The organism is Streptomyces sp. NPDC001549 (assembly GCF_042894025.1).
Lineage (GTDB): Bacteria > Actinomycetota > Actinomycetes > Streptomycetales > Streptomycetaceae > Streptomyces > Streptomyces kutzneri.
In genome coordinates this window covers 277,049-331,033 of the sequence record NZ_JBIAVJ010000003.1, presented here as the reverse complement: position 1 = coordinate 331,033, position 53,985 = coordinate 277,049, and the positions used below count along the sequence as shown (strand labels likewise).

At 70.5% G+C, this 53,985-nt stretch carries 60 protein-coding genes, 1 tRNA gene and 2 pseudogenes (1 of these 63 running past the window's edge); 23 read left to right on the top strand and 40 right to left on the bottom strand.

Annotation, left to right across the window (positions count from 1 at the left end; all coding sequences use genetic code 11):
- The first annotated feature begins 148 nt into the window (after positions 1-148).
- From ACFY04_RS07005 to ACFY04_RS06980, 6 genes are all read left to right on the top strand, one after another.
- Positions 149-2,590 carry a SulP family inorganic anion transporter gene (locus ACFY04_RS07005; RefSeq protein WP_389114627.1) on the top strand — a complete coding sequence of 814 codons (2,442 nt, stop codon included), beginning with the start codon at positions 149-151 and terminating at the stop codon, positions 2,588-2,590.
- 160 nt (positions 2,591-2,750) lie between these two features.
- Positions 2,751-4,748, top strand: coding sequence for an acetate--CoA ligase (acs, locus tag ACFY04_RS07000; RefSeq protein WP_389114626.1), 1,998 nt, complete (start codon positions 2,751-2,753; stop codon positions 4,746-4,748).
- Positions 4,749-5,010: 262 nt separating this feature from the next.
- Positions 5,011-6,444, top strand: coding sequence for a Na+/H+ antiporter NhaA (gene nhaA / locus ACFY04_RS06995; protein ID WP_389114624.1), 1,434 nt, complete (start codon positions 5,011-5,013; stop codon positions 6,442-6,444).
- Between the two features lie 60 nt (positions 6,445-6,504).
- Positions 6,505-6,963 (top strand): phage holin family protein, encoded by a 459-nt coding sequence (locus ACFY04_RS06990; RefSeq protein WP_389114623.1) that lies wholly within the window; start codon positions 6,505-6,507, stop codon positions 6,961-6,963.
- Entirely contained in the window at positions 6,960-7,919 is a 960-nt protein-coding gene (locus tag ACFY04_RS06985; RefSeq protein ID WP_389114621.1) for an alpha/beta fold hydrolase, read from the top strand. The genes ACFY04_RS06990 and ACFY04_RS06985 overlap by 4 nt, the downstream gene beginning before the upstream one ends.
- Positions 7,920-8,128: 209 nt before the next feature.
- Positions 8,129-8,302, top strand: coding sequence for a hypothetical protein (locus tag ACFY04_RS06980; RefSeq protein ID WP_189743888.1), 174 nt, complete (start codon positions 8,129-8,131; stop codon positions 8,300-8,302).
- A gap of 21 nt (positions 8,303-8,323) precedes the next feature.
- On the opposite strand, the gene ACFY04_RS06975 is transcribed toward ACFY04_RS06980, so the two are convergent.
- The 3 genes from ACFY04_RS06975 to nth form a co-directional block, all read right to left on the bottom strand.
- Complete coding sequence (locus tag ACFY04_RS06975) at positions 8,324-9,526, bottom strand: MarP family serine protease (RefSeq protein WP_389114619.1); 1,203 nt, start codon at positions 9,524-9,526, stop codon at positions 8,324-8,326.
- Positions 9,527-9,539: 13 nt separating this feature from the next.
- Positions 9,540-10,262 carry an NUDIX hydrolase gene (locus ACFY04_RS06970; protein ID WP_389114618.1) on the bottom strand — a complete coding sequence of 241 codons (723 nt, stop codon included), beginning with the start codon at positions 10,260-10,262 and terminating at the stop codon, positions 9,540-9,542.
- 154 nt (positions 10,263-10,416) lie between these two features.
- Positions 10,417-11,265, bottom strand: a complete 849-nt coding sequence (gene nth, locus ACFY04_RS06965) for an endonuclease III (RefSeq protein ID WP_389114839.1) — start codon at positions 11,263-11,265, stop codon at positions 10,417-10,419.
- 269 nt (positions 11,266-11,534) lie between these two features.
- Here nth and ACFY04_RS06960 point away from each other — a divergent pair, with 269 nt between their 5' ends.
- Together ACFY04_RS06960 and ACFY04_RS06955 are read left to right on the top strand one after the other, a co-directional pair.
- Positions 11,535-12,209 carry a Crp/Fnr family transcriptional regulator gene (locus tag ACFY04_RS06960; protein WP_003981529.1) on the top strand — a complete coding sequence of 225 codons (675 nt, stop codon included), beginning with the start codon at positions 11,535-11,537 and terminating at the stop codon, positions 12,207-12,209.
- A 152-nt stretch (positions 12,210-12,361) separates the two neighbouring features.
- A pseudogene (locus ACFY04_RS06955) lies at positions 12,362-13,167 on the top strand (nucleotidyltransferase domain-containing protein).
- A gap of 82 nt (positions 13,168-13,249) precedes the next feature.
- Here the strand turns inward: ACFY04_RS06955 and ACFY04_RS06950 are convergent.
- The 5 genes from ACFY04_RS06950 to ACFY04_RS06930 form a co-directional block, all read right to left on the bottom strand.
- Complete coding sequence (locus ACFY04_RS06950) at positions 13,250-13,549, bottom strand: hypothetical protein (RefSeq protein ID WP_351147957.1); 300 nt, start codon at positions 13,547-13,549, stop codon at positions 13,250-13,252.
- Positions 13,546-14,391: an MBL fold metallo-hydrolase gene (locus ACFY04_RS06945; protein WP_389114616.1), complete on the bottom strand. Its 846-nt coding sequence runs from the start codon at positions 14,389-14,391 to the stop codon at positions 13,546-13,548. Before ACFY04_RS06945 ends, ACFY04_RS06950 begins: the two co-directional genes overlap by 4 nt.
- Complete coding sequence (locus ACFY04_RS06940; protein ID WP_389114614.1) at positions 14,388-15,368, bottom strand: NUDIX hydrolase; 981 nt, start codon at positions 15,366-15,368, stop codon at positions 14,388-14,390. Before ACFY04_RS06940 ends, ACFY04_RS06945 begins: the two co-directional genes overlap by 4 nt.
- Positions 15,369-15,539: 171 nt before the next feature.
- The gene (locus tag ACFY04_RS06935) at positions 15,540-16,010 is read right to left on the bottom strand and encodes a RidA family protein (RefSeq protein ID WP_030009544.1); all 471 of its coding nucleotides are present in this window, start codon (positions 16,008-16,010) and stop codon (positions 15,540-15,542) included.
- A complete protein-coding gene (locus tag ACFY04_RS06930) occupies positions 16,007-16,168 on the bottom strand; it encodes a DUF4177 domain-containing protein (RefSeq protein WP_007264966.1) in 162 nt (53 codons plus the stop codon). Before ACFY04_RS06930 ends, ACFY04_RS06935 begins: the two co-directional genes overlap by 4 nt.
- 264 nt (positions 16,169-16,432) lie before the next feature.
- Between ACFY04_RS06930 and ACFY04_RS06925 the strand changes: the two genes are divergently transcribed.
- Complete coding sequence (locus ACFY04_RS06925; protein ID WP_389114613.1) at positions 16,433-17,416, top strand: ArsA family ATPase; 984 nt, start codon at positions 16,433-16,435, stop codon at positions 17,414-17,416.
- Positions 17,417-17,439: 23 nt separating this feature from the next.
- Entirely contained in the window at positions 17,440-18,762 is a 1,323-nt protein-coding gene (locus ACFY04_RS06920) for an ArsA family ATPase (protein ID WP_389114838.1), read from the top strand.
- A 29-nt stretch (positions 18,763-18,791) separates the two neighbouring features.
- Here the strand turns inward: ACFY04_RS06920 and ACFY04_RS06915 are convergent, their stop codons facing one another.
- Entirely contained in the window at positions 18,792-19,142 is a 351-nt protein-coding gene (locus ACFY04_RS06915; protein WP_030009547.1) for a WhiB family transcriptional regulator, read from the bottom strand.
- 385 nt (positions 19,143-19,527) lie between these two features.
- Here ACFY04_RS06915 and ACFY04_RS06910 point away from each other — a divergent pair, with 385 nt between their 5' ends.
- The gene (locus tag ACFY04_RS06910) at positions 19,528-21,822 is read left to right on the top strand and encodes a transglycosylase domain-containing protein (protein WP_389114612.1); all 2,295 of its coding nucleotides are present in this window, start codon (positions 19,528-19,530) and stop codon (positions 21,820-21,822) included.
- A 122-nt stretch (positions 21,823-21,944) separates the two neighbouring features.
- Here the strand turns inward: ACFY04_RS06910 and ACFY04_RS06905 are convergent, their stop codons facing one another.
- A complete protein-coding gene (locus ACFY04_RS06905) occupies positions 21,945-22,406 on the bottom strand; it encodes a GatB/YqeY domain-containing protein (protein WP_389114610.1) in 462 nt (153 codons plus the stop codon).
- Between the two features lie 68 nt (positions 22,407-22,474).
- Here ACFY04_RS06905 and ACFY04_RS06900 point away from each other — a divergent pair, with 68 nt between their 5' ends.
- The 3 genes and pseudogenes from ACFY04_RS06900 (at position 22,475) to ACFY04_RS06890 (ending at position 24,057) form a co-directional block, all read left to right on the top strand.
- Positions 22,475-23,413, top strand: coding sequence for a metallophosphoesterase (locus ACFY04_RS06900; protein ID WP_389114608.1), 939 nt, complete (start codon positions 22,475-22,477; stop codon positions 23,411-23,413).
- A pseudogene (locus ACFY04_RS06895) lies at positions 23,332-23,661 on the top strand (hypothetical protein); the annotation flags it as partial. The gene ACFY04_RS06900 and the pseudogene ACFY04_RS06895, both read left to right, overlap by 82 nt.
- A 322-nt stretch (positions 23,662-23,983) precedes the next feature.
- Positions 23,984-24,057: transfer RNA gene (locus ACFY04_RS06890), tRNA-Pro, on the top strand.
- Between the two features lie 77 nt (positions 24,058-24,134).
- Here ACFY04_RS06890 and ACFY04_RS06885 read toward each other — a convergent pair.
- The 15 genes from ACFY04_RS06885 to ACFY04_RS06815 form a co-directional block, all read right to left on the bottom strand.
- Complete coding sequence (locus tag ACFY04_RS06885) at positions 24,135-25,301, bottom strand: tyrosine-type recombinase/integrase (protein WP_389114607.1); 1,167 nt, start codon at positions 25,299-25,301, stop codon at positions 24,135-24,137.
- Positions 25,298-25,519 carry a helix-turn-helix domain-containing protein gene (locus tag ACFY04_RS06880; protein WP_389114605.1) on the bottom strand — a complete coding sequence of 74 codons (222 nt, stop codon included), beginning with the start codon at positions 25,517-25,519 and terminating at the stop codon, positions 25,298-25,300. Before ACFY04_RS06880 ends, ACFY04_RS06885 begins: the two co-directional genes overlap by 4 nt.
- Positions 25,516-26,676, bottom strand: a complete 1,161-nt coding sequence (locus ACFY04_RS06875; protein ID WP_389114603.1) for an AAA family ATPase — start codon at positions 26,674-26,676, stop codon at positions 25,516-25,518. The genes ACFY04_RS06880 and ACFY04_RS06875 overlap by 4 nt, the downstream gene beginning before the upstream one ends.
- Complete coding sequence (locus tag ACFY04_RS06870) at positions 26,673-27,569, bottom strand: bifunctional DNA primase/polymerase (protein WP_389114601.1); 897 nt, start codon at positions 27,567-27,569, stop codon at positions 26,673-26,675. The genes ACFY04_RS06875 and ACFY04_RS06870 overlap by 4 nt, the downstream gene beginning before the upstream one ends.
- 89 nt (positions 27,570-27,658) lie before the next feature.
- Positions 27,659-28,165, bottom strand: coding sequence for a hypothetical protein (locus tag ACFY04_RS06865; protein ID WP_389114599.1), 507 nt, complete (start codon positions 28,163-28,165; stop codon positions 27,659-27,661).
- An 11-nt stretch (positions 28,166-28,176) separates the two neighbouring features.
- Positions 28,177-28,488 carry a hypothetical protein gene (locus tag ACFY04_RS06860; RefSeq protein ID WP_389114598.1) on the bottom strand — a complete coding sequence of 104 codons (312 nt, stop codon included), beginning with the start codon at positions 28,486-28,488 and terminating at the stop codon, positions 28,177-28,179.
- An 8-nt stretch (positions 28,489-28,496) separates the two neighbouring features.
- Entirely contained in the window at positions 28,497-28,946 is a 450-nt protein-coding gene (locus ACFY04_RS06855) for a hypothetical protein (protein ID WP_389114596.1), read from the bottom strand.
- 10 nt (positions 28,947-28,956) lie between these two features.
- The gene (locus ACFY04_RS06850; protein WP_356520927.1) at positions 28,957-29,145 is read right to left on the bottom strand and encodes a hypothetical protein; all 189 of its coding nucleotides are present in this window, start codon (positions 29,143-29,145) and stop codon (positions 28,957-28,959) included.
- A gap of 164 nt (positions 29,146-29,309) precedes the next feature.
- Positions 29,310-29,507 carry a hypothetical protein gene (locus ACFY04_RS06845; RefSeq protein ID WP_356520929.1) on the bottom strand — a complete coding sequence of 66 codons (198 nt, stop codon included), beginning with the start codon at positions 29,505-29,507 and terminating at the stop codon, positions 29,310-29,312.
- A gap of 18 nt (positions 29,508-29,525) precedes the next feature.
- Positions 29,526-29,777, bottom strand: coding sequence for a hypothetical protein (locus tag ACFY04_RS06840; RefSeq protein WP_389114594.1), 252 nt, complete (start codon positions 29,775-29,777; stop codon positions 29,526-29,528).
- Between the two features lie 139 nt (positions 29,778-29,916).
- The gene (locus ACFY04_RS06835; RefSeq protein ID WP_389114593.1) at positions 29,917-32,118 is read right to left on the bottom strand and encodes a cell division protein FtsK; all 2,202 of its coding nucleotides are present in this window, start codon (positions 32,116-32,118) and stop codon (positions 29,917-29,919) included.
- Positions 32,119-32,248: 130 nt separating this feature from the next.
- Positions 32,249-32,644 carry an RRQRL motif-containing zinc-binding protein gene (locus ACFY04_RS06830; protein ID WP_389114591.1) on the bottom strand — a complete coding sequence of 132 codons (396 nt, stop codon included), beginning with the start codon at positions 32,642-32,644 and terminating at the stop codon, positions 32,249-32,251.
- Positions 32,644-33,654 carry a DUF2637 domain-containing protein gene (locus tag ACFY04_RS06825; RefSeq protein WP_389114590.1) on the bottom strand — a complete coding sequence of 337 codons (1,011 nt, stop codon included), beginning with the start codon at positions 33,652-33,654 and terminating at the stop codon, positions 32,644-32,646. The genes ACFY04_RS06830 and ACFY04_RS06825 overlap by 1 nt, the downstream gene beginning before the upstream one ends.
- Positions 33,651-33,839, bottom strand: a complete 189-nt coding sequence (locus tag ACFY04_RS06820) for a hypothetical protein (protein WP_389114588.1) — start codon at positions 33,837-33,839, stop codon at positions 33,651-33,653. Before ACFY04_RS06820 ends, ACFY04_RS06825 begins: the two co-directional genes overlap by 4 nt.
- On the bottom strand, positions 33,836-34,132 hold the full coding sequence (locus ACFY04_RS06815) for a hypothetical protein (RefSeq protein WP_389114587.1): 297 nt from the start codon (positions 34,130-34,132) through the stop codon (positions 33,836-33,838). The genes ACFY04_RS06820 and ACFY04_RS06815 overlap by 4 nt, the downstream gene beginning before the upstream one ends.
- 499 nt (positions 34,133-34,631) lie before the next feature.
- Here ACFY04_RS06815 and ACFY04_RS06810 point away from each other — a divergent pair, with 499 nt between their 5' ends.
- Positions 34,632-35,009 carry a GntR family transcriptional regulator gene (locus ACFY04_RS06810; RefSeq protein WP_389114586.1) on the top strand — a complete coding sequence of 126 codons (378 nt, stop codon included), beginning with the start codon at positions 34,632-34,634 and terminating at the stop codon, positions 35,007-35,009.
- 228 nt (positions 35,010-35,237) lie between these two features.
- On the opposite strand, the gene ACFY04_RS06805 is transcribed toward ACFY04_RS06810, so the two are convergent.
- The gene (locus ACFY04_RS06805) at positions 35,238-35,780 is read right to left on the bottom strand and encodes a flavoprotein (RefSeq protein WP_389114585.1); all 543 of its coding nucleotides are present in this window, start codon (positions 35,778-35,780) and stop codon (positions 35,238-35,240) included.
- 17 nt (positions 35,781-35,797) lie between these two features.
- Positions 35,798-37,033, bottom strand: a complete 1,236-nt coding sequence (locus tag ACFY04_RS06800; protein ID WP_389114584.1) for a helix-turn-helix domain-containing protein — start codon at positions 37,031-37,033, stop codon at positions 35,798-35,800.
- Positions 37,034-37,303: 270 nt separating this feature from the next.
- Here ACFY04_RS06800 and ACFY04_RS06795 point away from each other — a divergent pair, with 270 nt between their 5' ends.
- The 5 genes from ACFY04_RS06795 to ACFY04_RS06775 all read left to right on the top strand — a co-directional run bounded on the left by ACFY04_RS06795 (position 37,304) and on the right by ACFY04_RS06775 (position 40,764).
- Positions 37,304-37,573, top strand: coding sequence for a hypothetical protein (locus ACFY04_RS06795; protein ID WP_389114582.1), 270 nt, complete (start codon positions 37,304-37,306; stop codon positions 37,571-37,573).
- Between the two features lie 136 nt (positions 37,574-37,709).
- Positions 37,710-38,078, top strand: coding sequence for a DUF6009 family protein (locus ACFY04_RS06790; protein WP_389114580.1), 369 nt, complete (start codon positions 37,710-37,712; stop codon positions 38,076-38,078).
- 202 nt (positions 38,079-38,280) lie between these two features.
- The gene (locus ACFY04_RS06785; RefSeq protein ID WP_389114579.1) at positions 38,281-38,907 is read left to right on the top strand and encodes a hypothetical protein; all 627 of its coding nucleotides are present in this window, start codon (positions 38,281-38,283) and stop codon (positions 38,905-38,907) included.
- Positions 38,904-39,947 (top strand): helix-turn-helix domain-containing protein, encoded by a 1,044-nt coding sequence (locus ACFY04_RS06780; RefSeq protein ID WP_389114577.1) that lies wholly within the window; start codon positions 38,904-38,906, stop codon positions 39,945-39,947. Before ACFY04_RS06785 ends, ACFY04_RS06780 begins: the two co-directional genes overlap by 4 nt.
- A 511-nt stretch (positions 39,948-40,458) precedes the next feature.
- On the top strand, positions 40,459-40,764 hold the full coding sequence (locus tag ACFY04_RS06775; RefSeq protein ID WP_389114576.1) for a hypothetical protein: 306 nt from the start codon (positions 40,459-40,461) through the stop codon (positions 40,762-40,764).
- A gap of 25 nt (positions 40,765-40,789) precedes the next feature.
- Here ACFY04_RS06775 and ACFY04_RS06770 read toward each other — a convergent pair whose 3' ends face one another.
- Positions 40,790-41,389: an SgcJ/EcaC family oxidoreductase gene (locus ACFY04_RS06770; protein ID WP_389114574.1), complete on the bottom strand. Its 600-nt coding sequence runs from the start codon at positions 41,387-41,389 to the stop codon at positions 40,790-40,792.
- A gap of 125 nt (positions 41,390-41,514) precedes the next feature.
- On the opposite strand from ACFY04_RS06770, the gene ACFY04_RS06765 reads away from it, so the two are divergent.
- Entirely contained in the window at positions 41,515-41,985 is a 471-nt protein-coding gene (locus ACFY04_RS06765; RefSeq protein WP_389114572.1) for a MarR family winged helix-turn-helix transcriptional regulator, read from the top strand.
- A 9-nt stretch (positions 41,986-41,994) separates the two neighbouring features.
- On the opposite strand, the gene ACFY04_RS06760 is transcribed toward ACFY04_RS06765, so the two are convergent.
- The 5 genes from ACFY04_RS06760 to ACFY04_RS06740 form a co-directional block, all read right to left on the bottom strand.
- Positions 41,995-42,273, bottom strand: a complete 279-nt coding sequence (locus ACFY04_RS06760; RefSeq protein WP_389114571.1) for a hypothetical protein — start codon at positions 42,271-42,273, stop codon at positions 41,995-41,997.
- A 101-nt stretch (positions 42,274-42,374) separates the two neighbouring features.
- Complete coding sequence (locus tag ACFY04_RS06755; RefSeq protein ID WP_389114570.1) at positions 42,375-42,905, bottom strand: DUF5956 family protein; 531 nt, start codon at positions 42,903-42,905, stop codon at positions 42,375-42,377.
- A 52-nt stretch (positions 42,906-42,957) separates the two neighbouring features.
- Positions 42,958-43,554, bottom strand: coding sequence for an HD domain-containing protein (locus ACFY04_RS06750; protein ID WP_389114568.1), 597 nt, complete (start codon positions 43,552-43,554; stop codon positions 42,958-42,960).
- A gap of 6 nt (positions 43,555-43,560) precedes the next feature.
- A complete protein-coding gene (gene codA, locus ACFY04_RS06745) occupies positions 43,561-44,862 on the bottom strand; it encodes a cytosine deaminase (protein ID WP_389114567.1) in 1,302 nt (433 codons plus the stop codon).
- Positions 44,863-44,897: 35 nt separating this feature from the next.
- Entirely contained in the window at positions 44,898-45,065 is a 168-nt protein-coding gene (locus ACFY04_RS06740) for a hypothetical protein (protein ID WP_202200505.1), read from the bottom strand.
- Positions 45,066-45,162: 97 nt separating this feature from the next.
- Here ACFY04_RS06740 and ACFY04_RS06735 point away from each other — a divergent pair, with 97 nt between their 5' ends.
- Both ACFY04_RS06735 and ACFY04_RS06730 read left to right on the top strand, forming a co-directional pair.
- Positions 45,163-46,968 carry a prolyl oligopeptidase family serine peptidase gene (locus ACFY04_RS06735; RefSeq protein WP_389114565.1) on the top strand — a complete coding sequence of 602 codons (1,806 nt, stop codon included), beginning with the start codon at positions 45,163-45,165 and terminating at the stop codon, positions 46,966-46,968.
- A gap of 43 nt (positions 46,969-47,011) precedes the next feature.
- On the top strand, positions 47,012-47,776 hold the full coding sequence (locus ACFY04_RS06730) for an SURF1 family protein (RefSeq protein WP_389114563.1): 765 nt from the start codon (positions 47,012-47,014) through the stop codon (positions 47,774-47,776).
- A 118-nt stretch (positions 47,777-47,894) separates the two neighbouring features.
- On the opposite strand, the gene ACFY04_RS06725 is transcribed toward ACFY04_RS06730, so the two are convergent.
- The 7 genes from ACFY04_RS06725 to ACFY04_RS06695 all read right to left on the bottom strand — a co-directional run.
- Positions 47,895-48,980 (bottom strand): hypothetical protein, encoded by a 1,086-nt coding sequence (locus tag ACFY04_RS06725; RefSeq protein WP_389114562.1) that lies wholly within the window; start codon positions 48,978-48,980, stop codon positions 47,895-47,897.
- Positions 48,977-49,783 (bottom strand): SigE family RNA polymerase sigma factor, encoded by an 807-nt coding sequence (locus ACFY04_RS06720; protein WP_389114561.1) that lies wholly within the window; start codon positions 49,781-49,783, stop codon positions 48,977-48,979. The genes ACFY04_RS06725 and ACFY04_RS06720 overlap by 4 nt, the downstream gene beginning before the upstream one ends.
- A 171-nt stretch (positions 49,784-49,954) precedes the next feature.
- Positions 49,955-51,028 carry an aspartate-semialdehyde dehydrogenase gene (locus ACFY04_RS06715; RefSeq protein ID WP_389114560.1) on the bottom strand — a complete coding sequence of 358 codons (1,074 nt, stop codon included), beginning with the start codon at positions 51,026-51,028 and terminating at the stop codon, positions 49,955-49,957.
- Positions 51,025-52,299: an aspartate kinase gene (locus ACFY04_RS06710; RefSeq protein ID WP_389114559.1), complete on the bottom strand. Its 1,275-nt coding sequence runs from the start codon at positions 52,297-52,299 to the stop codon at positions 51,025-51,027. Before ACFY04_RS06710 ends, ACFY04_RS06715 begins: the two co-directional genes overlap by 4 nt.
- A 129-nt stretch (positions 52,300-52,428) precedes the next feature.
- A complete protein-coding gene (locus ACFY04_RS06705) occupies positions 52,429-53,076 on the bottom strand; it encodes a DUF5063 domain-containing protein (RefSeq protein ID WP_389114557.1) in 648 nt (215 codons plus the stop codon).
- The gene (recR, locus tag ACFY04_RS06700; RefSeq protein WP_327384062.1) at positions 53,069-53,668 is read right to left on the bottom strand and encodes a recombination mediator RecR; all 600 of its coding nucleotides are present in this window, start codon (positions 53,666-53,668) and stop codon (positions 53,069-53,071) included. Before recR ends, ACFY04_RS06705 begins: the two co-directional genes overlap by 8 nt.
- 36 nt (positions 53,669-53,704) lie before the next feature.
- Positions 53,705-53,985: the 3' portion of a YbaB/EbfC family nucleoid-associated protein gene (locus ACFY04_RS06695; RefSeq protein ID WP_094744798.1), read on the bottom strand. Its footprint extends 64 nt past the window's final position; the window shows 281 of its 345 coding nt (coding positions 65-345); its start codon lies off the right edge, out of view; the stop codon is at positions 53,705-53,707.

Genomic DNA, 53,985 nt, shown 5'->3' with positions numbered 1-53,985 from the left:
GTACAAAATGCTTAATCACCCTTGAGTGCTAACTTATAGGCCATTTGCCCGTATTATTCACCGCTCACCTTTACTCTCCATTACCATCCATTTACCGAGTGTTGAGACTCCCGCCGCTTCATCCCTCCCCCAGAGGAGACGGGAACCTATGCCAGCCACCTCCCCGACACGCACCACCCAAGAGATCCGCAAGGACCTTCCCGCAGATCTCTCCGCCTCCATCGCCGTCTTCCTGATCGCCCTGCCACTCTCGCTCGGCATCGCCCTGGCCACCGGCGCCCCGCTCCAGGCGGGGCTCGTCGCCGCGGCGGTCGGCGGGATCGTCGCCGGGCGGCTCGGTGGCGCTCCGCTCCAGGTGAGCGGGCCCGCCGCCGGACTCACCGTGGTCACCGCCGAGTTGATCCAGCGCTACGGATGGCGCACCACCTGCGCCGTCACGGTGCTCGCCGGCCTCTGCCAGCTCGGCCTCGCCGCCCTGCGCACCGCCCGGTCGGCGCTCATGGTCAGCCCGGCCATCGTGCACGGCATGCTCGCGGGCATCGGCGTGACCATCGCACTGGCCCAGCTGCACATCGTGCTCGGCGGCACACCGCAGAGCAACGCCGTGGCCAACGTCCTCGGACTGCCGGGCCAGTTGGCGGATCTGCACCCCGTCGCGCTGGGCATCAGCGTGCTGACCCTGCTCGTCCTGCTCGGCTGGCCCCGGCTGCCCGGCCGGGTGGGCCGGGCCCTGCGCAAGGTGCCCGCGGCGCTCGCCGCCGTCGCCACGGCCACCGCCTTCGCCGCACTGGCCGGGCTCAGCCTGCCGCGGGTGGACCTTCCGTCGTGGCGCAGCCACGCCCTGCCCGAACTGCCCGAGGGGCCGGTCCTCGGCCTCATCGCCGCCGTACTGACCATCACCCTGGTCGGCAGCGTGGAATCGCTGCTCTCCGCCGTCGCGACCGACAAGCTGATCGCCTCCGAGCGGCGTACGGGCAATCGCCCGCCGCGCGCCGACCTCAACCGGGAACTGCGCGGCCAGGGCGCGGCGAACATCGTCTCCGGCGCGCTGGGCGGGCTGCCCGTCACGGGCGTGGCGGTCCGCAGCGTGGCGAACGTCAAGTCCGGTGCGGCCAGCCGGAAGTCGTCCATGCTGCACGGACTGTGGGTACTGCTCGCGGCCGGGCTGCTGGTCCCGGTCCTCGACCTGATCCCGCTCGCCGCGCTGGCCGCGCTGGTGATGGCGGTCGGCGTCCAGATGGTCAACATCACGCACCTGCGCAGTGTCACCCGGCACCGGGAGGCCCTGGTCTACGGCACGACCATCGTCGCCGTGGTGCTCGGCGGGGTCCTAGAGGGCGTGGCCATCGGTATCGCGGTGGCCGTCGCGCTGGCCCTGTACCGGCTCACCCGGACCCGGATCACCGTGGAGCGACTGGACAGCGGGGCCCACCGGGTGCGGGCGCGCGGGCAGTTGACCTTCCTCGCGGTGCCCCGGCTGAGCCGGGTGCTGAACCAGATCCCGCACGACGGGCACGCGGTGGTCGAGCTGGACGGCTCGTTCATGGACCACGCGGCCTACGAGACGCTGCACGACTGGCAGGATTCCCACCTGGCGCACGGGGGCTCGCTGGAGGTCACCGGCCGCGCCGGATCGTCGGCGCGGCTGCCCGAACCAGTGACCGGAGCCGTGCCCGGAACCGCCCCCGGCGACGGTCCCGCCGACGGAAGCCACCACGCGGACCGGTCCCGCCGCGCGCCGCAGCGCGGAGTGCATCAGTGCTGCCGCCCCTGGACGCCATGGCAGAACCACTGCGACCACCGCCCCGCGGGTACCCGTACGATCACCGCCGCGGACGCGGCCAAGGCGGCAGCGGCGGCCGCCGAGACGAAGACGGAGGCCGCCGACGGGCCGGCCGGCTCGCCCGCGCCCCGGCGGCGCGGCGCGGGCCAACTGGCCAATGGGATCGGCGCCTTCCAGCGCGACACCGCACCCCACGTGCGGGACGAGCTGGCCCGGCTGGCCCGCGAGGGGCAGCGGCCCTCCCAGCTCTTCCTCACCTGCGCGGACTCCCGCCTGGTGACCAGCATGATCACGGCCAGCGGGCCGGGCGACCTGTTCACGGTCCGCAATGTCGGCAATCTGGTCCCGCTGCCCGGCGCGGAGTCCACCGACGACTCCGTCGCCGCGGCCATCGAGTACGCCGTGGACGTGCTGCAGGTGGACAGCATCACGGTGTGCGGGCACTCGGGCTGCGGCGCCATGCAGGCCCTGCTCTCCTCCACGCCCGGCGCCCCGATGACCCCGCTGCGGCGCTGGCTGAAGCACGGGCTGCCCAGCCTGGAGCGGATGGCCAGTCGCCACCACGCCTGGGCCCGGATCTCGGGCCGGCTCCCGGCGGACGCGGTGGAGCAGCTGTGCCTGACCAATGTGGTCCAGCAGCTGGAGCATCTGCGGGCCCATGAATCGGTGGCCAGGCGGCTCGCCGAGGGCACCCTGGAGCTGCACGGGATGTACTTCCACGTGGGCGAGGCGCAGGCGTATCTCCTTTCCGAGGGCGAGGACTTCTTCGACTGCCGCGTCTTCGACAGCGTGGGCCAGCACGCCTGAACCGATACCCTCCCGTATTCGTGCAATCGTTTGGCCCCTTCCCGCCCTCTGCAGCGGGGAGGGGCCATTCGCACTCCGTTCTCGCGCGGACCGGATCGTGATATAGGTCTAAACCAATTCTCGGCTACCCCTTGTCACCTGGGCCGCTGACTGATGAGCTATGCCCGGGGACACAACGGACACCCTGGGAAAGGGAGATGTCGTGAGCAATGAGAGCCTGGCCAATCTGCTCAAGGAGGAGCGGCGGTTCGCACCGCCCGCCGATCTGGCCGCCGCCGCCAATGTGACCGAGGCTGCGTACGCACAGGCCGACGCGGACCGGCTGGGCTTCTGGGCCGAGCAGGCCCGGCGGCTGACCTGGGCCACCGAGCCGACCGAGACGCTCGACTGGTCGAACCCGCCCTTCGCGAAGTGGTTCGCGGACGGCAAGCTGAACATCGCGTACAACTGCGTGGACCGCCACGTCGAGGCCGGCAACGGCGACCGCGTCGCCATCCACTTCGAGGGCGAGCCCGGCGACAGCCGCGCGATCACCTACGCCGAGCTCAAGGACGAGGTCTCCAAGGCCGCCAACGCCCTGACCGAGCTGGGTGTCGAGGCCGGCGACCGGGTCGCCGTCTACCTGCCGATGATCCCCGAGGCGGTCGTCGCGATGCTTGCGTGCGCCCGCGTCGGCGCCGCGCACTCCGTGGTCTTCGGCGGCTTCTCCGCCGACGCCGTCGCCTCCCGCATCCAGGACGCCGACGCCAAGCTGGTCATCACCGCCGACGGCGGCTACCGCCGCGGCAAGCCCACCGCCCTGAAGCCCGCCATCGACGAGGCCGTCACCAAGTGTCCGCAGGTCGAGCACGTGCTCGTCGTGCGCCGCACCGGCCAGGACACCGCCTTCACCGAGGGCCGCGACGTCTGGTGGCACGAGGTGGTCGGCCGGCAGTCCGCCGAGCACACCCCGCAGCCCTTCGACGCCGAGCACCCGCTCTTCATCCTCTACACCTCGGGGACCACGGGTAAGCCCAAGGGCATCCTGCACACCTCCGGCGGCTACCTCACGCAGGCCGCGTACACCCACCACGCGGTCTTCGATCTCAAGCCGGAGACCGACGTCTACTGGTGCACCGCCGACATCGGCTGGGTGACCGGGCACTCCTACATCGTCTACGGGCCGCTCGCGAACGGCGCCACCCAGGTGATGTACGAGGGCACCCCCGACACCCCGCATCAGGGCCGGTTCTGGGAGGTCGTGCAGAAGTACGGGGTGACCATCCTCTACACGGCGCCCACTGCCATCCGTACGTTCATGAAGTGGGGCGACGACATCCCCGCGAAGTTCGACCTGTCGAGCCTGCGCGTGCTGGGCTCGGTCGGCGAGCCGATCAACCCCGAGGCCTGGATCTGGTACCGCAAGCACATCGGCGGCGACCGCTGCCCGATCGTGGACACCTGGTGGCAGACCGAGACCGGCGCGATGATGATCTCCCCGCTGCCGGGCGTCACCGCCACCAAGCCGGGCTCCGCACAGCGCGCCCTGCCCGGAATCTCCGCCACCGTCGTGGACGACGAGGCGCACGAGGTCCCGAACGGCGGGGGTGGCTACCTGGTCCTCACCGAGCCGTGGCCGTCGATGCTGCGCACCATCTGGGGCGACGACCAGCGGTTCATCGACACCTACTGGTCGCGCTTCGAGGGCAAGTACTTCGCGGGCGACGGCGCCAAGAAGGACGACGACGGCGACATCTGGCTGCTCGGCCGGGTGGACGACGTGATGCTGGTGTCCGGCCACAACATCTCGACCACCGAGGTCGAGTCGGCCCTCGTCTCGCACCCCTCGGTCGCCGAGGCGGCCGTGGTCGGCGCCAACGACGAGACCACCGGTCAGGCCATCGTCGCCTTCGTCATCCTGCGCGGCAGCGCCTCCGAGACCGAGAACCTGGTCGCGGACCTGCGTAACCACGTGGGCAGCACGCTGGGCCCGATCGCCAAGCCGAAGCGGATCCTGCCGGTCCAGGAGCTGCCGAAGACCCGCTCGGGCAAGATCATGCGCCGTCTGCTGCGCGACGTGGCGGAGAACCGCGCGGTCGGTGACGTCACCACGCTCGCCGACTCCTCGGTCATGGACCTGATCCAGAGCAAGCTCCCGGCCGCCGGCAGCGAGGACTGAGGCATAGACCGGGGCACGGGCTGGGAAACGGGCCGAGGCACACCGCCCGGGACAGGCCGAGACACACGGGACACGCCGAAAGGGGCACCCGGCGCGCCGCGCCGGGTGCCCCTTTCGCACTTAAAGTGATGATCACCGGATACGCCCTCGCGTGCACCCTGTAAAATATTGAAAGCGTAAAAAGATCACAGGGTGCGCCGGGAAGTCTGGTCGGCAATGAGCTTCGCCATGCCGTCCAACCGCCCCCCGGAGGTGTCCCCTCGTGGCCGCGCCCAGCCCCACCGACCACAAGAGCCCCAAGCTGCTCGGCCGCCTCTCGCTGCCCGAGCTCCGCTTCGTCGGCGATGCCCTGCGCGCCGAGACCGTCGGCGGCGTGCTGCTGCTCGTGGCCGCGATCGCCGCCCTCCTGTGGGCGAACATCCCCGCCATCTCGGAGAGCTACGCCAGCGCCCAGTCCTTCCACATCGGCCCCGCCTCCCTCGGCCTGGACCTCTCGCTCCAGCACTGGGCGGCCGACGGACTCCTCGCCATCTTCTTCTTCGTCGCCGGCATCGAGCTCAAGCGCGAGCTCGTCGCGGGCGACCTGCGCGATGCCAGAGCGGCCGCCCTCCCGGTGATCGCCGCCCTGTGCGGCATGGCCGTACCCGCGGTGGTCTACCTACTCGTCAACATCGTGGGCAACGGCTCCACGGACGGCTGGGCCGTCCCGACCGCCACCGACATCGCCTTCGCGCTCGCCGTCCTCGCCGTCATCGGCACCTCGCTGCCGTCGGCCCTGCGTGCCTTCCTGCTGACGCTCGCGGTCGTCGACGACCTCTTCGCCATCCTGATCATCGCGGTGTTCTTCACCAGCGAGATCGACTTCCTCGCCCTCGGCGGCGCGTTCGTGGGCCTCGCCCTCTTCTGGTTCCTGCTCCGCCGGGGTGTCCACGGCTGGTACGTCTACGTTCCGCTCGCCCTGGTCATCTGGGGCCTGATGTACAACAGCGGCGTCCACGCCACCATCGCCGGCGTCGCCATGGGCCTGATGCTCCGCTGCACCCGCCAGGAAGGCGAGCAGCACTCCCCCGGCGAGCACATCGAGCACCTGGTCCGGCCGATTTCGGCCGGTCTCGCCGTGCCCCTCTTCGCCCTCTTCTCCGCCGGCGTCTCCCTCTCCGACAAGGCCATCGCCCAGGTCTTCACCCGGCCCGAGACCCTCGGCGTGGTGCTCGGCCTCGTCATCGGCAAGACGGTGGGCATCTTCGGCGGCACCTGGCTGGCCGCCCGCTTCACCAAGGCCGAGCTGAACGAGGACCTCGCCTGGCCGGACGTGCTCGCCGTGGCCTCGCTCGCCGGCATCGGCTTCACCGTCTCCCTCCTGATCGGCGAACTCGCCTTCGCCGACGACCCGGTCCTCACCGACGAGGTCAAGGCGGCCGTCCTGATCGGCTCCCTGATCGCCGCCGTGATCGCGTGCGTCATGCTCAAGCTCCGCAACCGCACGTACCGGGCGCTCACCGAGGCCGAGGAGCGCGACGAGGACCACGACGGCATCCCGGACATCTACGAGGAGCACAACCCCGCGTACCACCTGCGGATGGCCAAGATCTACGAGGACCGGGCCGCGGAACACCGCCGCAAGGCCGAGAACGAGGCCGCCACCTCGCTCCAAACCGCAGCCGGGTCCACCACCGACGGCGACCGTCCGGCATGATCTGACAGACGACGCAGGACAGCCGCGCCGACCGGCAGCAGACGACAGAGGGAGAGAGCGATGAGCGCAGTGGACCAAGAGGCGCAGGGAGCCGAGCGCACACTCGGCCAGCTGGTCGCCTCGGCCACCGCCGAGATGTCCGCCCTGGTTCACGACGAGATCGCCCTCGCCAAGGTGGAGATCAAGCAGGACGTCAAGCGCGCGGGGATCGGCAGCGGTGCCGCGATCGTCGCCGGAGTGTTCGTGCTCGCCTCCGTGCCGATGCTGAGCTTCGCCCTGGCTTACTGGATTCACACCTCCGGGCTCGGCCTGCCGTGGTGCTTCCTCATCGTCGCCGGGGTGTTCTGGCTGCTCGCGGGCGTGGTCGGGCTGATCGCCTGGGCCAAGTTCAAGAAGGTCAAGCCGCCGGAGAAGTCCATCGCCTCCGTCAAGCAGACCGCCGCGCTGGTCGGGACCGTCAAGCCGCACCCGCGGCCGGTGAGTGACAAGGCTGTGGGTGTGGCACGCTCGTCCTCATGACAGCGCCCACGCCGGACTCCAGCGTTCCTCCCACGGCTGCCACGGCGGTACGGCTCGGCCTCCCAGGCGGTCAGACGGTGACGCACCGGGACGTCGCCGCGAACGGCGCCCGCTTCCACGTCGCCGAGCTCGGTGACGGGCCGCTGGTGCTGCTGCTCCACGGCTTCCCGCAGTTCTGGTGGACCTGGCGGCACCAGATGACCGCGCTCGCCGACGCCGGGTACCGGGCGGTCGCGATGGACCTGCGCGGGGTGGGCGGCAGCGACCGCACCCCGCGCGGCTACGACCCCGCCAACCTGGCGCTCGACATCACCGGAGTCGTCCGGTCCCTCGGCGAACCGGACGCCGCGCTCGTCGGGCACGACCTGGGCGGGTACCTCGCCTGGACGGCGGCCGTGATGCGGCCCAAGCTGGTGCGCCGGCTCGTGGTCTCCTCCATGCCGCATCCGCGCCGCTGGCGCTCGGCGATGCTGTCGGACTTCGGGCAGACCCGGGCGAGTTCACACATCTGGGGCTTCCAGCGGCCGTTCGTCCCCGAGCGGCAGCTCGTCGCCGACGGCGGGGCGCTCGTAGGGGAGCTGATCCGGGACTGGTCGGGTCCGCGGCCGCCCGAGGACGAGGATCTGGCCGTGTACCGGCGGGCCATGTGCATCCCGTCCACCGCGCACTGCTCGATCGAGCCGTACCGCTGGATGATGCGGTCGATGGCGCGGCCCGACGGGATCCAGTTCAACCGGCGGATGAAGCGTCCGGTGCGGGTGCCGACGCTGCATCTGCACGGTTCGCTCGACCCGGTGATGCGTACGCGCAGCGCGGCCGGTTCCGGGGAGTACGTCGAAGCCCCGTACCGGTGGCGGCTGTTCGACGGGCTCGGGCACTTCCCGCACGAGGAGGACCCGGTCGCCTTCTCGTCCGAGCTGGTGAACTGGCTCAAGGACCCCGAGCCGGACCGCTGACGCGACGACAGGCCGTTCCGCCGCCGAAAGGGCTGCGGAACGGGCACTGAACGGGGCGCTGAGCGGGCCGCGGACCCGGCGACCGTCCGCTGCAGGGGCGGGAGTTCGATCGTGCGCTTGTCTTACGGGCATTCAATTGCCCGGCGCATAGGCCAATTGGCCGCCCCCGACGGGGTTACGGACCTTGGGCCACGGGCAGAGCTCGGAGTATGAGCTGGACGCACGACTACGGTGACACCGCGCACGAACGCCGCTCGGCAGCTACGCCGGGCACCCACGAGAGGGCCGGCCGGCACGGCCACGACCCCCGCCTCGGGATTCCGCTCATCCTGCGCCGACGGGCCCGCTGGGTCTCCGCGCGCCTGCGCCATCCACGGACGTAGGGACCCGGCGGGAGCGTCGTCTCAGAGCGCGCAGCCCTGGCTGTCGACCCGGCGTACGGCGTCCTTGCCGACCCGGATGTCGTCGCGGATCTCGTCCACCGTCAGCACGTAACCGGTGTTGGGGTCGTCGAGGGACTTCGCGAAGACGACTCCGTACACCCTGCCGTCGGGCGTCAGCAGCGGACCGCCGGAGTTGCCCTGGCGGACCGTCGCGTACAGCGAGTAGACGTCCCGTCGGACCGTACCCCGGTGGTAGATGTCCGGGCCGTTGGCGTTGATCCGCCCGCGGACACGGGCCGACCGGACGTCGTACCCGCCGTTCTCCGGGAAGCCGGCGACGATCGCGTCGTTGCCGCTCGCCGCGTCCTTCTCGGAGAACTCCAGCACCGGGGCCTTCAGCTTCGGCACGTCCAGGACGGCGATGTCGCGCGCCCAGTCGTAGAGCACGACCTTGGCGTCGTACAGCCTGCCCTCGCCGCCGATCTGCACGGTCGGCTCGCTGACCCCGCCGACGACATGCGCGTTGGTCATCACCTTGCCGGGCGCGAAGACGAAGCCCGTGCCCTCCAGCACCTTGCTGCAGCTGGGCGCGGTACCGACGACCTTCACGATCGAGCGCTTCGCCAGCTCGGCGACGGGGCTGCTGGCGAGCGTCGGGTCGGGCGCCTTCACCTCGGTGATGGGCTCGTTGGAGAACGGGCTGAACACCTGTGGGAAGCCGTTGCGCGCGAGGGTGGAGCTGAAGTCGGAGAACCAGGTGTTCGCCTGCTCGGGCAGCACCCGCGACACGCCGAGGAGGACCTTGGAGTTGCGGACCTCCTTGCCCAGGGTGGGGAGCGAGGTCCCGGCGAGCGCGGAACCGATCAGCCAGGCCACCAGCAGCATCGCGACGACGTTGACCAGGGCCCCGCCGGTCGCGTCGAGCGCGCGCGCCGGTGACCAGGTGATCTGGCGGCGGAGTTTGCTCCCGAGGTGGGTGGTCAGGGCCTGGCCGATCGAGGCGCAGATGATGATCACGACCACGGAGATCACGACGACCGTGGTGGACACCTGGGTGCCGTTGTCCGTCACCCGGTCCCAGATCAGCGGGAGCAGGGACACGGCGATGAGACCACCGCCGAGGAAGCCGATCACCGACAGGATGCCGACGACGAACCCCTGGCGGTAGCCGACGATCGCGAACCATACGGCGGCGAGCAGCAACAGGATGTCCAGCACGTTCACGTGGGCCACCGTCTCATGCGCGCCAGTCGAGTGGGACCTGCCGTGAGCGGTCCCACGGACGCTCCCAGCCCGCGAAGTGCAGGATCCGGTCGATCACTCCGGCGGTGAAACCCCAGACCAGAGCCGATTCGACGGTGAATCCCGGACCCAGGTGGCCGCTCGGATGAACGGTCATGACCCGGTGTTCGGGATCCGTGAGATCGGCCACGGGAACCGTGAAGACCCGCGCCGTCTCGGCGAGGTCCACGGCTCCGACCGGGCTGGGGTCGCGCCACCAGCCGAGCACCGGGGTCACGACGAACTCGCTGACCGGGATGTAGAGCCGGGGCAGCACGCCGAAGAGCTGAACACCAGAAGGGTCCAGTCCGGTTTCCTCCTCGGCCTCGCGCAGCGCGGCGCGCAGCGGGCCGGTGGTGTGCGGATCGCCGTCCTCAGGATCCAGCGCGCCGCCGGGGAAGGACGGCTGGCCCGCGTGCGAGCGCAGAGTGCCGGCGCGCTCCATCAGGAGCAGCTCGGGCCCGCGGGCGCCCTCCCCGAAGAGGACGAGCACGGCGGACTGCCGCCCGCGGCCGTCCTCGGGCGGCAGGAACCGGCTCAGCTGCCCCGGCTGGACGGACCGGGCCGCCCCGACGACGGGGTCGAGCCAGCCGGGCAGGCCGTCGGTGGTGACGGCCGGGCCGCCACCCTCGCGGGCTCCCACCGTGGTTCCGGTCTCGTCCCGTGTACCGCGCGTCATAGGCACCTCTGTCCGCGTCGTCCTGTCCAGCGCCGTCTCCCACACCACAAACGCAGTCCGGGTACCGATTCGTTCCTAACTCCCCGGGTCCGCAGGTCTTCACGCCCCCGCGCCCCTGCGCCCCCGCCCCTGTCCCGCCGCCTCCGGGCACCCGCTACGGCGCCGCCACGGCCCCGCCCAGCGGCGGGGCCGGGAGGCCCGGGTAGTCCGGGGGCGGGGTCAGCCGCTGGCCCGGCTGGCCGCCCTTCTCGTACTTGAGCAGCTTCTTCGCCTTCTCCGGGTCGGTCTCGCCCTCCCCATACGCCGGGCAGAGCGGGGCGATCGGGCAGGCCCCGCAGGCGGGCTTGCGCGAGTGGCAGATCCGCCGGCCGTGGAAGACGACCCGGTGCGAGAGCATCGTCCACTCGCTCTTCGGAAAGATCGCGCAGATCTCCGCCTCGACCTTCTCCGGGTCCTCCTGCTCGGTCAGCTTCCAGCGGCGCACCAGACGGCCGAAATGGGTGTCCACCGTGATCCCCGGGACACCGAACGCATTGCCGAGGACCACGTTCGCGGTCTTGCGGCCCACTCCGGGCAGCGTCACCAGGTCCTCGATCCGGCCTGGCACCTCCCCGCCGAAGTTGTCCCGCAGGGCCTGCGAGAGGCCGAGCAGGGACCTCGACTTGGCCCGGAAGAACCCGGTCGGCCGGATCAGCTCCTCCAGATCCTCGGGGGCGGCCGCGGCCATGTCCTCGGGGGTCGGGTAGGCCGCGAACAGGGCCGGGGTCGTCTGGTTCACCCGCAGGTCGGTGGTCTGCGCGGACAGCACCGTCGCGACGAGCAGCTCGAAGGGGTTGCGGAAGTCGAGCTCCGGATGGGCGTACGGATAGATCTCGGCCAGCTCGCGGTTGATGCGCCGCGCCCTGCGCACCATGGCCAGGTGCGATTCCGGCTTGGCCGACTTCGGTTTCTTGGCCGAAACTTTGCCCTGAGGGGTGGCCGCGACCCTCGCGGGCGTCTTCACTGGGACGTGTTCGCCCACGGCAGAATTTTGGGGCTCCGTCACTCCGGCGGACCCCTTGGCCTGTGCTCTCACCGGCTTATTGGACACCCGGCCAGCCTAAGGCCGACCTCTGACACCCGCCCGGACCTCAGGTAACACCACTCCGATTGGCCTCTCGCCGCACAGCACGCCCGTCCGTCCGGCATCCTTGTGATTGATCGCACTGTTTGAGCCGTCCGGCAAAATGGGGAGCACGGTCCCCTGAGCTGGTCGACATAGGAGAGAGACTCGTGGACGACGTTCTGCGGCGCGCCCCGCTCTTCGCGGCGCTCGATGACGAGCAGGCCGCGGAGCTCCGCGCCTCCATGGGCGAGGTGACCCTCGCACGCGGTGACGCCCTGTTCCACGAGGGCGACCCCGGCGACCGGCTGTATGTCGTGACCGAGGGCAAGGTGAAGCTCCACCGCACCTCCCCCGACGGCCGCGAGAACATGCTGGCCGTCCTCGGCCCCGGCGAGCTGATCGGCGAGCTGTCGCTCTTCGACCCGGGCCCGCGCACCGCCACCGCCACCGCGCTGACCGAGGTCAAGCTTCTCGGCCTCGGCCACGGTGACCTCCAGCCCTGGCTCAACGCCAGGCCCGAGGTCGCGACCGCGCTGCTGCGCGCCGTCGCCCGCCGCCTGCGCAAGACCAACGACCAGATGTCCGACCTGGTCTTCTCCGACGTTCCCGGCCGTGTGGCGCGGGCGCTCCTCGACCTGTCGCGCCGCTTCGGCGTGCAGTCGGAGGAGGGCATCCACGTGGTGCACGACCTCACGCAGGAGGAGCTGGCCCAGCTCGTCGGCGCCTCGCGCGAGACCGTGAACAAGGCCCTGGCCGACTTCGCGGGCCGCGGCTGGCTGCGCCTGGAGGCGCGTGCGGTCATCCTGCTCGACGTGGAGCGCCTCGCGAAGCGCTCCCGCTGACGCCGGCCACAGCCGTTCGAAGGGGTCCTGCCCGACCGGGCAAGGGCCCCTTCGCGTTTCCCGGGGGCGACAAGCGCCCGCGGGAACCCGGTCCGGCCGACGCAGGCGTTCGGTCCGCCGCCCCGGGCGGGCGGCCGGGCACAGTGGAGCCCATGGAGCACAGAGGGCTGGACGCGTACGGGTACTTCGCGCGGGAGGGGTCTCTCGGGCGGGTGCAGAGCGAGTTCAAGGGCGTCGTGGCGGCCGCGCGGGCCCGGACCGGCGAGGCGTACGGCCGACGGCTGCACAGCGCGTACCTCTACGGGTCCGTGCCGCGCGGGACGGCCCGGCCCGGGCGGTCGGACCTGGACCTGCTGCTCGTACTGCACCACGAGCCCTCCGACGAGGACCGGGACACCGCCGAGGTGCTCGCCCGCGGGCTCGACGAGGACTTCCCGGAGGTCGACGGGGTCGGCATCCTGCTCCGGGACAAGGTCGCCGTGCTGAGCGAGGCGGAACGATTCGACCTGGGCTGTTCCTCGCCTGCCTGTGCACCCCGCTGCTCGGCGCGGACCTGGCCGAGCACCTGCCGCGCTACCGGCCTGACAGCCTGCTGGCCCGCGAGACCAACGGCGACCTGGCCGACCTGCTGCCCGGGTGGCGGACACGGGTGCGGGAGGCGTCGGCCCCGGAGGAGTACCGGAAGCTGAGCCGCCGCTTCTCCCGCCACCTGGTGCGCACCGCCTTCACGCTGGTCATGCCGCGGTGGGGCGGCTGGACCAGCGACCTCGGCGAGTCCGCGGAGATCTTCGGCATGTACTACCCGGAACGCGCGGCGCAGGTGGAGGCCGCGGCCGCCGTTGCCCTGGATCCCGTAGCGGACCCGGAGGTACTGCGCGGTTACGTCGAGGACCTCGGGCCGTGGCTGGCGGACGAGTACACGGCCCGGCACGGCACGAAGACGCCGCGCCGGGGCTGAACGCCGGTCCCGGCGGACCCGCCGGCTCCGGCGTCCCAGGGCGCCGCTCAGGGACGGCTCAGGGACGGGCTCAGGGACGGGCTCAGGCCTTCTCGGCCTCGGCGAGGGCGTCGACGGCCAGCTTGGCCTCCGCCAGGCCCGCGCCGGTGATCCGGCGGTACTCCTTGATCGCCGAGATCTGCCGGTCGGCCCTCAGATGGGCCCGTACCTCGTCCATCCCGGCCGGCTCCGGCTCCTCGATGCCGAAGTGGTCCAGCACCAGGGCCAGGCGGCGCTCCATGCGGTCCGCCTTGTTCTGGAGGCTCTGCACCCGGAGGGTCACCGTAGAGGTGATCCATCCGGCCGTCGCGACCAGCATGACCAGCAAGAACACGGTGTTCATTCGGGCCCTCCCGGGATCAGTCCGTGATCTTGAAGGTACTCCAGCTGCGCCCGGACGGACCATTCCGCGGCCGGCCACAGGGAGCGGTCCACGTCCGCGTAGACCTGGGCGACGACCGCCTCCGGGGTCAGGCAGCCGTTCTCGACGGCGGTCTCGACCTGGGCGAGCCGGTGCGCACGGTGGGCCAGGTAGTACTCGACGGCGCCCTGCGCGTCCTCCAGGACCGGCCCGTGGCCCGGCAGCACGGTGTGCACCCCGTCGTCCACGGTGAGCGAGCGCAGGCGGCGCAGGGAGTCCAGGTAGTCGCCGAGGCGGCCGTCGGGGTGGGCGACGACGGTGGTGCCGCGGCCCAGGATGGTGTCGCCGGTCAGCACGGCCCGGTCGGCGGGCAGGTGGAAGCAGAGCGAGTCGCTGGTGTGGCCGGGGGTCGGCACCACGCGCAGCTCCAGCCCGCCGGTCCGGATCACGTCCCCGGCGGCCAGGCCCTCGTCGCCGAGGCGCAGCGCCGGGTCCAGGGCGCGGACCTTCGTACGGGTGAGTTCGGCGAAGCGGCCCGCGCCCTCGGCGTGGTCCGGGTGGCCGTGGGTGAGCAGGGTGAGGGCGATCCGCTTGCCCGCCTGCTCGGCGGTGGCGATGACCGCCCGCAGGTGTACGTCGTCCAGCGGGCCGGGATCGATCACGACGGCGAGGTCGGATCCGGGCTCGGACACCAGCCAGGTGTTGGTGCCGTCGAGGGTCATCGCGGACGCGTTGGGAGCCAGGACGTTCACCGCGCGGGCGGTAGCGGGCCCGGAAGTGACGACTCCGCGGGGCTGGCCGGGCAGTGCGGCGGCGTCGGTCATGCGGGGCCTCCGGGACCTGCGGGGCCGGCGGGACCTGCAGGATCGGCGGGATCGGCGGGATCGGCGGGACCTGCAGGATCGGCGGAACGTCCGGGGCGGACACGCTTGGTGAACTCGTCGTGCCCCGGCCAGCTGAGCACCAGCTCGCCGTCCTCCAGCGTGGCCTGGGCCAGCACCGGGGCGAGGTCCTGCCCGGCCGCGGCGGCGAGCGCGCCCGCGGCGCTCCCGTACGGCTCCAGCGACCGCAGCGTGGAGATGGTCGGCGGCATCATCAGCAGCTCGCCCTTGTCGTATCCGGCGGCCGCGTCGGCCGGGCGGATCCACACGGTCCGGTCGGCCTCGGTGGAGGCGTTGCGCGTGCGCTGGCCCTCGGGGAGGGCGGCGACGAAGAACCAGGTGTCGTAACGGCGCGGCTCGAACTCGGGGGTGATCCAGCGCGCCCAGGCCCCGAGCAGGTCGGAACGCAGCCGCAGGCCGCGGCGGTCGAGGAACTCCGCGAAGGACAGCTCCCGCGCCACGAGGGCCTGCCGGTCGGCCTCCCAGTCGTCTCCGGTGGTGTCACCGACGATCTCGTCCGGGGTCTGCCCGGCGAGCAGGACGCCCGCCTCCTCGAAGGTCTCCCGCACGGCACCGCAGACGATGGCCTGGGCGGTGAGGGGGTCGGTCCCGAGCCGGGCCGCCCAGTCCTCCCGGGAGGGACCCGCCCAGCCGACCTGGTGCTCCTCGTCGCGGGGATCGACCCCGCCGCCCGGATAGGCGTACGCGCCCCCGGCAAAGGCCATGGAGGCCCGCCTGCGCAGCATGTGCACGGCGGGACCGTCGGGGGTGTCGCGCAGGAGCATCACGGTGGCGGCGCGCCGCGGCTCCACCGGGACGAGCGAGCCGTCCGCGAGCGCGCGGATGCGGTCGGGCCACTCCGGCGGGTACCACTGGCCTCCGGCGGGGGGCTGCTGCTGACCATGCTGACCATTCGGCATGGCCGGATGCTACGGCCATCCGGCCCGATGTTCGAGGGTCACCCGTCCCGGGTGACCGACACGGGTGACCGGCACCGGCGATCCGGCCCCGGGGCACCACGCGGGACGGGCCGGGAATCGCGCGGTGCGCGACCCGGCCCGGCCCGGCCCGGCGGAAGCCAGCCGGAGGGGTCAGGCTCCGGCGACCAGTTCCACCTGGATCTCGACCTCGACCGGCGCGTCCAGCGGCAGGACCGCCACACCGACCGCGCTGCGGGCGTGGACGCCCTTCTCGCCGAGGACCTCGCCCAGCAGCTCGCTCGCACCGTTCAGCACGCCCGGCTGGGCCGTGAAGTCGGGGGCGGAGGCGATGAAGCCGACGACCTTCACGACACGCGCGATCTTGTCGAGGTCACCGACGACGGACTTGACGGCGGCCAGGGCGTTCAGCGCGCAGATCGCCGCCAGCTCCTTGGCCTGCTCCGGCGAGACCTCGGCGCCGACCTTGCCGGTGATCGGCATACTGCCCTTGACCATCGGGAGCTGACCCGCGGTGAAGACGTACGAGCCCGACCGCACGGCGGGCTGGTACGCGGCCAGCGGCGGGACGACGCCCGGGAGCGTCAGGCCGAGCTCGGCCAGCTTCGCCTCTACCGCACTCATGCCTTCTCCCGCTTGAGGTAGGCCACGAGCTGCTCGGGGTTGTTCGGGCCGGGCACGACCTGGACGAGCTCCCAGCCGTCCTCGCCCCAGGTGTCCAGGATCTGCTTGGTGGCGTGAACCAGCAGCGGGACCGTCGCATATTCGAACTTCTTGGTCATGGGAGCGAGGGTAGTGCCTGTCGTGCGGGGCGCATGCCGCCCCCGGGACCGATGGTCGGACACCTCACCCGGGCAGGCGCCGGACCGCCCCGGCACAGACCCGGGCACGGACCCGGACCGGACCCCGGCACGGATCCCGACCGGATCCGGACCGGGCCGATCCGGGCCGTTCCGGCACGGACGTAACGGAGCTCACCTCCGAACACTCCGGCAGAACCACCCGGCACCACCGGAGTCGAACCCGAGGAATTAGGCTCGGACGCTGTGAGCAGGCTCCAGGTGGTCAGCGGCAAGGGCGGCACCGGCAAGACCACGGTCGCCGCAGCACTCGCGCTTGCCCTCGCACGCGAGGGCGGCCGGACTCTTCTGGTGGAGGTCGAGGGCAGGCAGGGGCTCGCGCAGCTCTTCGGCGCCGAGGCACTCCCCTACGAGGAACGGAAGATCGCCGTGGCGCCCGGCGGGGGCGGTGAGGTCTACGCGCTCGCCATCGACGCCGAACGGGCGCTGCTGGACTACCTCCAGATGTTCTACAAGCTCGGCTCGGCCGGCCGCGCGCTCAAGAAGCTCGGCGCCATCGACTTCGCGACGACCATCGCTCCGGGGCTGCGCGACGTGCTGCTGACCGGCAAGGCGTGCGAGGCGGTGCGGCGCAAGGACAGGACCGGCCGGTACGTCTACGACCACGTGATCATGGACGCGCCGCCGACCGGGCGGATCACCCGGTTCCTGAACGTCAACGACGAGGTGGCGGGCCTGGCCCGGTTCGGGCCGATCCACAACCAGGCCCAGGCCGTCATGAAGGTCCTCAAGTCCCCCGAGACCGCGGTGCACCTGGTCACCCTCCTGGAGGAGATGCCCGTACAGGAGACCGCGGACGGCATCGAGGAGCTGCGCCAGGCCGGACTGCCCGTCGGGCGGGTCGTCGTCAACATGGTCCGGCCGCACCACCTCGACGAGGACACCCTGCGCACCGCGGCCGGCGACCACCGCGCCGAGGTGGCGAAGTCGCTGTCCCGGGCGGGCCTCGGCGGCGCGCGGCGCGGCGGGCTGGCCGAGCGGCTGGTGGACCCGCTGCTCACCCAGGCGGCCGAGCACGCGAGCCGGGTGGAGCTGGAGCGCGCGCAGCGCGCCGTACTGGCGGGGCTGGAGCTGCCGACGTACGAACTGCCCCTGCTCGGCGCGGGGATGGATCTGGCCGGGCTGTACGCGCTGGCCAAGGAATTGCGGAAGCAGTCGGTGGCCGAATGAGCGAGGGGGTGGACACCGTGAGCATGGACACTCCGCCGCGGCTGGCGGTCGACCGGCTGTTGGACGACCGGGAGACCCGGATCATCGTGTGCTGCGGGGCGGGCGGGGTCGGCAAGACCACCACGGCCGCGGCGCTCGGCGTACGGGCGGCCGGGCGCGGGCGCAAGGCCGTCGTGCTCACCATCGACCCGGCGCGGCGGCTCGCGCAGTCGATGGGGATCGACTCGCTCGACAACACCCCGCGGAAGGTGGAGACCGTAGGGGCGGGGGACGGCCAACTGCACGCCATGATGCTGGACATGAAGCGGACCTTCGACGAGATCGTCGAGGCGCACGCGGACGGCGAGCGGGCCAAGGCCATCCTCGCCAACCCCTTCTACCAGTCGCTGTCGGCCGGCTTCGCGGGCACGCAGGAGTACATGGCGATGGAGAAGCTGGGGCAGCTGCGGGCCCGGGACGACTGGGACCTGATCATCGTCGACACTCCGCCGAGCCGGTCCGCGCTGGACTTCCTGGACGCGCCGAAGAGGCTCGGGTCCTTCCTGGACGGGAAGTTCATCCGGGTGCTGATGGCTCCGGCGAAGGTGGGCGGCCGGGCCGGGATGAAGTTCCTGAATGTCGGCATGTCGATGATGACCGGCACCCTCAGCAAGCTGATGGGGGCCTCGCTGCTGAAGGACGTCCAGACCTTCGTGGCCGCGATGGACACGATGTTCGGCGGCTTCCGCACGCGCGCGGACGCGACCTTCCGGCTGCTCCAGGCTCCCGGCACGGCCTTCCTGGTGGTCGCCGCGCCCGAGGCGGACGCCCTGCGCGAGGCGGCGTACTTCGTGGAACGGCTGGCCGCGGAGAACATGCCGCTGGCCGGTCTGGTACTGAACCGGGTGCACGGCAGTGGCGCCGACCAGCTGTCCGCCGAGCGGGCGTTGGCCGCCGCAGAGAATCTTGAAGAAGGCGGCATTGTCGATCAGGAGTCCGGGAAAGCTGGACTTCGTGACTCGGGCGCGGAACCCAAGGGAACCGCGGAGACCGCCGGGTCCGCCGAAACTGCGCAGACCGCACACAGCACACGGACCACCCGGACCGCGAACCCTCCCGAGACAGGCTCCCCCGGCACCGAAGGCGATACCGCGGTCGTCGACCGGATCACGGCAGGCCTGCTGCGCCTGCACGCCGAACGAATGCAGGTGATCGCGCGTGAGCAGCGCACACGCGATCGCTTCACCTCACTCCACCCCGAAGTGGCGGTGGCGGAAGTGGCCGCCCTGCCCGGCGATGTGCACGACCTCGCCGGGCTACGGGCCATCGGAGAACGACTCGCGGCCGGGGTGCCGGCCGGAGCGTAGGCGTTCGTACGTCGTGGCGGCCGTGTGATCTACCCGGCTGCCGCGTATGTCTCGTACGACACGTCGATCTCCGCGTCTGCATCCATGGTGAGGATGCCCGTACTGCGCTCGTACTCTGTACGTGCGGTTTCGAGCAGCCGTCGCCACGAGGTGACGGTGGGACGCCGGCGCAGCAGCGCACGCCGTTCCCGCTCGGTCATTCCGCCCCATACGCCGAACTCGACACGATTGTCGAGCGCGTCGGCCAGGCACTCGGTCCGCACCGGACATCCGGTGCACACCGCCTTGGCCCTGTTCTGTGCCGCTCCTTGAACGAATAGTTCATCCGGATCGGTAGTGCGGCAGGCTGCCTGCGCACTCCAGTCGGTAACCCAGCCCATCCCGGCGCCGTCCTCTCCCGAATCGAGGCTCCCCCACGGCGGTAGCGGCATATTCACCGCTGCCAGTTGAGGACGTTACGGAAGGCGGGCACAGTGCAACACCCCCGACGGGCCCAATCTTGAATGGTCCGAACGGACTATGGGTAAGCGGCAGATCACCCGACGGAGTGATCCGGCGACATGCCCGACCATTGCGGCAATTCGGGTGTAATCGTCGGTTCTACTTCAGCAGAGGGGCAAGATTCGGACATGTGTCCACCCCATTCGGGAAGGGTGAAAATCAAGCCAAGGGGTTGATGTCGCACCACACTGCTGTGACAGTTGGGGACAGCTTAGGCCAAGGCATTCGCGTGTGTCCGGCGAATGAGAACGTAGGCTGCCCCCTATGGGAAAGAAGCGCTCGGGCGGCGGGCTCACGGGGAGCCAGCAGGCCGCCAAGTTCCTCGGAGTGTCCGTCCTCTCCGGGGTTGTACTGGCCGGCATGGCGATTCCGGCCGCCGGCGCCCTGGGCCTGGCGGCCAAGGGGACGGTCGAGGGATTCGACGAGATCCCGGCCAATCTCAAGACTCCGCCGCTGAGCCAGCGGACCACGATTCTGGACGCCGAGGGTGGCACGATCGCCACCGTCTATTCGCGCGACCGGCAAGTGGTCCCGCTCACGGCGATCTCCCCGTACATGCAGAAGGCGATCGTCGCCATCGAGGACTCGCGTTTCTACGAGCACGGTGCGGTCGACCTCAAGGGCATCCTGCGCGCGGTCAACCGCAACGCACAGGAAGGCGGCGCCGCACAGGGCGCCTCCACCCTCACCCAGCAGTACGTGAAGAACGTGTTCGTCGAAGAGGCCGGCGACGACGAGACCAAGGTGCGCGAGGCCCAGGAGAAGAGCCTCGGCCGCAAGATCCGCGAGCTGAAGTACTCGATCCAGGTCGAGGAGGAGCTCGGGAAGAAGAAGATCCTCGAGAACTACCTCAACATCACCTACTTCGGGCAGCAGGCCTACGGAATCGAATCCGCCGCCCAGCGCTACTTCAGCAAGCCGGCCAAGGACCTGACGCTGGAGGAGTCCGCGCTGCTCGCCGGCGTCGTGCAGTCGCCGAGCCGGTACGACCCGGTGAACGACGCGCAGGAGGCGACGAAGCGCCGCAACATCGTCCTGCAGCGGTTGGCCGACACCAAGGACGTCTCGCAGGCGGAGGCCGACGCGGCGAAGGCGAAGCCGGTCACCCTCAAGGTGACCAAGCCGAAGAACGGCTGCATCACCGCCGTCAAGGGCGCGGGCTTCTTCTGCGACTACGTGCGCAACTCCTTCCTGACCGACCCCGCCTTCGGCAAGACGCGCGAGGACCGGGCGAAGGTCTGGAACCAGGGCGGCCTGACGGTACGCACCACCCTGGACCCGCAGTCGCAGGACGCCGCCAACGAGTCGATCAAGGACCACGTCTACCAGGAGGACTCGATCGCGACGGCTGTGACCATGGTCCAGCCGGGCACCGGCCGGGTGCTGGCGATGGGTCAGTCCAAGCCGTACGGCTTCGGGAAGAACGAGACGCAGATCAACTACTCCGTGGACAAGCGGATGGGCGGCTCGAACTTCGGCTTCCAGGTCGGCTCGACCTTCAAGCCGTTCATCGCGGCGGCGGCCATAGAGCGGGGCATGCCGGCGACCAAGGTGTACCAGGCGCCGAACAAGATCGACTATCCGACGCCGATCTCCAAGTGCGACGGCACGCAGTGGCTGAACCTTCCGATCGACGGCAAGATCCAGACGGCGAAGAACGAGACCGAGGACGAGATCGGTCCGTACGCGCTGAGGACGGCGATGGAGAAGTCCATCAACACGTACTTCGTCGAGATGATCGGCGAGATCGGCCTCTGCCCGGTGACGGAGATGACGCAGAAGCTCGGCGTGGTCCCGGCCGACGGCTCCAAGCTCCCCGAGGCCCCGTCGATCGCGCTCGGTTCCGCCGAGCTCTCCCCGCTGACGATGGCCAACGCGTACGCGACCTTCGCCAACCGCGGTGTCTTCTGCACGCCCGTAGCCATCGAGTCGATCACCGACGCGCACGGCAAGGCGCTCGCCGTGCCGAAGTCCAAGTGCGACCGGGCGATGTCCACCGAGACGGCCGACACCATCAACACCCTGCTGCGCGGAGTGGTCGACTCCGGTACCGGTGAGCGCGCCGGTCTGAGCGACCGCGACAGCGCCGGCAAGACCGGTACGACGGACTCCCGCTACAACGCCTGGTTCGTCGGCTACACGCCGAACGTCTCCGGCGCGGTGTGGGTCGGCTCGGGCGGCGCGAAGAAGATCACGATGGAGAACATCGTGATCGGTGGCAAGCCCTTCGACAAGGTCTTCGGTGGCGGTCTGCCCGGCCCGATCTGGAAGGACGCGGTCAGCGGCGCACTCTCCGGCCGCGAGTCGGGGAACTTCGTCACGGTCGGCATCCCGGAGCCGACCGTCCCCTCCGGCGGCGGCCCGCGCGGCAACAAGCCGCCCGCGACCCGGCCCGGCAAGCCCGGCGGTGACAGCAAGCCCGGCGGCCGCCCCGGCGGTCAGAACGGCGGGACCAACGGAGGTGCCACGGGCGCCACGGGCGACGTCGAGCCGCAGCCCCCGTTCCCCGGGATCTCGATCGACCCGAACACCGCCGGCGTGATCGGCGGCCGCGACTGACCGGTGGCGGCCGGCGGTCGGCAGCCGGCGATCAGCGGTCGCCGCACCGCACGACATGCGAAACAAGGGGGAGGGCCCCGGCCGACACCGGCCGGGGCCCTCCCCCTTTGCGCTTCGCGGTCCTACGAGAGCTGCTGCTTGACGACGGCGGCGACCCGCCCGCCCTCCGCAAGCCCGGCGACCTTCGGGTTCACGATCTTCATGACGGCGCCCATGGCACGCGGCCCCTCGGCACCCGCGGCCCCGGCCTCCGCCACGGCCTGCGCCACGATCGCGACAAGCTCGTCGTCGCTGAGCTGCTTGGGCAGGTACGTGTCGAGGAACTCGCCCTCCGCGGTCTCGCGCGCGGCCTGCTCGGGACGGCCGCCCTGGGCGAAGGCGTCCGCGGCCTCGCGGCGCTTCTTCGCCTCCTTGGCGATCACCTTGAGGACTTCCTCGTCGGAGAGCACACGTGCCTCCTTGCCCGCGACCTCCTCCTTGGTGATGGCGGAGAGGGTCAGGCGCAGCGTGGACGAGTGGAGCTCGTCGCGCGCCCTGATGGCGGTCGTGAGGTCTTCCTGGAGCTTGGCCTTGAGCGTGGTCATGCAGGTGAGTCTGCCAGGTGCGGGGGCAGTGGCGCTCACTGGTTTTCCCGGTCTGCGACGATGGGTCCATGCGTGCGCGTTACGGAGTACCCCTGAAAGCGGCTGCCGGAATCGCTGCGGTGGGGGCCGCGGGTGTGGCCTATGCCGCCGGTTTCGAGGCGCGGTCCTTCCGCCTGCGCCGGGTCACGGTGCCTGTCCTTCCCCAGGGGATGCGCCCGCTGCGCGTGCTCCAGGTGTCCGACATCCACATGGTCGGCGGACAGCGCAAGAAACGTGCCTGGCTGCAGTCCCTGGCCGGCCTGCGCCCCGACTTCGTCGTGAACACCGGCGACAACCTCTCCGACACCGAGGGCATCCCCGAGCTGCTCGACGCGCTCGGTCCCCTGATGTCCTTCCCGGGTGTGTACGTCTTCGGGTCGAACGACTACTACGGGCCGCGGCTGCGCAACCCCGGGCGCTACCTGATCGAGCGGACCCAGGGCCGGCACGGGCTGAACGGCAACAAGCCGGTCGTCGGCGCCGTCCACAACCCGTGGGAGGAGATGCGGGACGCCCTCGACGCGGCCGGCTGGCTGAACCTCACCAACACCCGCGCGCGGCTGAAGCTGGACGGCCTGGAGCTGGCCTTCACCGGACTCGACGACCCGCACATCAAGCGGGACCGCTACGCGCGCGTCGCCGGCGGCCCGGAGGCGGACGCGGACTTCTCGATGGCGGTGGTGCACGCCCCGTACCTGCGCGTCCTGGAGTCCTTCACGGCCGACCGGTATCCGCTGATCCTCGCGGGCCACACCCACGGCGGACAGCTGTGCATCCCCTTCTACGGGGCGCTCGTCACCAACTGCGACCTGGACACGAAGCGGGTGAAGGGGCTCTCCACGCACGAGGCGGAGGGCAATCGCGCGTACCTGCACGTCTCGGCCGGCTGCGGCACCAACCGGTTCACCCCGGTCCGGTTCGCCTGCCCGCCGGAGGCGACGCTCCTGACGCTGACCCCGAAGGGGTAATACGCTGCCGGCCCGACGCCGCTCCCCCCTACCGGGGCGGGGTCCTCCTCTTCATCCTGATCACCGGGCTCGTCTTCCACCTGGTCCTCGCCGACCCGTCGAGCCCCTTCAACGTGGTCGCGGACCTCGACCGGCTGACCGGCGCCAAGGCCGTGGCCAACCAGCTCCTCCACACGGTCACCCCGGCCGGCGCCCTCCTGGACTTCCTCCTCCTCACGACCCCGCGCACCCTGCGCCCGCGCCACGCCGCCCCGTGGCCGGCCTGCCCGCTGACGTACGTGACCTTCAAGCTGCTCCGCGGCGCCCTGCCCACCCCGGGCACCGCCCGCCGGTACACGTACCCCCTTCATCGGCGCGGCCCGGTACGGCTACGCCCACGTGACCCCGAACGCGCTGGTCCTGGCCGCCGTCTTCTACGCACTCGGCCTCGCCCTGGTCGCGGCGGACCGCTTCCGCCCGACGCCTCCCCTGGCCCCGCGACCGCTCCGCGAAAACCGGATTTCGTCTCCGGCGAGAGGTCCGCTAAAGTAATCGATGTCGCCAGGGCAGCAAGCGCTGCGAGGCGGCGATCGGGGTGTAGCGCAGCTTGGCAGCGCGCTTCGTTCGGGACGAAGAGGTCGTGGGTTCAAATCCCGCCACCCCGACAGAGTAAGACCAGGTCAGCCACCTACCAATATTGGTAGGTGGCTGACCTGTTTCTGCTGAGTGACTAACTGAGTGACTACGGCTTCCGCGCGTCCTTGAAGATCTCGTCCATGGCCGTCGCCCCGGTCTGGATCACGGGCCTGATCTGCTTCCGATAGACCGCCTCGGTGACGGCAGTACCGGAGTGCCCGACGAGCCGCGAGATCTCTTCGAGCGGGACCCCCTTATCGGAGAGCAGCGAGACGAAGCTGTGCCGCAGCTCCCGCGGAGTCCACTCCTTCGCGTCGACCCCCTCGGCCCCGGTGATCGCCAGGCGGAAGGCGCGCCGGACGTTGGTCGAGTCCAGCTCGGTCCCCGTGGCGGAGGAGAAGACAAGCCCCTTCTCCGTCCACTGATCACCAGCGGCGAGCCGGTCCCACCCCTGCTCTTCGAACTGCTGCCAGAGCGCGTCCACGCATCGCGCAGGCAGAGCGATCGTCCGGCGCGACTTCTTGGTCTTGGTGTCCCCGGTGGAGCGGACCGAGCGCCACACCGCGATGTGCGGCGGTACAGGCGGCACCGCGTTCGGGTCCCCCTTCAGGAAGACGTGATCCCAGGTGAGCGCCCGCATCTCTTCAGTCCGGGCACCGGTGAGCAGGGCCACCACGATGTACGCGTACGCGGACGTCCCCTCAGCCGCATTGAGCACCGCCTCGGCCTCGGCCAGCCTGAGCGCCTTCGACGGCCGGCCCGGCTGGCCGGTCGGGATGGCGCACAGCTCCACGATGTTCCGCTTCACCTTGTCCCGGACCATGGCCCGTTTCACGGACCGGTTCAGGCACGAGTGCATCGCCTGAAGCGTGCGGGTGCTGAGCGTCCTGGCCTTCTCCGCCAGCCACTTGTCGACGTCCTCGCCGCTCAGCTCCCGAAGCTTCCGGGCGCCGAGGGCGGGGATCACGTGGATCCGACTGAGCGAGGTGCAGGTGGCCACGGTCCGCGCGTCGCGGCCGGCCAACCCGTACATGAGCCAGTCGTCCACCGCGTTCGCCACGGTGTAGTTGGTCGGAGCGACGGCCAACCCGTCCTCGTGATCGCGGAGCACCTCCTTGAGTTTGGCCTTGGCCTCGGTCTTGGTCTTGCCGCTCCCCTTTCGCACGACGCGCTTCCCGCTCGCGTCGAAGCCGAGGGTCACGGAGGCGATCCAGCGCTGGCGCCTCTCGTCCCAGTGGAGACCGCCATCCCCCCTACTACGGCGCTTGGTCACTTACCGGCTCCTGCCTCGCGCTCCAGCAGCGCGACGTACTCGTTGATGGCGGACACGGGGATGAGGCGGGCACGGCCCTCGTTGACGGCACGGAGACGGCCCGCGCGGATCAGCTCGTAGATGACGGTGCGGCTCAGGCTCAGGGCGCGCATGGCCTCCGGCACTTTCAGGAGGACCGGGGTGACTGTCGCGTTGCGCTCGGGGAGGGCGAGGGTCACGGATTCCTCCTGAGGTCGTGTGACGGACGGGCGGACAGCCCGGACAGGTCCGATCCGGGCTGTCCGGGGCGTTCGGGCTGGTCAGAGGGGGAGACCGGACAGTCGGACAGCTGGGACACCTCAGGGGTGCTCTCTGTCCGCGTCGCGGTGTCCGGGTAGTAGCTGCCGCTGGCGTCCTTGGCGAGCTGGCCATCGGCGGCCATGCGGGAGCAGGTGCGTCGGACGGTGTCCGCATCGAGGTGGGGCAATGCCTCGGCGATGTCCTTCGGGCGGACGCCGGGGTGCGCGCGGACGTGGCGGAGGATGACGGCTCGGGTGTCGCCAACGAGGTGATCCGAGGCGGGGCCGTCCAGGAGGTGCCACGCACCGGAAGCGGCCTGGAACTGGAGGGCGTACTCGGCTTCGTCCACGTCTCGGCCGGTTACGTGCAGGATGCCGTCAGCCTGTCCGCGGGCCCGCTTCAGGACCAGGGTGGCGTCAGCGGCGCCAGCGATGCCGTTGGTGCCAGAGACCTCGGTGAGGAAGTCCTCGGAGCCTGCCTTGCGGACGTGGTGGACCAGTACGACGGCGATGCCGTAGTGATCCGCGATCCGCTTGGCGTAGCCCACCGCGTGATAGTCCGCGTCGTACGCGGAGATCCCCTGAGGGGCCTGGCCGCGCATCTTGGCGAACACGTCGATCACGACCATGCGGGCGTCCGGGTTTCGGTCGAGCCACTGGGCGATAGCCGCATCTCCGCCTTGGGGGAAGGGCGGGCACTCGGTAACCAGGGTCAGGCCGGCGGGCGCGGGCTGGCCGCCGAGAAGCTTTCCCATGCGGGACTGGAGGCGGCGCGGGGTGTCCTCCAGGGCGAGGTAGAGCACTGGGCCGCCGAGGACGGGTACGGAGTCGAAGGCCTGTCCCCCGGCCGCGACGGCGAGGGCGAGGCCGAGGGAAAGCCAGGACTTACCGACCTTGGGCGGTCCGGCGAGGAGGCTGACGCCTTCGGCGAGGATGCCGGGCACGGCCCACTTCGGTTCGGGGAACTCCGTGGCCATGAGCTGATCGGCGGTCCACGCGGTGCGGGGTCGTTCCCGCTTGGGCGGGGGCGAGGCCTCGGGCTGGGGGTCGCTGGGGACGGAGTACAGGTGCAGGGGCGGGATCGGGTTGGTGGTCATGACGCAACCGCCCTCGGCCTCCGGGCTCCGGCGCGAAGGCCGGAGGCGACCGTGGCGCGGGCTTCGCGGTCGCCCTGGCCAACGCGGAGCGCCGCCTCCGTGAGCCACTCGATCACGTCCGCTTCGCTCAGCTCTCCCCCGGCAACGAGCTGGCCGAGTGCGACGGCGGCGACGTAGAGAGCTGAGTTGTGCTCGTGGTCGGCCGATCCGGATACGCGCTCCAACTCGCCGTTGATCGCAGCCTGGAGCCACCGGCCGCGCCGGTCTGCACCGAGTACAACCGTGACGGGCGCCTGGGTCGGGAGCGGAGTGGGACGGAGCAGGTCGAGCAGCCAGTCCGGCAGCAACCGCGGGGCCACGCTCACGACCGTCTCGTACGGGCGCCCCTTCCCCGTGATGGTGCTGCCGGGGCCCACGACGTAGCCGCCAATGGCTCGGGTGTCGATCTTCCAACCGAGCTTGCCCGCCGTGTTGCGCAGCTCGATGCCCTCGGGGGCGGCGAAGTAGAGGTGCTGGCCGCCGCTGGAGGTGGAAACCGTGTGCGTGTCGGGGGCGAGGTCTCCGCGTCCGGTGTGCCGCTGGCAGAGGGCGAGGAAGACGTCTCGACCGTTCTGGATGCCGGGGTGGGCCCAGCTGACTGGCGGAAGGTCGTCCGGGGTCTTGGCGGTGTCGAGATCAACCACCAACAGGTTGGACGGGCCAGTGGCGATGCCGATGTTGTAGGGGGCGTGGGCCCAGCAGCGGGCGATCCGTGTGGGGTCGGTCGTGGCGCGCTCGGTCCAGTTCCGGATGGCGGGCCGCTTGTCTCCCGGGATGAGGGGGAAGACGTGCCAGCCTCGGTCAGCGGCGCTCTGCGCGGCCACGGCCAGCGAGTGCGGTTCGGGGTGAGGCATCCTTGGGTTCTCCTGTCGGTCTTCGGACTTGCGGGGAGGGCCGTGGCGGCGGGCGACCTTGGTGGGGAGTCCTGCCGCCACGGGCGTATTCAGCTGTGTCGGTGCCAGAGGGCGTACTCCTGGCGGAGGTAGCCGCGGGGTTCGCGGATGCTGTCCGGGTGGTCGGGCGTGTAGGGGCCGTCCGCGTAGCCGCTGGGGCCGAGGCCGGCGGCGTGGTCGATGGCCATCAGGCGGCGGGCGGCTTCGGTGGCGAGGGTTGCGGCTTCGCCGCTCACGGGGTCGTCGTCGGTGAGGGCGACGCGGTCCAGGAGCGCGGCCTTGCGGAGCCAGAACTCGCGGACGGCGATGCCGTGCAGGCAGTCGCGGACTCCGCGCGCGGTCCATCCGATCTCGCTGATGATGCTGGGCGCGGTGGCGTACGCGGTCTCGGGCGTGGGCCAGTGGCCGGGCTGCTGCTCTGCGGTGACGTAGAGGCGGACGCGCTCGCCGTCACGGGTCGGGTGCTGGCGGACCTGGCCAGTGGTGAAGGTCTCGGACAGAGCCTTCGTGATCTCGGGGGCCTCGGGCGGGGTGCAGATGATCCGGATCTCGAACATGCGGATTCCTCTCAGGCTGCGGGGAGTTCGAGGGTCTCTACGGCGGGTCCGGGCAGACTGACGACGTTCGTGGCCTTGCCTGGGGTGTTGGGCCCGTCGTTGTGGAAGCGCCAACTGCCGATGTCCCGCTGGCGCTTCTGCTTGTCAGGGTGGGTGTAGCGGCGGGCCTCGCCGGGGTGGGTGTGGTTCCAGCCCTCGGCGCACACCTTGTGGACGGGCTCCCCGGCGTGGGAGCGCAGTGGTGTCGGCTTGCCGCACAAGGTGCACGGCCGGTTCCCGCTGTGGTCGTAGTGGCGGGTGTCGCCCCAGTCCAGGAGCTGCATCGCCGGTCTCAGCCGTGGAAGTGGTTGCGCTTGAAGACGGCCCGGCGAATGTTGACGATCGTCCCGCCCTGGGCGCCGTGGTTGTTGCCGAGGACCTGGGTGGCGATGAAGCCGCCGAAGATGACGGCGGCCAGGATGATGAGCTGCTGGATGAGGGCTGCGATGGCGGCGATGAAGGTGGTCAGGAGCATCAGGCCGCCGCAGACGGCAGCGAAGCCGATCCCACCGAGGGCGATGTTCACAGCGAGCGGGTTGATGGCGGGCCGCTCCCGGACGGGCTCGGGGGCCTTGGTGGGGGCGATGGCGTAGCCGGTGATGATCCGGCCGTCAGGGAGCTGGACCGTCTGGACGTCCGGCAGCGGGTGCGGCTGCTGAACGTCGAGCGGCGGGTAAGCCGTGGCGAGGGGCACGGGGTGATGGAGTTCGGTGGTCTCCCGCCGGGTGAGGTCGTGGTTCAAGGGGTGCCTCCTACAGGTCGGGTATGGCGTTGATGAGAGAGGTCATGACTTGGGTGACGGCGGGGGCGGCGCCGGTGGAGGCGAGGAAGAAGCCGAACATGACGGCGACGAAGGCGCTTCCGGCGCCGAGGGTCTTGGAGCGCAGGAGGAGGAAGAGGATCAGCCCGAAGAGGGCGACGAGGGAGAGGGTGACGGCCAATGGGGTTCTCCTTGCTCGGGGTTGGGGAGTGCGGGCGGGTAGGGTGCGCGATGGTTCGGCCCTTTCGGGGGCCGGGTTTCGAGTGAGGGCCGGCGGCCGAGCCGGTCTGCCGCCAGCTAGGCGGGGGATGCGCCTCATGGCGTTCGGCCGCCGGTCCGCTTGTTCTACTTGCGGCGCGTATTGCGGGCGTCCTCGCGGGCCTGGGCGGTCTCGCGGATGCGGTCGATCTCGTTCTCGATGGCCTTGATGGACTTGCCGCGCTGCTGGCGACGGACGGCCTTGAAGCCGAGGTAGAGGACACGGGCGAGTTCACCGGGGCTGTGCGGGTCGAGGTCGGTGAAGGGCTGCGGGTCGCGGGCCATGAAGGTGCTCCCTTGGGGTCAGCGGGTGCCGGCGCGGTGGACGCGGACAGCGCGGTTGTAGATCCAGCGGCCGACGCGTATGCGCTTGCCGGTGGTGTGGCAGCGGCGGCAGTCCTTGCCGCGCTTGAGCCGTCCCTTGCGGTCGGTCCGGGTGAGGTAGCCGAAGCCGCGGCACTTACGGCAGTTCCCGAACGGTGAGGCCACGCATGTCGCGATGTAGCTGAGCGTGAGCAGCAGGATGAGGGCGCTAGCGGTGAGGAAGAGGGTCACGAAGGGCCTCCCAGCCGGTTTCAGGGCGTGCGGGGGCCAGCCCGCTAGGAACTAGCGGGCTGATCAGGCATGGAATGGGGTGCTAGGCGCGGTGCTAGACCTAGCGGGGTGCTCCGCTAGGTCTAGCTGCGGATCGGGGTCAGCTCGCGTCCCGCTTTCCGTCACGCTCCGCGCTCGCCTTGACGATGTCGGCGCGTACGATGCCGCGCCGGTTGGCGCCCTTCCCGGCCTCGGTCTTTCCCCAGACCTGGATGGTGGGGACGCCGTAGGGCTTGAGGACGTAGGCCAGCTGCTCGGGCTCCCACCCGCCGTAGACGTCCGGCCGCAGCTCCGCCAGGCGGGCGACGACGACCTCGGACCAGAGCTTGGGCTCTTCCGCGGGGACGACGGCGAGGATGTCGGACAGCAGGTCGTACGCGGACCGCTCCGCGTGCTCCGGCTCCTGACCGAGGGCGTGACCGGCGAGGGTGCCCGCCCGCTCGCGGGCGGCGCGGGCCCGGTTCCCGATGGCCTCGGCGGTCGGGGCATCCACGTAGACGGAGGACACGATGCGGGCGTCCGCTCCCTCGCCCACGAAGTAGTGGATGCCCTTGTCCTTCCAGGAGAACATCGTGGCCCGCACACCCCGCTTGTAGGAGGAGGTGCCCAGCACCATGTCGTTCTCCAGCTGGCCCATGACCTTCAGGCAGAAGCGCGCCGACGCGTTCGCGGAGATCCCGGTGGGCAGGGCCTTGGCGTCCGGGCGCTGGGTAGCCAGGAGCAGGACGATGCCGGTGGCGGGGCCGCGCTTGACCAGGTCGGTGCAGATTTCCTCGAACTCGGCGCCGTGCTTGGGGTGCTCGAACCACACTTGGCACTCGTCCACCCCGATCACGATCGGGTGCAACCCCAGCTTGGGCTTGTTCGCCAGCTCGCTGGTCACCTTCGACTCGGGGCAGATGTCGCGGGGCAGGGACCGGATCATCTTCGCCCGTCGCCGCAGTTCCTCGCGGACTTCTCGCAGGTCTACGAGGGCGTAGTCGATGTCGGCGTCTTCATCGCCGGCGCGGTGGCGGTGGGAGACCTTCTCCCCGACCGGGTCGAGGTCTCCGGTGCCCTTGAGGTCGTAGGTGTGCAGCTCAGCGCGGGTGTCGAGCGCGGCGATCAGGAGTAGGAGGCGGAGGAGGAAGGTCTTGCCCATGCGGGGGATCGCGCCGATGACGGCCGCGATGTACATGAGGGTGATCTCCACCCACCGTCCGCGCTGGTCGGTGCCGAACGCGACGGGCTTGAACAGGTCCACGCTCCCGGACTTCAGGAGCGGCCAGGTGGGCTTCTTTGCGGTGGACATGTCCTGGTCGCCGACCCAGAGCACGAGGCGGCCGGTGTGCTCGTCCGGGACGGCCTCGGGCCACACGCAGCCGAGGGGGCGGCGCAGGCCGGAGGCGAGCTTGTCGCGGCGCTCGATGACGTCGGTGACGGTGACGCCGTAGGGGAGGTCTCCCTCGGCCCGCCAGCCGGGCCCGTCGCGGGTGATAGGGGCGGTGAAGGTGAACCCGTCACGGCCCTTGGACTGAGCCTGGCTGATCGGGGCGATGCCGAGGGCGCCGAGGGCGCGCAGGATGATGTCCGAGGTCAACTTGGGCGCCTTCGCGACCTCGACGGCGCGGTTGATGACGGGGGCGTCGGGGCGTCGGCCGGCCGCGCCGAGGGCGAGGACCAGGGCGCTGATGGAGAGGGCGTGGACCCAGCCGGGGGCCAGGATGTAGTTGGCGAGCGCGGTGATGGAGCCGACCAGCAGGGAGAGTCCGGCGATGATGGCGCGCAGCCGGACGCGTCCGTCACGCTGGCGGGAGAGGGTCAGGTACTCGGCGGCGTCCTCACGGCGGACGGCCGCAGCGCGGACGGGGTCGCCCTCGCGGTCGGCCAGCCACCTCACCGTCCCCCCGACCACCCGCGCGGCACCGCGGGGCGCCTGGAGGGTGAGGCGGGCGGCGTAGACCGGGGACCGCAGCGCGTGATACCCGGCCAGGTGGGAATAGTGCTTGGCCACCCAACCAGCGGCCGTCTTCAGTTCAGCGCTGGAGCGCAGCCACGGCGGGATGATCGCCCGACGCTTCGCGCCGAGGAGTCGGCCGAGGTAGCCGGGCCCGGCGAGGGCGGGTCCGTCGACGAGCCGTCGGGCCGACGGGTCGCCCGACTCGTCGGCCGCCGTCGCGGGTGCCGAGTCGGCGGACGGATCGGCCGTCGCGTGGCGGGCGGTGCGGGCCTTGTCGAGGTCGACCACGTCGGCGCCGAAGTCGGCGGTCAGTTCGGCTTCGAGTCGGTTGAAGAAGTCGTGCTCGTCGTCAGGGTGCTTCACTGGAGCTTCCTTCCAGAGCGAGGGAAATGACGGGCCCGACCGACTGCTGTGAGAGGTGAGCGGTCGGGCCCGTGTCCTTGATGGTGAGTCAGGTGCCTGCACAGGTAGGCACGCAAAGTGCGTGCCTTGTTCAGGCGGCGCGCTGTTCTTGAGTGGTGCTGCAGTCGGTGCATGTACCGAGGGAGGTCGGGATGACGTATCCGGCGTCCCTCTGGCAGTCGGGGCAGGTGCGGCGGGCCCGCATCGCCTTGGCGAGCGCGGATACTCGGCCGGGGGTCATGGGACGAACGGGCTTGGCCCGGTCGACGTCGTAGAGGTAGGCGGCACGGATCCCGGGGCTGCCCGGCTGGCGGTATCGGTTGGAGTGCCACATCAGCTGCGCAACGACGTCTTGGCCGCCGGGCCTGAGCCCTTGCTCGCGCAGCTGGCGGCGGGTGGCCAGGCCGAGCGGGGCCAGGTTCCATGGGTAGGTGGGGATACCGAAGCGTTCCCCGCGCGGGTCCCAGAACCGCGGCTGGCCGGCCATCAGGCGGCCGTCTCAAGCAGGTTGTCCACCTCGTCAGTGGGCTGTCGCTTGCGGCCTTCGGCTCGCTCGGCCAACAGGGCGTCCCGCAGGGATCGGGAGCTGGCGGCGGAGCAGCGCAGGTGAGTGCGGATGGCCTCGGCATTGATCGCGGTGTCGGGCCAAGCCGCCGTCACGTCACGGGCTTCGGCGAGCAGCTGCTCGGCGGTCCGCTGTCCCTTGGTGGCCTTGGCCCGGCTCGGCCGCCTACGCGGGGAGCGGGGCGCCCTGCCCTTCGGTGCTTCCATCTCGGGGCCTGCGGGCTCCACAGCCTCGGCAGGAACCGACGTGATCGTCTCGGTCGCCTCGACGGCGGGGGCCAGCTCGCCGAGCTTGAGCAGGACCCGCTGGCGTCGTGGTGTCTTCGTGCGCCACTTGCGGCCGTGCAGCTCCCGCAGATCAGCGCGGGCCAGCTGTCGTTCCCGTTCCTTCGCCAGTGCCTCGGTGTAGGAGGTGATCTCCCACAAGGTCATGCGGCGCCAGAGCGCGAAGGTGGAGGGGAAGGCGAGCAGCCATCGGGAACGTCGGATCTTCTCCATCCGGCGGCCGGTGACGGCGCCGATCCGGACGGCGTAGACGTGGGCAACGATCTCGGCGAACACGACCCACAGCAGCGGCATCGTGCCGTGCGCGAGCTTCGCGGACAGCGAGTGCCCGGCCGCGATGTTCAGCCAGCATGTCACCGCGGTCAGGGCCCAGGGCACGAACCGCACCCACGCGAGCGGCATGTCCATCCGGATGAGCAGCAGGTTGGCCGCGGTGAACACCGGGATCGCGATGTCGATGCCGATCGGCAGCATCCACGGCGAACCGAACGCCCACCGCTCCGCCGCCGCCGAGACCGCATCGAACGAAGAGGCCAGGCCCAGCCCGCCGACCCCTGCCGCCGCCACGGCGGCGAAGCCCATCAGGCCCAGCTCGGGCTTGGTCAGAGGCGGAACCTCGGGCCGTGCGTTCTCCGGCGTGGTCGTCATCGCGCACCGCCAATCCGCCGACGGTGGTTCGCCCAGCCGATGTGGTGGGCGCAGAAGCCGATCGCGGCGATCAGGAGCAGCCACTGCTCGTGCAGCGCCACAGCGGCCAGCAGCGCGGTGATCGTGACCGCCGAGCCGGTCGCGATCAGGATCCGGTCGGCGCCATCGGGCGAGTGCTGGCTCATGCCGCCGCCCCCTTGCCGGAACGCGTGCGGCGGCGGGCGGGCCGCCGCCGCATCGGGACGACGTTGAACAGCTCCGGCGCGTTCGCCTCGATCACCTGGGCGGCGACCCGGCTCACGTCATCCGGCAGATCCGGGTTCTCGGCGAGGATGTCGCGGGCCGCATCCAGACGGGCCGCACGCTCCTCCTCACTCTCACCCTCCACCCCGAGCCACAGCTCCAGCGGGGTACCCAGGGCCAGCTCGATGAACTCGTTCACACTGACGGCCTCCTGGCCGCCGATGTACGTACGCATGGTGCTCTCCTGAAGTCAGCAGGGGCGGGGAGAACCCGGCGGTGGGCGACCTTGGTGGGGAGTCCCACCGCCGGGCGGAGACGTGCAATGGGAGGGCTTCGCCGTCCCGCCGTTGCCACGGCGGACAGCCCCGAGCCCTGGGTGTCGGGCGCGTCATCGTCGCTGCTCTGACGCCAGCAGGGCGGCGCGCAACGGGTGGCAGCCGAAGCTGTTCTCCAGGGCCGATACGCGGAAATGTGAGCCGCCAGGCGGTCATGACCCAGCCGCCAGGGGACGGGATCACGCCCGTCACGTCTTGCTACTCACTCTGTTCATTTCTCAAGGAGCCAGTGGTTCCTTCGGATCCGTTTCGCGGGATCCTCCGGGCACGGGAGACGCACGAGAGATGATCCAGATTGACCTAGGTCCATCTCTTGGTTAGGAAGCTACCCAGGTCGATCCGGGTCGTCAAGCGGCTCGACCGGATTCGAATTGACCTAGGCCGGTTACGCTCGAACGCATGGAGAAGAGCGCCGGCGCACCGCGCCCCACGGCCAAGGACATCGCCGCCGACATCCGCCGCGAGATCGCGAGTGGGAAGCTGGGGCCAGGCGACCAGCTCAGGGCTGCTCGCGAGCTGGCCAAGGAGTACCAAGTGACCTTGGTCAAGGTTCAGAACGCGTATCGCGAGCTGAGCGACGAAGGACTCGTGTTCTCCGAGGTGGGGCGCGGGACGTTCGTCGCCGACCCCTCGCAGCCCATCCGCTCGGGGGACGGCGGAGGCGGAACGGCGTTCATCGCCCTCGCCACGGAGATCAGCGCGCTTCACGAGACGCTCAGGCAGTTCGGGGAACGGCTGGAACGCCTGGAAGAGATCGTGAAGACGCGGGGTGCGTAAGCCCCTCTACAACACCATCTGCGCGTAAGGACAGCCGCAACAACTCCTGTTGAGCGGCTCTGATGCCCGCCAGGAGCAAGGCACACTGTGCAGCGCTGAGTTCACTTGCTTCACGCGGCTGTTCGGCTGTGATCGGCATGTGGGACAGCCTGAGTGCATAAACGACTGTGGACCCGGACAGATTGTCCGGGTCCACAGTCGTTGCAGGTCAGCAGTGTTGGCACTCCGTCAGTCAACCGCTCGATCCGCCGCGTCCAGAATTGCGCCCCAGGGGAGGGGACGACCAGGCGGGGCCTCTCTCGGCTCATACAGCGGCCATACGTCAGGGCCGTAGACCAGGTGGACTTCCGCCTCGCGCAAGGCGTCCAGATGCCGCTTCCACGCGGGATGGCGGGCATGGGCGGCATTGACGCGGGGGAACACGATCACGGGTAGCCCAAGGGTGCCCAGGGCTTCCCCAACCTGCGTAAGCGCCTGGTTGTCCGCAATGCCGGTGGCCAGCTTGGCGATCGTGTTCGCTGTGGCCGGAGCGACCACGTAGCAGTCAACCCGAGGGTGTGGGCTGCTGGTCTCCGGAAGACGCTGCTCGTCCCGGACTGGGAGCCCAGTCACCGTCTCCAAGCGCTTCACCTCCCCACTCAGACGGAGCCAATTCGCGGCGGCTGGCGTCAGCGTGACCGCCACTTGCCAACCGCGCTCGATGGCAGGCTCGACCAACCCTGTCCGCAGCACCTCTAGCCCGCCGGCCGCCGCGCCGACCACGCCGAGCACTCCCCGCTTCCCCGTACTCACTGCACCGCCCTGCATCGTTGAGCCATCACGAATACCTCGGATGAGCGCGCGCCTGCGGTGACTGGAGACTGCTTCGTGAGGTCCCGCAACGTCTCGCGCACCCTTGGATTGTTTCGCACGAGCTGTGGAGACGTTCGCTCAGCCGTACGCAACTCGGTGAATGCCTCATCCCCATGGCCCGCCAGCGAGAGCGCACGAGCGAAGTCGATGCGGTGCGAGACGCTCCGCTCCTGGGGCATGTGGTCTACGTTGATCCGTCCGTGCTCCACGACGTACGAGACGTTGTCCAGGTCGAGCTCGATGGACAGTCGGTGCAAGAGCACGTTGGTCGGGCCAAAGCAGGTCTGCCAGTAGTTCTCGTCTGAGCCGAGATCGTCCGCCAATTCCTCGGCGCGATTGAGCAAGCGGATCGCTGTAGGTCGGTCCTGATGGCGAGCAGCAGCGACCGCCGCCCGCAGATGGACCATCCCGAGCAAGCTCAGAGCCGCGGGGTCGCCGTCCTCCACCTGAGGTGCCAGCCAGTTCGCTGTGGCGTCCCCCAACTCCATTGCCGCCCCGTACCGCCCGTTGGCGAGCAGTGCATGCGTCCCGGACCGAGCAGCTGACGCCAGAACCAGCGGATCATCGGAGGCGTCAGCGGCTTGCATGGCGCGCTCGGCGGCGAGCCAAGAGATATCGGACTCCCCGATCTTCGCCAGCGTTGTAGCGGCAAGGTGATGGGTGCGGGCAGAGACAGCCCAACAGTCATGGCGGTCCTCTTCCCGCCGGGCCGCGCGATCCTCCAGCTCCTGAGCAGTCTGAAGGAGAGCCGGAAGGGCAGCAATCACGCTTCCGAGCCGCCCACCCTGGTAGTCGCCCCATGCCTTCTCGACCCGCACGGCTGCTGGCGCCGGGGTCGGGAGCTGCACCCCCGCCTCAGGACCGAACAACAGCCGAGACAGCCGCCGCGGGCTCATGAGGGCGTCACGCACGGCCGGGATATCGTCCTGATGCTTCTCGTCCTCCATGAGGGTGGACTGGCCCACCAAGTCACCAAGGGGGACACGGAGGATCCGCGCCAGCTCCGCCAGCATGTCGACGCGGGGCGGCTTGCGCCGGCCTGTCTCTGCTTTCGCCAGCCAGTCCGTGCTCCGTCCCACCAATCCGGCCAGCACCTCTTGCGTGTAGCCGCGGCGCTTCCGGTAGAACGCGATTCGTTCGCCAATGCTGAGGTGATCTCCAAGACCACGCATGGGGTGTTGCCTCCCGCTGCTGAGTAGGGGCGCCTCTCACGGTACCGACGTGGTGATGCGCGGGTGAGCCCTCTCATCCGTCATCACCTCAGCCAGCCTGTGCGGCGAAACACGAGAAGACCCGGACGGAGTGTCCGGGCGTGATGGACCATGTCGGAAGGTGTCCGAGCTGTCCGACTGTCCGGTTGGGTCTTTGACCTGGGAAAACAATCCGGACACTGCTGGGCAGAGCTGTCCGGACTGTCCGGTGTCCATGAAGGGATGCATGCCTTGCTGCGCATTGACGGAGATTCAACGACCGGAGGCGCCACCATCAGCGTCAGGAAGACCCAGGGCGGACGTATCGAGTTGTTCGTCGACTGCGACAGGCCGCAGGCCCTCGGCGACGGCACGACGGTGGTCAGCAGCACCTTGCCACCGGGCAAGGCACGTGAGCTCCTGGCCAAGCTTGTGCAAGAGACACCCTGGCTCCAGGAAGCGCTAGCCATGCAGAGGATCGACCAGCTGCTGTCCGAAGGCACCGGCCCGGTCGGCTGGTAGCCGTCACCACTGTCCGTGTCACAGACGGCTGCAACACCGGGGGGTTCCAGCCCTTGCCTGATGGCCTCAGGAAGGTGGAGTAGGAGGCGTTCGCCCTGGGGAAGCTCTGCCTCTATCAAGCTCTGGGAGGGGCAGCGTGAGCGTTACGCCTGAGGAGATCGAGCATGAAGACAGGATCGTATGGACTGAGGATGTCAGTTCATTCGACTACGTCCGCGAGACCCTAGTAAGGAGTGCTCGCAACCGGCGTCGGCCCATCTCACCGCCGGCAGGGCGTCGAGTCGGCTACACCGTTCTCAGGGAGGATGCGCCCAGCAACCACAATGCTCCCGGCACGTTCTCGCGTCGCGTGTTCTGGGTGAAGGACCACGACCGGTCCGAGCAGCCGAAGGGCAAGGGGGTCTACAGCGGGATCGCCCCCAGCGAGGCTGTGGACCCTCGGACGGTGGCCCCTGGCACTCCCGGCGAGCTGACGGAGCGGGCCTGGGGCGGAAAGCTTCCTTAGGCACTGCGCACGGTGCCGCGTGGGTGACTAACTGCGTGCCTACCGGCCGGGACTGCGGCGGACGTGCATGGACACTCACGGACCTCCGCCGCAGGTCAGCGCGTTAGCCTCGGCAGATCGCCGGTTGTCCCGGGTTACTTCGGGAAACACCTTCCGATCAACCCTGGACACGGGGATCAGCTTGGGCGGTATATTTTCCGGCATGATTTCCTACCCAGAATCATCTGACGTCCTGTCCGGCTTAGGCCCGAAGGTCACACGGAGCCTCGTGCGAGCCGTCGATCTGGCTGCGGAAGACCTGCTTGCCTACCGAACAGAGCGCCCCTCCTGGGTGGCACAAAGCAGCGAGCGCGGACTGGCCAACTGGATCCACGACCGCCTTTGGGCGCACCTCACTGCGGAACTCGACGGGCACCCTGGGGTCACCCTCACTGACGGCGAGCCCACTCGGGAGCTCGTGGTAGGCATCAGCTATCGTCTGCGGGTCAAGCGTCACCGCGAAGACGGCCAGGTCAGCAGCTACGCCACTCAGACCGCCCTGGAGTTTTTCGCGCAGGGCACGCAGGAGGCGTTTCCTGGCCTCGACGAGGTTCGTTTGACTGCTGGATACGAGTGGGATCCTGATACGAGGAAGATCGGCGAGGCGGTCCTGTCGCTACGCAACGGCCAAGAGAAAGTCGTCTGGCTGATCCCTCTCCGCGAGGTCGGTGAAGGCGGCGCCGGCGGCACAGTGCAGCCCGTTCGTCCGACAACGCCGACGCCCCCTCTGCCGTCGATCGACGTTCCGGCATCGGCTCAGCAGGACGCAATGGAGGACAGGTCAACATGAGCAGTCTCGGCGAAGCAATCTCTACAGCTCGCCGGGCCCTTGGCACCACCCAGGAAGAGTTGGCAGCGGCCGCTGGGGTAACCCAAGGAGCCCTGTCGCGGTACGAGAAGAACATGCGTGAGCCGGAGGGAGACGTTCTCTCCCGGCTCGCCCATGCTCTTGGTGTGACGGAGTCCTTCCTCAAGGGGGCGGGCTCCGTCCGCGGGGCGATGGCCGTGGATGCCCACATGCGCAAGCGCGCAACCGCCAAGGCGACCACGTGGCGACAGCTCGAAGCACGCTTGAACATGTACCGGATGCACGTACGCCACCTGATGGAAGAAGTGTCGCTACGTGCTGAGCAGAGGATCCCAACGTTCGACCCAGTAGACACCGACCCGGCGGACGCAGCTCGCATGGTGCGCATGCAGTGGCGGATGCCTATCGGCCCAGTCCAGACAATCACCCCTTGGATGGAAGCTGCAGGGTGCATCGTGCTGGCTGAGGATTTCGGCACGTCGCGGGTAGATGGCCTCTCGCAATGGGTGGACGACTATCCGGTCGTCTTGATCAACGCATCCGCGCCAGTGGACCGTCTGAGACTGACCCTGGGGCATGAACTCGGTCACCTCTGCCTGCACTCATCCGAGGTCACTCTCACCATGGAAGAGGACGCGAATCGTTTCGCTGCCGAGTTCCTGATGCCCGAGGAGGTCATTCGACCCCAGCTCAGGAACCTCACGTTGGGGCGGCTACACGACCTAAAACGCGAGTGGGGCACGTCGATGCAAGCACTCATTGAACGCGCCCGCGAACTCAATGTGATCACTCCAGACAAGCGGACCAACCTCTATAAAGCCCTCAGCAACAAGGGGTGGCGCACACAAGAGCCCCTGAGCGACGAGCTCAGTCCAGAGATCCCGGCCTTGGCCCGAAGCATTGGCGAGGCAATGTCCGCCAAGGGGCTCACCCCCGATGAGATCGCTTCGATCGCTGGGTTCGCAGACTCCTCCCGGAACACCATCTTCGTTGCTCAGGAGCGACGCCTCCGAGCGATTTGAGCGGGAGAGAATCCAGGGCCCAGCTAAGAGACCTGCTGTAACACTGCGGTGTTACAGCCCGGTTGTGGCGAGCGCCGAGGCGCCTTCCTCACTGAGCCTTGAGAGTCGGAGTGAGTGTCTAACTGAGCGACAACGGGGGCTCACACTGACGGACGTCCACGGACGCTCACGGCCATCCGTCGCAGGTCAGCCCGGTAGACTCGGCAGCTCGCCCCTTGCCCCGGAATGCTTCGGGACGAAGAGGTCGTGGGTTCAAATCCCGCCACCCCGACAGAGCAGTATCAGGAAGACCACCTACTGATTCGGTAGGTGGTCTTCCTGTTTTGGTCTGCGTGCTGACCTGGTGAACGAGGTGTCCGATGACGGTCTTCCAGTGCCGTGACTGCCACCGTGCGGTGACGCCGACCGTCACCGAGCGGCCCCTGCCGGACCCCAATACGGATGACGGGTGGTATCGGCCGGAGGCCGGGCCCCCGATGCGAACGGTCATACCGACCGGCCGATCGTGCGGATGGCCCCGGGGACGTTCGCGGTCGACCCCGATCCATCCGGCCCGCCGTACGTACTGGACGAGCCGTCCGGTCTGCTCGTCGAATCCGGTCCCAGCCGCACCGTCGTGCTCAACCCCGGCGATGGCATCGGCCTGGAGGAGCACCCGGACATCGCGATGCGCCGCGGCTACTGCTGTGGGATGGACGGCGAATGGGGGCCCAACCTGGTGTGCGCGTGCGGGGCGGTCATCGCCACCGTCTACTCGGACTGCTACCAGGTCCAGGAGCTGAGGCTCCGGCCGGGCGCCGTCGAGCGCTGCGATTGACCGGGCTTCCCCGCGGCGTGCCCGGTTACCTCTCCGCCTTCGGGGCCGTCGCGGGCGAGTAGAGGAAGGAGAACCGCTCCATCACGTTCCTGCGCTGGGTGTTGTGGAAGGCGGCGATGCGCCAGGCGCCGTCGGTGTCGCGGACCAGGGTGTACGTCTGGACCTTGGAGAGCTCGGCGGGGCCGGGCTTCGCGCCCGTGTAGTCGTCGCCGCGGCCGGTCAGGATGGCCGCGTCGGCTCCGAGGAAGCGCAGGTCGAGGAAGGTCGCCGCGAGTGCGGTGTCCTTGACGAAGTCCTTGAAGAGCGCGCGGTGGCCTTCGGTGATGTCGGAGCGGCCCTCGTAGTGGCTGCCGACGTAGGTGGTGTAGGTGGCGTTCTCGGTGAACAGGCCGCCGTACGCGTCCGCGTCGCCGCGGGCCCAGGCGGTGGTGAGGGCGTCGACGGTGGCGCAGACGGCCTCGCCGTCGGCGCGGTTCGCTCCCGCCGGTATGACGTCGGCGCAGGATTCCGTGCCGGTGCGGCGCACGTCGGAGGTGGTGTCCAGGTAGAGGTACGCGCCGCCGGCACCGAGGGCGAGGAGGGCGGCGGTGACGAGGGCGGCGCGCTTGAGGGTCCTGGTGTTCATGGGGTGCCTCCCTGTCGACGGCTACGAGCGGATGACGGCCGCCGCCGCGTTGATTACACTGACGCAGCAACTGCACGCATGCATTATCTGCGCATGTGCAGATAAATGACAAGGGGAGGTTCGCGATGACGGAGCAGGACGACCGGCGGGCGGTCTTTCGGGACTACGTCGACGCCGTGGGGCTCCACGGCATGGCGGGCGCGGAGGCGGCGGGCCTCCAGGCGTCCGAGTGGTACGCGCTCAGCCGGATCACCCTGGCCGGCGGGCTCACCTCCGGCGAGCTCGCGGCCGGGACGGGGCTCACGACGGGGGCGACGACGCGGCTGATCGACCGGCTGGAGCGTGCGGGGTACGTACGACGCACCGCCGACCCCGGCGACCGGCGCAAGGTCGTGGTCGAGGCCGTGCCCGGCGCGCTGGCGCAGGTCGAAGCCGCCGTGGGGCCGGCCCGGAAGCGGATCGGCGAGGTGCTCGCCGGATACTCGCCGGAGCAGCAGGAGCTGCTCTTCGACTACTTCAGGCGCGCGGCCCCCGCGTTCCGGGAGGCGACGGAGGAGATCCGGTCCGCGACGAAGGAGCGCAAGGGGAGCCGGTAGCCGCCGCCGTCAGTAGGGGCGGGGGGACATGATGTGCGGCTCGATGGCCGGGGCCTCGAAGATGCAGCGGGGTACACCCGGCCCGGGCGTCGCGCGGACGGAGACCGGTGTCGGTGGATCCGTCGGCAGCTCGACATGCACGGTCACGGGGTGGTCGTCGTGCGTCGTGGCGTGTCCGGTCTCCTTGCCGTCGACCAGTACCTCCACGACGGCGGCGTGCCCGGTCTGGACCGTGGCGCTGACCGAGTGCCCGTCGTGGTCGATGTGGAAGTGATGGCGCCGACCCATGAGATCGCCTCCCGGCTGTGTCCCCCATGACCAGCGTAGCCACCCGAGCGCCGGACGCCACGCCGCTCACACCCTCGCGGGCGCCTACCCCTCGCGGGCGCCTACCCCTCGGGGTCGGCCAGCCCCTCGGGGTCGGCCAGCTCGGCCAGTGCGGCCCGGGCCAGGGCGAGGAAGGCCGTGGAGGGCCGGGCCGGCACGGCGCGTGCCTCGGCCAGGTCGTCCAGGTGGTCGAGGAGCGCGCCGAGGGTGGTGAAGGGGCCGACCGGGCGGAGCAGCCACAGCCGCCCCCGCGGGCGGGGCGGGAGCCCGAGCCCGGCGAGGGCCTCGTCGGCCTCGCGGTCGAGGTCCCGGAGGTCGGGCTCGGGCAGCGGGGCGCACTCCACGCCGGTGATGTGGCCGTGGCCGTCGAGGGCGGTGTCCACCGCCCAGTGGGTGGACCGGTCGGGGATCCAGGTGCGGTCCGCGGGGGGCCAGACGTACGGGAGGAACACCCAGCGCAGGTCCTCGGGGGCCGGTTCCCAGCCGAGCACCTCCAGTTCCCGCATCTCCGGCAGCCGGTCCGGCTCCAGTTCGCTGCGGCCGGTGCGGCGCAGTGCGAGCGGGTGCGGTGTTCCGTCCTCGTCCCACGACATGCGGGCACGTTATCCGACCCGGTGACCGATATGCGTGACCCCCGCGTACGGCCTACGCCCGCGGCCCGTCCAGCGGGTTGGCGGCGATCCGGGTGGCCGCGCCGCCGGCCACGTACGCGGCCGCCGCGCAGTCGGGCTTGCGGGCGGCCTGGTCCTCGACCAGCGCGAGGAACGCGGCGCCGAAGTCGCCCCGCGGGTACGCGGCGAGGAGGTCGGCCGTGAAGGCGGGATCGAACTCGGCGACGCGCAGGCCCGAGACGTCCGCGCTGGTACCGACCTGCAGCAGGTGGCTTTCCACGTCCGCGGCCGCACTCACGTCGTCCCGCATGTGCAGGACGACGACCTCCTCGGCGCGCGCCCGGCGGGCCGCCGGCCAGCCCAGGCCCGCCGTCAGGACGCGCGCGACATGGCCGCCCGCCTCCTCGAAGGGCAGGGTGTGGCTGTCGAAGGGCGCGGTCAGGCCCAGATCGTGCACCAGGGCGCTGACGTAGAGGAGTTCCGCGTCGTACGCCAGCCCGTGCTGCTCCGCGTACCGGGCTCCGAAGGCGTAGGAGCGGACCGAATGGTTCAGGAGGGTCGTGTCCGCGTACTCCGAGGCGATCTCGAGGGTGGCGCGGGCCGATGCGGTGTCAAGTGTCCACGTCTTCATGGGGCGTCAGCGTAGGCGGCGGCTGAAGTCGATCTCGGACGGGGACTCCCCCGGCCAGTTCAGCCGGGTCGGGGCGGGCGGGGTCTCGGCGAGGACGGTCCCGCGCGAGACCACGTACCGCGGGCGGACCTGGCGGCGGATCGCCTCTTCGGGCGACGGGGCCGGGAGCAGCACGAAGGAGGCGGGGGCGCCCGCGGTGACGCCGTACTCCGTCTCCGCGAGGCCGAGCACCCGCGCCGCACGCTCCGTCACCATCGAGAAGGCCAGCGGGACCTCGTCGGCACCGGTGAGCTGGGCGGCGTACAGCCCGACGAGGGCGGTCTGCAGCGGGTTGGCGGTGCCCAGCGCGTTCCAGGGGTCCATCACGTCGTCGTGGCCGAAGGCGACGTTGACCCCGGCCGCCAGCATCTCCTTGACCTGGGTGAGGCCGCGGCGTTTGGGATAGGCGTCGAAGCGGCCCTGGAGGCCCAGGTTGGCGAAGGGGTTGGAGACCAGGTTGATGCCGGAGCGGGCGAGCAGGCGCTGGAGTTTGAAGCTGTAGGCGCCGTTGTAGGAGCCCATGGCCGTCGTGTGCGAGGCCGTGGCGCGCCCCCGCAGCCCCGAGCGCAGGGCCAGGGTGGCCAGCACCTCCACGAAGCGGGACTGCTCGTCGTCGATCTCGTCGCAGTGCGCGTCCACCCGCAGGCCGTGCTCCTCGGCCAGCGCGAAGGCCGTGTGCAGCGAGGCGAGGCCGTCCTCGCGGGTGTCCTCGAAGTGCGGGATCGCGCCGACGACGTCCGCCCCGCGGGCGACGGCCTCGCGCATCAGCCCCTCGCCGCCCGGGAAGGAGACGATGCCCTCCTGCGGGAAGGCGACGATCTGCAGGGTCATGAAGTCCCGCACCCGGTCGCGCACCTCCAGCAGCGCTTCGAGTGCGGTGAGGTCCGGGTCGGTGACGTCGCAGTGCGTCCGCACGTGCAGCACCCCGTGGGCGGCCTGCCAGCGCAGCACCTCGGTGGCCCGCGCGATGACGTCCTCGCGGGTCAGGGTCCGCTTGCGTTCGCTCCAGCAGGCGATGCCCTCCCAGAGGGTGCCGGAGGCGTTGGGGCGGGGTTCGCCAGCGGTCAGCGCCGTGTCGAGGTGGATGTGCGGCTCGACGAAGGGGGGCGTGAGCAGGCCGCCGTGGGCCTCGATGAGGATGCCGGTGACCGGTGGTTCCTTCTGATCGTCGTACGGGACGACCCGCGCGATCCGGCCGTCCTCCGCGACCTCGACGTCGGACAGGCCGTGGGTGTGCAGCAGCCGGGCGCCCCGGACGATCATCCGCATGGCGCCAGCCTAGGCAGACATCCGGCGGAACGGGCCTAGCCGCGCTTGGCCTGGGCCTTCTGCTGCATGCCGCGCGTCTTCGCGGCGGTGTTGTGGAGGTCCCGGACCGCAGCCTTGGCGCGGGCCTCCGCGGCCGTGTTCTTCGCCAGCGCGCGCTCGGAGTCCTGGTGGCTGTGGTGCCCGGTGCGGGCCTTCTTGGCCATGATCGTTCCTCCTCGGACGGGACGGCCGATGCGTTCCACTGTGCGCCCGTTCGAAACGGTCGGCATCCCGGGGAGCGCTGCGGCCACAATGGGGCGCATGACCAGCGACAGTGAGATGACCCCCGGCATGCCCGACTGGGAGAAGCGGTTCCGGGCACCGCGCGTCGGGCTCCCCGACTGGGCCGAGGACGCCCCGGACCGTTCGCTCTTCGTCTCCAACGCGACCGGAACCTACGAGATCTACGCGTGGGACCGCGCCACCGGCGAGCAGCGGCAGGCCACGGACCGCCCCAACGGCACCACCGACGGCACCCTCTCCCCCGACGGCGAGTGGATCTGGTGGTTTTCCGACACCGACGGCGACGAGTTCGGCACGTGGGTGCGCCAGCCCTTCGCGGGCGGCCCCGACGAACCGGCCACCCCGGGCCTGGAGCCCTCGTACCCCGCCGGGCTGGCCATCGGACGGGACGGGACGGCCGTCGTGGGGCGCTCCACCGACGAGGACGGCTCGACCGTGCACGTGGTCCGGCCGGACGGCTCCGCGCCCACCGTGATCTACCGGCACCGGGAGTCGGCCGGCGTCGGCGACCTGTCCCGCGACGGAACGCTGGTGGCCGTCGAGCACACCGAGCACGGCGACGCGATGCACTCCGCCCTGCGCGTCCTGACCCTGGACGGGACCACAGTCGCCGAGCTGGACGACTCCCGGGGCGGGTCCGAGGAGCTGGGCCTGGAGGTCCTCGGTTTCGCGCCGGTCGTGGGCGACACCCGGCTGCTCGTCGGCCACCAGCGGCGTGGCCGCTGGGAGCCGATGGTGTGGGACGTGGCCACCGGCGCCGAGCAGGAGCTCGCGATCGACCTGCCGGGCGACGTCAGCGCCGAGTGGTACCCGGACGGGTCCGCGCTGCTCGTCGCGCACAGCTTCGAGGCGCGCAGCGAGCTGTGGCGCTACGACCTGGCCGCGCGGGAGCTCGTACGCGTGGACACGCCCGCGGGGTCGGTGTCGGGTGCCACCGCGCGGCCCGACGGGACGGTGGAGTACCTGTGGTCCTCGGCCGCCGAGCCCTCGGCGGTACGGTCCACCGCGGGCGGGATCGTGCTGGACCCGCCCGGTTTCCGGGCGCCCGGCTCGGTGCCGGTCCAGGACGTGTGGGTGGAGGGCCCGGGCGGGCGGATCCACGCGCTCGCGCAGCGGCCGGCGGGACACGGCGAGGGTCCCTTCCCGACGATCTTCGAGATCCACGGCGGGCCGACCTGGCACGACAGCGACTCCTTCGCGTCGGCCCCGGCGGCCTGGCTGGACCACGGCTTCGCCGTGGTGCGGGTCAACTACCGCGGCTCGACGGGTTACGGCCGCGCGTGGACCGACGCCCTGAAGCACCGGGTCGGGCTGATCGAGCTGGAGGACATCGCGGCGGTCCGGGAGTGGGCGGTCTCCTCGGGCCTCGCGGACCCGGCTCGCATGGTGCTGTCGGGCGGTTCCTGGGGCGGGTACCTGACGCTGCTGGGCCTGGGCACGCAGCCCGAAGCCTGGGCCGTGGGCCTGGCCGCCGTACCGGTCGCGGACTACGTGACGGCGTACCACGACGAGATGGAGGTGCTGAAGGCGCTGGACCGCACCCTCTTCGGCGGTACTCCGGAGGAGGTCCCGGACCGCTTCGAGGCGTCCTCGCCGCTGACGTACGTGGACGCCGTGAAGGCGCCGGTCCACATCGCGGCCGGGGTGAACGACCCGCGCTGCCCGATCCGTCAGATCGACAACTACGTGGACCGGCTCGCCGCGCGCGGGGCCGTGCACGAGGTGTACCGGTACGACGCCGGGCACGGTTCGCTGGTGGTGGAGGAGCGGATCAAGCAGGTCCGGATGGAGCTGGAGTTCGCGCTGAAGCACCTGCCGCACTGACCCTGCGGGAGGGCGACCGGTGCACCCCCCGTACGGTGGTGGGGTGCACCGGTTTCTCCTGACCCCGCGCTGGTGGGGGATCAACGTCTTCGTCGCGCTCGCCGTTCCCTTCTGCCTGTTCATGGGGTCCTGGCAGCTCGGCCGGTTCGAGGACCGTGTCGACAGCCACCGGGAAGCGAGCACGGAGCGGCCCGCGGACCAGCTGGCCGCGCCCCTGGAGTCGCTGCTTCCGGTCGACAAGACGACCTCCGGGCGGCTGGCCTCCACGGCCGGGGAGTACGGCGACCAGCTGCTGGTGCCCGAGCGACGGCTGGACGGCCGGTCCGGGTTCTACGTGCTGACGCTGCTGAAGACCGACTCCGGCAAGAGCGTCCCGGTGGTCCGGGGCTGGCTGCCGGGAGTGGCGGATCCCGCGAAGGCGCCGGCCCCGCCGGCCGGCCGGGTCGAGGTCAGCGGGGCCCTGCAGGCCGCGGAGAACGCCGGCACGAAGGGGGTCCACTCCCAGGGCGGGCTGCCGACCGGGCAGCTCGGGGTGATCAGCGCGGCCTCGCTGGTCAACATCGTCCCGTACGACCTGTACGACGCCTGGCTGACCGTGCAGACCCCGTCGGAGGGGATGATTCCGGTGCCCGCGCAGGCGCCGACCAACACCGGGCTCGACCTGAAGGCCTTCCAGAACCTCGGCTACACCGGCGAGTGGTTCGTCTTCGTCGCCTTCGTGCTCTTCATGTGGTTCCGGCTCTACCGTCGCGAGGTGGAGACCATCCGCGACGCCGAGGCGGGCCTGCTGGAGCCCGCCGCGCGGTAGCCCTGCCGCCCCGGACGCCGCCCTGGGACACCACGTGGACACCACGGGGACACCCCCTGGGGAACTCCCTGGGGCACTCCCTGGGCCCGCTCCCTGCGGAACTCCCTGGGGGCAGTCCTCAGGGCAGCGGGATCGCGCCCGTCCGGTAGACCGTTCCGCCGCAGGCCTCGGGGATCGTCGTCCGTGTGGTCGTGGCCCCCGACTGCGGGGTGTGCGAGACGGCCACGCCGGCCGGGGCCGGGGACTCGCCCGCCTGCGGTTCGACGGCCGGTCCGTTCGCCGTGCCGCCCGTGGTTCCCGCCGGCTCGGTCTGCGGGGACTTCCCGCCCGCGTCCGGGTTCGCCGGTGCGCAGGTCTCCCCCGACGGCACCCACGCGAAGCGGACCTCGTACGCCGTGTTCGGCGGGAGCACCAGCGCCGGAGCCGCCGCCGCCGGGTCGGGCAGCAGCCCGCTCGCCGGATCCCCCGCCGTGTGGCCGACCACGGCGACCCCGGCGCCCGAGCCGGCCCCGGTACCGGGCGCCGCGGCCGCCGTCAGGGTGTCCTGGCCGTTGACGGCGCAGCCCTGCGCCGAGACGTTGGTGACCCGGAAGCTGCCGTACACCCTGCCGTCGGTCTCCGGGGTCCGGGCCGAGCCCACCACCCCGAGCTGGTCCGCGCCGCACCCGGGCACTCCTGGCGCCGCCACCGGCGGCAGCGGGCCCGAACCCGCCACAGCGCCGCCGGAACCGGCCGGTCCGGCGAAGGTCCCGGCGCCCGACGGGCCTGCCGCCAGACCGTCCGCCGGGGGGCCGGCCGTCGCGTTCGGCGCTCCGGTGACCCCGCCCACGGACGGGATCTCGCCGAAGGAGTGGGGCGGCCTCGGCTGGGACCCGAAGCCGTTCTGGTGGGGGTCGGAAGCCGGCGAGTCGTGCTTGTCGCCGGTGGCCGCGCCGTGCCCGGCCATCGCCGGGTGGTCCGTGGCCGCGCCCTCGGCCGCGGAGAGGTGCAGTGCGGCCGGGATCGCCGTCCCGACGAGCAGCACGGCCGCGGCGGCGCCGACGAAGGCGGCGCGGCGGTTGCGGGTCCGGCGCGCGGGGACGGCGCCGCGTAGTCGCTCCAGCGCGTCCGCGGAGGGCTGCAGGCCCTCGACGGCCCCGCGCAGGAGGATGCGCAGCTCTTCTTCCCCGCTCGCCCCGCCCGGCGAAGTGTGGTCGTCCATCATGACTGCGCAGCCTCCATCGCCACCCGCAGCGCGGCAATGCCCCGCGATCCGTACGCCTTCACCGAACCGAGCGATATTCCGAGCGTCTCGGCGACCTGGACCTCCGTCATGTCCGCGAAGTAGCGCAGCACCAGCACCTCGCGCTGGCGGCGCTGCAACCCACGCATCGCCTTGATCAGATCGTCCCGCTCCAGCTGGTCGTACGCGCCCTCTTCGGCGCTCGCCATGTCCGGCATCGGCTTCGAGAGCAGCTTGAGGCCGAGGATGCGGCGGCGCAGGGCGGACCGCGAGAGGTTCACGACGGTCTGGCGCAGGTACGCCAGGGTCTTCTCCCGGTCGCGGACCCGGTTCCGGGCGGAGTGCACCCGGATGAAGGCCTCCTGGACCACGTCCTCGCAGGAGGCGGTGTCGTCGAGGAGCAGTGCGGCCAGGCCCAGGAGCGAGCGGTAGTGCGCCTGGTAGGTCGCGGTGAGGTGGTCGACGGTGGTGCCGGCCACCACCTCGGGCGTCTCGGCCGCCTCGGCCACCTCGGGCGTCTCGGCCGTCTCGGCCGCCTCGGCCACCTCGGGCGTCTCGGCCGCCTCGCTCTTGCTGCTCCCGTCCGTCTCAGCGCTGTCGCGCGGCGCGGGCACGAGGCCGCCCCGGATCGGTACGGAGGTCCGTACGGGCGCCGCCGACGGCCCCGCCGGCGGGACGGGCACGATCACGGGAAAACCGTCGCCGGGCACGCGGAGACCCCGGCGCGACGGGATGATCCCGATCCGCGCCGGCCGGACGGCCGGTTCGAGCAGTGTGTCTGCCACGCCGGTTGGACACGCGTCCCCCCATCAGGGTTGTACGCGCCAGGCGGCCTCACCAGCAAAATCCCTATTGCCCTCATGCGTACCCGCTCTTCCCGATTGCCCCGTCTTTATCGAGACGGCAGTCGGGCCATCACCTTGATCAAGGGATCAGCACCGATCCTACAAAGCGAATTACGCAAATTCACCTGCGATCAGTTCCGCGATCTGTGTGGCATTCAACGCTGCGCCCTTGCGGAGATTGTCTGCGCACACGAAGAACTCCAGGGCGTGACGGTCGTCGAGCGAGGCCCGCACCCGCCCCACCCAGGCGGGATCCGTCCCGGCGGCGTCCACGGGAGTGGGGAACTCCCCGGCCGCCGGGTCGTCCACGAGCACCACGCCGGGCGCGGCCTCCAGGATCTCCCGGGCGTGCGCGGCGTCCACCTCGCGCTCGAACCGGGCCCGCACGGTCAGCGAATGCCCGGTCAGCACCGGTACCTGGACGCAGGTCACCGACACCGGGAGCTGCTCCAACTGCAGGATCCGGCGCGTCTCCCCGCGTACCGCCAGCTCGTGCGAGGACCAGCCGTCCGCACACAGCTCGCCGGACCACGGCACGACGTTGAGGGCGAGCGGGGCCGCGAAGGGGCCGGTGTCCTCGCCCACGGCACGGCGTACGTCCCCGGGCTGCTCGCCCAGGGAGGTCCCGGCGACCAGCGACTGCTGGCGGCGCAGCGCCTCGGTACCGGCCCGGCCGACGGCGCTCGCAGCCTGGTACGAGGAGACGACCAGGTCGCAGAGGGAGTACTCGGAGTGCAGCGCGCCCAGCGCCGCGATCATGGTGGCGGTCACACAGTCCGGGCCGGCGACGATCCCGCGCGGCCGGATCCGTACGGCGTGCCCGTTGACCTCGGGCACCACCAGCGGGACCTCGGGGTCCTCCCGGAAGGCGGCGGACAGGTCGATGACGACCGTGCCGCGCGCGGTGACCGCGGGGGCCCACCGGGCCGAGACGTCGGCCGGGGTGAGGAAGAGGGCGATGTCGCCCGGTCCGAGGCCGTCGAAGGCGTCCTCGGTGAGGGCGATCACCTCGGTCTCCTCCGCACGGACGGTCAGCATGCGGCCGGCCGAGCGTGCGGAGGCGATCAGGCGGATCTCGCCCCAGACGTCCGCCCGCTGGGACAGCATCTGGAGCAGGACCGAACCGACTGCTCCGGTCGCCCCGACCACGGCGAGTGCCGGGCCGGAGGACCGGGTGCGGGTCATCGTCCGGTGCCTCCGTAGACGACGGCTTCGGCACTGTCGGAGTCGAGGCCGAAGGCCGTGTGCACGGCGCGGACGGCCTCGTTGACGTCGTCCTGGCGGGTGATGACCGAGATGCGGATCTCGGAGGTCGAGATCAGCTCGATGTTCACGCCCGCGTCGGACAGCGCCTGGAAGAAGGAGGCGGTGACGCCCGGGTTCGTCTTCATGCCCGCGCCGACCAGGGAGATCTTGCCGATCTGGTCGTCGTAGCGCAGGGAGTCGAAGCCGATCGCGCCCTTCGCCTTCTCCAGGGCCTCGATGGCCTTGTGGCCCTCGGCCTTGGGGAGCGTGAAGGAGATGTCCGTGAGGCCCGTGGAGGCCGCGGAGACGTTCTGCACGATCATGTCGATGTTGATCTCGGCGTCCGCGATGGCGCGGAAGATCGCCGCGGCCTCGCCCGGCTTGTCCGGGACACCGACGACCGTGATCTTGGCTTCGGAGACGTCGTGCGCGACTCCGGAGATGATGGCGTGCTCCACCTGCGCGTCCCCTTGCGGATTCTCGTTGCTGACCCAGGTGCCCGGCAGTCCGGAGAAGGACGAGCGGACGTGGATCGGGATGTTGTAGCGGCGCGCGTACTCGACGCAGCGGTGCAGCAGCACCTTGGAACCGGAGGCCGCGAGCTCCAGCATGTCCTCGGAGGAGATCCAGTCGAGCTTCTTCGCCTTCTTCACGACGCGGGGGTCCGCGGTGAAGACGCCGTCGACGTCGGTGTAGATCTCGCACACCTCGGCGTCCAGCGCCGCGGCGAGCGCGACGGCGGTGGTGTCCGAGCCGCCCCGGCCGAGGGTGGTGATGTCCTTGGAGTCCGCGGACACCCCCTGGAAGCCCGCGACGATGGCGATGTTGCCCTCGTCCAGCGCGGTGCGGATCCGGCCCGGCGTGACATCGATGATGCGCGCTTTGTTGTGGACCGAGTCGGTGATCACGCCTGCCTGGCTACCGGTGAACGACTGGGCCTCGTGGCCCAGGTTTTTGATCGCCATGGCCAGCAGGGCCATGGAGATCCGCTCTCCGGCGGTCAGCAGCATGTCGAATTCACGTCCGGCAGGCATCGGGGACACCTGCTCGGCGAGATCGATCAACTCGTCCGTCGTGTCGCCCATCGCGGAAACCACGACGACCACCTGGTGGCCGTTCTTCTTGGCATCCACGATCCTCTTGGCGACGCGCTTGATGCCCTCGGCATCGGCTACGGAGGAGCCTCCGTACTTCTGCACGACAAGGCCCACGTGCGCTCCTCGCTCAGTCCGTCTCATTGCTGGTGCAGTGTAACGAGCGACCGGGATCCGACCGCCTCGTACCACATCATGAGACGAGAAGATCAGAGAATGAGTTCCCGGGCCGGCCGCCGTGTTCACTCAGGTGCGGCCGAGGCCGCCCAGCTCCTCGGCCATCACCTGTCCGGCCTGTTCCGCGAGGTCGTCCTCGGCCATGTCCTCGTCCGTGTCCAGGCCGTCCAGCGCCGCCAGCGGCTGGTCCAGGCGTACGTGGGCGATCAGCGACTGGAGGGCGCGCAGGGTGGCCGAAGCCGTCGGACCCCAGTTGGTGAAATACGAGAACTGCCACCACCACAGCGCCTCCGTGATGCGGCCCGACTGGTGGTGGATGAGCCCGTGCCGCAGGTCGGCGACCACGTCCGCCAGGTCGTCGGAGATCCGGTGGGCCACCGGGGCCTTGCGGGGCTCGTAGGGGTCGAAGACCTCGGAGTAGACGTCGACCGGCTCCAGCATGATCGCGAACCGCTCGCGCAGGTCGTCCACGTCCGGCTCCGGGCCGAGATCGGGCTCGTAGCGCTCGTCCGGCAGCACGTCCTGGTACGCGCCCAGCCGGCCGCCCGCCAGCAGCAGCTGGGACACCTCCAGGAGGAGGAAGGGCACGGCGCTGTCCGGGTCCTCGCCCTTGGCCACTTCGGTGACCGCAACGATGAACGACCCGATCTGGTCCGCGATCGAGGCGGCGAAGTCGTCCGGATCCTGGCCGAGGGCGTGCAGCGTTGCGTCAGACATCGAGAAGTCGCCTTCCTTCAAAGGCCCGCCCGAGCGTGACCTCGTCCGCATACTCCAGATCTCCCCCGACGGGGAGCCCGCTGGCCAGGCGGGTGACCTTCAGGCCCATGGGCTTGATCATGCGGGCGAGGTAGGTGGCGGTCGCCTCGCCCTCCAGGTTCGGGTCGGTGGCCAGGATCAGCTCGGTCACCTCGCCGTCCGCCAGGCGCGCCAGCAGCTCGCGGATGCGCAGGTCGTCCGGGCCGACGCCCTCGATCGGGCTGATCGCGCCGCCGAGGACGTGGTACTTGCCCCGGAACTCGCGCGTCCGCTCGACCGCGACGACGTCCTTCGGTTCCTCCACGACGCAGATGACCGTGGTGTCACGGCGCGGGTCGCGGCAGATGCCGCACCGCTCCTCCTGCGCCACGTTCCCGCACACCGCGCAGAACCGGACCTTGTCCTTGACTTCCAGCAGCGCGTGCGCGAGGCGGCGGACGTCGGTGGGCTCGGCCTGCAGGATGTGGAAGGCGATCCGCTGCGCGCTCTTGGGCCCGACGCCGGGCAGCCTGCCCAGTTCGTCGATCAGGTCCTGAACCACGCCTTCGTACAACGGACTGCCTTCTTTCGTCGGGTAGGGGGAGGAGGACTAGAACGGGAGGCCGGGGATACCGCTGCCGCCGCCCAGGCCCTGGGCCAGGGGGCCCAGCTTCTGCTGCTGGAGCGCCTGCGCATTCTCGTTGGCCGCCTGCACCGCGGCGACCACCAGGTCGGCGAGCGTCTCCGTGTCCTCGGGGTCCACGGCCTTCGGGTCGATCACCAGTGCGCGCAGCTCACCGGATCCGGTGACGGTCGCCCTCACCAGACCGCCGCCGGCCTGGCCCTCGACCTCGGTCCGTGCGAGCTCCTCCTGCGCGGCCGCGAGATCCT

Excerpts from the sequence above, each read along its gene's own strand:
- ACFY04_RS06935 (WP_030009544.1), bottom strand. The coding sequence starts at position 16,010 with ATGAGTGCGGTAGAGGCGAAGCTGGCCGAGCTCGGCCTGACGCTCCCG.
- ACFY04_RS06865 (WP_389114599.1), bottom strand. The coding sequence starts at position 28,165 with ATGTTCGAGATCCGGATCATCTGCACCCCGCCCGAGGCCCCCGAGATC.
- ACFY04_RS06705 (WP_389114557.1), bottom strand. The coding sequence starts at position 53,076 with ATGTCTGACGCAACGCTGCACGCCCTCGGCCAGGATCCGGACGACTTC.
- ACFY04_RS06750 (WP_389114568.1), bottom strand. The coding sequence starts at position 43,554 with ATGAAGACGTGGACACTTGACACCGCATCGGCCCGCGCCACCCTCGAG.
- ACFY04_RS06985 (WP_389114621.1), top strand. The coding sequence starts at position 6,960 with ATGACAGCGCCCACGCCGGACTCCAGCGTTCCTCCCACGGCTGCCACG.
- ACFY04_RS06860 (WP_389114598.1), bottom strand. The coding sequence starts at position 28,488 with ATGCAGCTCCTGGACTGGGGCGACACCCGCCACTACGACCACAGCGGG.
- ACFY04_RS06765 (WP_389114572.1), top strand. The coding sequence starts at position 41,515 with ATGACGGAGCAGGACGACCGGCGGGCGGTCTTTCGGGACTACGTCGAC.
- ACFY04_RS06950 (WP_351147957.1), bottom strand. The coding sequence starts at position 13,549 with ATGAACACCGTGTTCTTGCTGGTCATGCTGGTCGCGACGGCCGGATGG.
- ACFY04_RS06825 (WP_389114590.1), bottom strand. The coding sequence starts at position 33,654 with ATGACGACCACGCCGGAGAACGCACGGCCCGAGGTTCCGCCTCTGACC.
- ACFY04_RS06875 (WP_389114603.1), bottom strand. The coding sequence starts at position 26,676 with ATGACCACCAACCCGATCCCGCCCCTGCACCTGTACTCCGTCCCCAGC.
- ACFY04_RS06775 (WP_389114576.1), top strand. The coding sequence starts at position 40,459 with ATGGCCCCGGGGACGTTCGCGGTCGACCCCGATCCATCCGGCCCGCCG.
- ACFY04_RS06900 (WP_389114608.1), top strand. The coding sequence starts at position 22,475 with ATGCGTGCGCGTTACGGAGTACCCCTGAAAGCGGCTGCCGGAATCGCT.
- ACFY04_RS06920 (WP_389114838.1), top strand. The coding sequence starts at position 17,440 with ATGGACACTCCGCCGCGGCTGGCGGTCGACCGGCTGTTGGACGACCGG.
- ACFY04_RS06940 (WP_389114614.1), bottom strand. The coding sequence starts at position 15,368 with ATGCCGAATGGTCAGCATGGTCAGCAGCAGCCCCCCGCCGGAGGCCAG.
- ACFY04_RS06945 (WP_389114616.1), bottom strand. The coding sequence starts at position 14,391 with ATGACCGACGCCGCCGCACTGCCCGGCCAGCCCCGCGGAGTCGTCACT.
- ACFY04_RS06800 (WP_389114584.1), bottom strand. The coding sequence starts at position 37,033 with ATGCGTGGTCTTGGAGATCACCTCAGCATTGGCGAACGAATCGCGTTC.
- ACFY04_RS06755 (WP_389114570.1), bottom strand. The coding sequence starts at position 42,905 with ATGTCGTGGGACGAGGACGGAACACCGCACCCGCTCGCACTGCGCCGC.
- ACFY04_RS07005 (WP_389114627.1), top strand. The coding sequence starts at position 149 with ATGCCAGCCACCTCCCCGACACGCACCACCCAAGAGATCCGCAAGGAC.
- ACFY04_RS06740 (WP_202200505.1), bottom strand. The coding sequence starts at position 45,065 with ATGGCCAAGAAGGCCCGCACCGGGCACCACAGCCACCAGGACTCCGAG.
- ACFY04_RS06735 (WP_389114565.1), top strand. The coding sequence starts at position 45,163 with ATGACCAGCGACAGTGAGATGACCCCCGGCATGCCCGACTGGGAGAAG.
- ACFY04_RS06815 (WP_389114587.1), bottom strand. The coding sequence starts at position 34,132 with ATGCGTACGTACATCGGCGGCCAGGAGGCCGTCAGTGTGAACGAGTTC.
- acs (WP_389114626.1), top strand. The coding sequence starts at position 2,751 with ATGCCCGGGGACACAACGGACACCCTGGGAAAGGGAGATGTCGTGAGC.
- ACFY04_RS06910 (WP_389114612.1), top strand. The coding sequence starts at position 19,528 with ATGGGAAAGAAGCGCTCGGGCGGCGGGCTCACGGGGAGCCAGCAGGCC.
- ACFY04_RS06915 (WP_030009547.1), bottom strand. The coding sequence starts at position 19,142 with ATGGGCTGGGTTACCGACTGGAGTGCGCAGGCAGCCTGCCGCACTACC.
- ACFY04_RS06820 (WP_389114588.1), bottom strand. The coding sequence starts at position 33,839 with ATGAGCCAGCACTCGCCCGATGGCGCCGACCGGATCCTGATCGCGACC.
- ACFY04_RS06930 (WP_007264966.1), bottom strand. The coding sequence starts at position 16,168 with ATGACCAAGAAGTTCGAATATGCGACGGTCCCGCTGCTGGTTCACGCC.
- ACFY04_RS06905 (WP_389114610.1), bottom strand. The coding sequence starts at position 22,406 with ATGACCACGCTCAAGGCCAAGCTCCAGGAAGACCTCACGACCGCCATC.
- ACFY04_RS06785 (WP_389114579.1), top strand. The coding sequence starts at position 38,281 with ATGATTTCCTACCCAGAATCATCTGACGTCCTGTCCGGCTTAGGCCCG.
- ACFY04_RS06830 (WP_389114591.1), bottom strand. The coding sequence starts at position 32,644 with ATGGCCGGCCAGCCGCGGTTCTGGGACCCGCGCGGGGAACGCTTCGGT.
- ACFY04_RS06870 (WP_389114601.1), bottom strand. The coding sequence starts at position 27,569 with ATGCCTCACCCCGAACCGCACTCGCTGGCCGTGGCCGCGCAGAGCGCC.
- ACFY04_RS06980 (WP_189743888.1), top strand. The coding sequence starts at position 8,129 with ATGAGCTGGACGCACGACTACGGTGACACCGCGCACGAACGCCGCTCG.
- ACFY04_RS06760 (WP_389114571.1), bottom strand. The coding sequence starts at position 42,273 with ATGGGTCGGCGCCATCACTTCCACATCGACCACGACGGGCACTCGGTC.
- ACFY04_RS06780 (WP_389114577.1), top strand. The coding sequence starts at position 38,904 with ATGAGCAGTCTCGGCGAAGCAATCTCTACAGCTCGCCGGGCCCTTGGC.
- ACFY04_RS06810 (WP_389114586.1), top strand. The coding sequence starts at position 34,632 with ATGGAGAAGAGCGCCGGCGCACCGCGCCCCACGGCCAAGGACATCGCC.
- ACFY04_RS06970 (WP_389114618.1), bottom strand. The coding sequence starts at position 10,262 with ATGACGCGCGGTACACGGGACGAGACCGGAACCACGGTGGGAGCCCGC.
- ACFY04_RS06990 (WP_389114623.1), top strand. The coding sequence starts at position 6,505 with ATGAGCGCAGTGGACCAAGAGGCGCAGGGAGCCGAGCGCACACTCGGC.
- ACFY04_RS06715 (WP_389114560.1), bottom strand. The coding sequence starts at position 51,028 with ATGACCCGCACCCGGTCCTCCGGCCCGGCACTCGCCGTGGTCGGGGCG.
- ACFY04_RS06770 (WP_389114574.1), bottom strand. The coding sequence starts at position 41,389 with ATGAACACCAGGACCCTCAAGCGCGCCGCCCTCGTCACCGCCGCCCTC.
- codA (WP_389114567.1), bottom strand. The coding sequence starts at position 44,862 with ATGCGGATGATCGTCCGGGGCGCCCGGCTGCTGCACACCCACGGCCTG.
- ACFY04_RS06725 (WP_389114562.1), bottom strand. The coding sequence starts at position 48,980 with ATGATGGACGACCACACTTCGCCGGGCGGGGCGAGCGGGGAAGAAGAG.
- ACFY04_RS06845 (WP_356520929.1), bottom strand. The coding sequence starts at position 29,507 with ATGGCCCGCGACCCGCAGCCCTTCACCGACCTCGACCCGCACAGCCCC.